This is a genomic window from Inquilinus sp. YAF38 (genome assembly GCF_052113205.1).
Classification (GTDB): domain Bacteria; phylum Pseudomonadota; class Alphaproteobacteria; order DSM-16000; family Inquilinaceae; genus Inquilinus.
In genome coordinates this window covers 1-57266 of record NZ_JBFRCU010000039.1, presented here as the reverse complement: position 1 = coordinate 57266, position 57266 = coordinate 1, and the positions used below count along the sequence as shown (strand labels likewise).

Annotated in this window: 49 protein-coding genes and 1 pseudogene (1 of these 50 running past the window's edge); 30 read left to right on the top strand and 20 right to left on the bottom strand. The window is 69.9% G+C overall.

Annotated features, from left to right (window positions below; genetic code table 11):
• The 3 genes from AB4Z01_RS18685 to AB4Z01_RS18675 all read left to right on the top strand — a co-directional run.
• Window positions 1-192 carry the final stretch of a calcium-binding protein gene (locus tag AB4Z01_RS18685; protein ID WP_441696047.1) on the top strand. It extends 798 nt beyond the left edge of the window, so only the last 192 of its 990 coding nucleotides appear in the window; its start codon lies beyond the left edge, outside the window; it ends in the stop codon at window positions 190-192.
• 78 nt (window positions 193-270) lie between these two features.
• Entirely contained in the window at window positions 271-495 is a 225-nt protein-coding gene (locus AB4Z01_RS18680) for a hypothetical protein (protein WP_225766854.1), read from the top strand.
• 315 nt (window positions 496-810) lie between these two features.
• Window positions 811-1542 (top strand): class I SAM-dependent methyltransferase, encoded by a 732-nt coding sequence (locus AB4Z01_RS18675; RefSeq protein WP_441696046.1) that lies wholly within the window; start codon window positions 811-813, stop codon window positions 1540-1542.
• 190 nt (window positions 1543-1732) lie between these two features.
• On the opposite strand, the gene AB4Z01_RS18670 is transcribed toward AB4Z01_RS18675, so the two are convergent.
• On the bottom strand, window positions 1733-2134 hold the full coding sequence (locus tag AB4Z01_RS18670) for an acyl-CoA thioesterase (RefSeq protein ID WP_342241551.1): 402 nt from the start codon (window positions 2132-2134) through the stop codon (window positions 1733-1735).
• 93 nt (window positions 2135-2227) lie between these two features.
• Here AB4Z01_RS18670 and parE point away from each other — a divergent pair, with 93 nt between their 5' ends.
• From parE to AB4Z01_RS18650, 4 genes are all read left to right on the top strand, one after another.
• Window positions 2228-4210, top strand: a complete 1983-nt coding sequence (gene parE / locus AB4Z01_RS18665) for a DNA topoisomerase IV subunit B (protein ID WP_441696045.1) — start codon at window positions 2228-2230, stop codon at window positions 4208-4210.
• Window positions 4211-4496: 286 nt separating this feature from the next.
• The gene (locus tag AB4Z01_RS18660; protein ID WP_441696044.1) at window positions 4497-5024 is read left to right on the top strand and encodes a hypothetical protein; all 528 of its coding nucleotides are present in this window, start codon (window positions 4497-4499) and stop codon (window positions 5022-5024) included.
• Window positions 5025-5081: 57 nt separating this feature from the next.
• On the top strand, window positions 5082-5630 hold the full coding sequence (locus AB4Z01_RS18655) for a hypothetical protein (protein ID WP_441696043.1): 549 nt from the start codon (window positions 5082-5084) through the stop codon (window positions 5628-5630).
• 149 nt (window positions 5631-5779) lie between these two features.
• Window positions 5780-6418 (top strand): hypothetical protein, encoded by a 639-nt coding sequence (locus AB4Z01_RS18650; protein ID WP_441696042.1) that lies wholly within the window; start codon window positions 5780-5782, stop codon window positions 6416-6418.
• 204 nt (window positions 6419-6622) lie between these two features.
• On the opposite strand, the gene AB4Z01_RS18645 is transcribed toward AB4Z01_RS18650, so the two are convergent.
• Window positions 6623-7342, bottom strand: a complete 720-nt coding sequence (locus AB4Z01_RS18645; RefSeq protein ID WP_441696041.1) for an alpha/beta fold hydrolase — start codon at window positions 7340-7342, stop codon at window positions 6623-6625.
• Window positions 7339-7881, bottom strand: a complete 543-nt coding sequence (locus AB4Z01_RS18640) for an isochorismatase family protein (protein ID WP_441696040.1) — start codon at window positions 7879-7881, stop codon at window positions 7339-7341. The genes AB4Z01_RS18645 and AB4Z01_RS18640 overlap by 4 nt, the downstream gene beginning before the upstream one ends.
• 168 nt (window positions 7882-8049) lie before the next feature.
• Between AB4Z01_RS18640 and AB4Z01_RS18635 the strand changes: the two genes are divergently transcribed.
• Both AB4Z01_RS18635 and AB4Z01_RS18630 read left to right on the top strand, forming a co-directional pair.
• The gene (locus tag AB4Z01_RS18635) at window positions 8050-9648 is read left to right on the top strand and encodes a DEAD/DEAH box helicase (protein ID WP_441696039.1); all 1599 of its coding nucleotides are present in this window, start codon (window positions 8050-8052) and stop codon (window positions 9646-9648) included.
• A gap of 140 nt (window positions 9649-9788) precedes the next feature.
• The gene (locus AB4Z01_RS18630; protein WP_441696056.1) at window positions 9789-12128 is read left to right on the top strand and encodes an LPS-assembly protein LptD; all 2340 of its coding nucleotides are present in this window, start codon (window positions 9789-9791) and stop codon (window positions 12126-12128) included.
• Here the strand turns inward: AB4Z01_RS18630 and AB4Z01_RS18625 are convergent.
• From AB4Z01_RS18625 to AB4Z01_RS18610, 4 genes are read right to left on the bottom strand one after another with little or no spacing between them, the layout of a single operon-like run.
• A complete protein-coding gene (locus AB4Z01_RS18625; protein WP_441696038.1) occupies window positions 12125-12916 on the bottom strand; it encodes an ABC transporter ATP-binding protein in 792 nt (263 codons plus the stop codon). The genes AB4Z01_RS18630 and AB4Z01_RS18625 overlap by 4 nt on opposite strands.
• Window positions 12916-13932 carry a FecCD family ABC transporter permease gene (locus AB4Z01_RS18620; protein WP_441696055.1) on the bottom strand — a complete coding sequence of 339 codons (1017 nt, stop codon included), beginning with the start codon at window positions 13930-13932 and terminating at the stop codon, window positions 12916-12918. Before AB4Z01_RS18620 ends, AB4Z01_RS18625 begins: the two co-directional genes overlap by 1 nt.
• Before the next feature lie 2 nt (window positions 13933-13934).
• Window positions 13935-14765 (bottom strand): ABC transporter substrate-binding protein, encoded by an 831-nt coding sequence (locus tag AB4Z01_RS18615; protein WP_441696037.1) that lies wholly within the window; start codon window positions 14763-14765, stop codon window positions 13935-13937.
• Between the two features lie 10 nt (window positions 14766-14775).
• On the bottom strand, window positions 14776-15792 hold the full coding sequence (locus AB4Z01_RS18610) for a LysR substrate-binding domain-containing protein (RefSeq protein WP_441696036.1): 1017 nt from the start codon (window positions 15790-15792) through the stop codon (window positions 14776-14778).
• Window positions 15793-15914: 122 nt separating this feature from the next.
• Between AB4Z01_RS18610 and AB4Z01_RS18605 the strand changes: the two genes are divergently transcribed.
• Window positions 15915-16538, top strand: a complete 624-nt coding sequence (locus AB4Z01_RS18605) for an FMN-dependent NADH-azoreductase (RefSeq protein ID WP_441696035.1) — start codon at window positions 15915-15917, stop codon at window positions 16536-16538.
• Window positions 16539-16610: 72 nt separating this feature from the next.
• Here the strand turns inward: AB4Z01_RS18605 and AB4Z01_RS18600 are convergent, their stop codons facing one another.
• Window positions 16611-18104, bottom strand: coding sequence for a CoA-acylating methylmalonate-semialdehyde dehydrogenase (locus tag AB4Z01_RS18600; RefSeq protein ID WP_441696034.1), 1494 nt, complete (start codon window positions 18102-18104; stop codon window positions 16611-16613).
• Window positions 18105-18262: 158 nt separating this feature from the next.
• Between AB4Z01_RS18600 and AB4Z01_RS18595 the strand changes: the two genes are divergently transcribed.
• From AB4Z01_RS18595 to AB4Z01_RS18565, 7 genes are all read left to right on the top strand, one after another.
• Complete coding sequence (locus tag AB4Z01_RS18595; protein WP_441696033.1) at window positions 18263-18988, top strand: hypothetical protein; 726 nt, start codon at window positions 18263-18265, stop codon at window positions 18986-18988.
• A gap of 14 nt (window positions 18989-19002) precedes the next feature.
• On the top strand, window positions 19003-20133 hold the full coding sequence (locus AB4Z01_RS18590) for a hypothetical protein (protein ID WP_441696032.1): 1131 nt from the start codon (window positions 19003-19005) through the stop codon (window positions 20131-20133).
• Between the two features lie 73 nt (window positions 20134-20206).
• Window positions 20207-21241 carry a cupin domain-containing protein gene (locus tag AB4Z01_RS18585; RefSeq protein ID WP_441696031.1) on the top strand — a complete coding sequence of 345 codons (1035 nt, stop codon included), beginning with the start codon at window positions 20207-20209 and terminating at the stop codon, window positions 21239-21241.
• A gap of 347 nt (window positions 21242-21588) precedes the next feature.
• Window positions 21589-22755, top strand: a complete 1167-nt coding sequence (locus AB4Z01_RS18580) for a porin (RefSeq protein WP_441696030.1) — start codon at window positions 21589-21591, stop codon at window positions 22753-22755.
• A gap of 246 nt (window positions 22756-23001) precedes the next feature.
• Window positions 23002-23325: an ArsR/SmtB family transcription factor gene (locus AB4Z01_RS18575; protein ID WP_441696029.1), complete on the top strand. Its 324-nt coding sequence runs from the start codon at window positions 23002-23004 to the stop codon at window positions 23323-23325.
• The gene (locus tag AB4Z01_RS18570) at window positions 23322-23753 is read left to right on the top strand and encodes an SRPBCC family protein (protein ID WP_441696028.1); all 432 of its coding nucleotides are present in this window, start codon (window positions 23322-23324) and stop codon (window positions 23751-23753) included. The genes AB4Z01_RS18575 and AB4Z01_RS18570 overlap by 4 nt, the downstream gene beginning before the upstream one ends.
• A 49-nt stretch (window positions 23754-23802) precedes the next feature.
• The gene (locus tag AB4Z01_RS18565; protein ID WP_441696054.1) at window positions 23803-23997 is read left to right on the top strand and encodes a hypothetical protein; all 195 of its coding nucleotides are present in this window, start codon (window positions 23803-23805) and stop codon (window positions 23995-23997) included.
• 177 nt (window positions 23998-24174) lie between these two features.
• Here AB4Z01_RS18565 and rnk read toward each other — a convergent pair whose 3' ends face one another.
• The 7 genes from rnk to AB4Z01_RS18530 form a co-directional block, all read right to left on the bottom strand.
• Entirely contained in the window at window positions 24175-24591 is a 417-nt protein-coding gene (gene rnk, locus AB4Z01_RS18560) for a nucleoside diphosphate kinase regulator (protein WP_441696027.1), read from the bottom strand.
• A gap of 366 nt (window positions 24592-24957) precedes the next feature.
• A complete protein-coding gene (locus tag AB4Z01_RS18555; protein WP_441696026.1) occupies window positions 24958-25536 on the bottom strand; it encodes a calcium-binding protein in 579 nt (192 codons plus the stop codon).
• A gap of 368 nt (window positions 25537-25904) precedes the next feature.
• Window positions 25905-28388: a beta strand repeat-containing protein gene (locus tag AB4Z01_RS18550; RefSeq protein ID WP_441696025.1), complete on the bottom strand. Its 2484-nt coding sequence runs from the start codon at window positions 28386-28388 to the stop codon at window positions 25905-25907.
• Between the two features lie 56 nt (window positions 28389-28444).
• Window positions 28445-31507, bottom strand: coding sequence for a hypothetical protein (locus AB4Z01_RS18545; protein ID WP_441696024.1), 3063 nt, complete (start codon window positions 31505-31507; stop codon window positions 28445-28447).
• 56 nt (window positions 31508-31563) lie between these two features.
• A complete protein-coding gene (locus AB4Z01_RS18540) occupies window positions 31564-34068 on the bottom strand; it encodes a hypothetical protein (RefSeq protein WP_441696023.1) in 2505 nt (834 codons plus the stop codon).
• 269 nt (window positions 34069-34337) lie between these two features.
• Entirely contained in the window at window positions 34338-35267 is a 930-nt protein-coding gene (rbsK, locus tag AB4Z01_RS18535) for a ribokinase (protein ID WP_441696022.1), read from the bottom strand.
• Window positions 35268-35277: 10 nt separating this feature from the next.
• Window positions 35278-35727, bottom strand: coding sequence for an RbsD/FucU family protein (locus tag AB4Z01_RS18530; protein WP_441696021.1), 450 nt, complete (start codon window positions 35725-35727; stop codon window positions 35278-35280).
• Window positions 35728-35877: 150 nt separating this feature from the next.
• Between AB4Z01_RS18530 and lptF the strand changes: the two genes are divergently transcribed.
• The 5 genes from lptF to AB4Z01_RS18505 all read left to right on the top strand — a co-directional run bounded on the left by lptF (window position 35878) and on the right by AB4Z01_RS18505 (window position 41474).
• Entirely contained in the window at window positions 35878-37017 is a 1140-nt protein-coding gene (gene lptF, locus AB4Z01_RS18525; protein ID WP_441696020.1) for an LPS export ABC transporter permease LptF, read from the top strand.
• 108 nt (window positions 37018-37125) lie between these two features.
• The gene (gene recQ, locus AB4Z01_RS18520; protein ID WP_441696019.1) at window positions 37126-38949 is read left to right on the top strand and encodes a DNA helicase RecQ; all 1824 of its coding nucleotides are present in this window, start codon (window positions 37126-37128) and stop codon (window positions 38947-38949) included.
• A 510-nt stretch (window positions 38950-39459) separates the two neighbouring features.
• Window positions 39460-40644: a cystathionine beta-lyase gene (gene metC / locus AB4Z01_RS18515; protein WP_441696018.1), complete on the top strand. Its 1185-nt coding sequence runs from the start codon at window positions 39460-39462 to the stop codon at window positions 40642-40644.
• On the top strand, window positions 40641-41039 hold the full coding sequence (hisI, locus tag AB4Z01_RS18510; RefSeq protein WP_441696017.1) for a phosphoribosyl-AMP cyclohydrolase: 399 nt from the start codon (window positions 40641-40643) through the stop codon (window positions 41037-41039). Before metC ends, hisI begins: the two co-directional genes overlap by 4 nt.
• Before the next feature lie 18 nt (window positions 41040-41057).
• Entirely contained in the window at window positions 41058-41474 is a 417-nt protein-coding gene (locus tag AB4Z01_RS18505; RefSeq protein WP_441696016.1) for a hypothetical protein, read from the top strand.
• 188 nt (window positions 41475-41662) lie between these two features.
• On the opposite strand, the gene AB4Z01_RS18500 is transcribed toward AB4Z01_RS18505, so the two are convergent.
• Together AB4Z01_RS18500 and AB4Z01_RS18495 are read right to left on the bottom strand one after the other, a co-directional pair.
• On the bottom strand, window positions 41663-42085 hold the full coding sequence (locus AB4Z01_RS18500) for a hypothetical protein (protein WP_441696015.1): 423 nt from the start codon (window positions 42083-42085) through the stop codon (window positions 41663-41665).
• A gap of 173 nt (window positions 42086-42258) precedes the next feature.
• Window positions 42259-43572 (bottom strand): MFS transporter, encoded by a 1314-nt coding sequence (locus AB4Z01_RS18495; protein ID WP_441696014.1) that lies wholly within the window; start codon window positions 43570-43572, stop codon window positions 42259-42261.
• A 363-nt stretch (window positions 43573-43935) separates the two neighbouring features.
• Here AB4Z01_RS18495 and AB4Z01_RS18490 point away from each other — a divergent pair, with 363 nt between their 5' ends.
• The 3 genes from AB4Z01_RS18490 (at window position 43936) to AB4Z01_RS18480 (ending at window position 45954) form a co-directional block, all read left to right on the top strand.
• Window positions 43936-44535 (top strand): class I SAM-dependent methyltransferase, encoded by a 600-nt coding sequence (locus AB4Z01_RS18490; RefSeq protein ID WP_441696013.1) that lies wholly within the window; start codon window positions 43936-43938, stop codon window positions 44533-44535.
• Window positions 44536-44608: 73 nt separating this feature from the next.
• Window positions 44609-45466 carry a hypothetical protein gene (locus tag AB4Z01_RS18485; RefSeq protein WP_441696012.1) on the top strand — a complete coding sequence of 286 codons (858 nt, stop codon included), beginning with the start codon at window positions 44609-44611 and terminating at the stop codon, window positions 45464-45466.
• A gap of 5 nt (window positions 45467-45471) precedes the next feature.
• The gene (locus AB4Z01_RS18480; RefSeq protein ID WP_441696011.1) at window positions 45472-45954 is read left to right on the top strand and encodes a GNAT family N-acetyltransferase; all 483 of its coding nucleotides are present in this window, start codon (window positions 45472-45474) and stop codon (window positions 45952-45954) included.
• Here the strand turns inward: AB4Z01_RS18480 and AB4Z01_RS18475 are convergent.
• The gene (locus tag AB4Z01_RS18475; protein ID WP_441696010.1) at window positions 45942-47138 is read right to left on the bottom strand and encodes an acetyl-CoA C-acyltransferase; all 1197 of its coding nucleotides are present in this window, start codon (window positions 47136-47138) and stop codon (window positions 45942-45944) included. The genes AB4Z01_RS18480 and AB4Z01_RS18475 overlap by 13 nt on opposite strands.
• Window positions 47139-47222: 84 nt before the next feature.
• Here AB4Z01_RS18475 and AB4Z01_RS18470 point away from each other — a divergent pair, with 84 nt between their 5' ends.
• The 5 genes and pseudogenes from AB4Z01_RS18470 to AB4Z01_RS18450 all read left to right on the top strand — a co-directional run.
• The gene (locus tag AB4Z01_RS18470) at window positions 47223-47804 is read left to right on the top strand and encodes a TetR/AcrR family transcriptional regulator (protein WP_441696009.1); all 582 of its coding nucleotides are present in this window, start codon (window positions 47223-47225) and stop codon (window positions 47802-47804) included.
• Between the two features lie 155 nt (window positions 47805-47959).
• On the top strand, window positions 47960-48817 hold the full coding sequence (locus AB4Z01_RS18465) for an alpha/beta fold hydrolase (protein ID WP_441696008.1): 858 nt from the start codon (window positions 47960-47962) through the stop codon (window positions 48815-48817).
• A gap of 47 nt (window positions 48818-48864) precedes the next feature.
• Window positions 48865-49152: a DUF1488 family protein gene (locus AB4Z01_RS18460; protein ID WP_441696007.1), complete on the top strand. Its 288-nt coding sequence runs from the start codon at window positions 48865-48867 to the stop codon at window positions 49150-49152.
• Window positions 49153-49238: 86 nt separating this feature from the next.
• Entirely contained in the window at window positions 49239-49985 is a 747-nt protein-coding gene (gene fhuF, locus AB4Z01_RS18455; RefSeq protein WP_441696006.1) for a siderophore-iron reductase FhuF, read from the top strand.
• Window positions 49986-50079: 94 nt separating this feature from the next.
• Window positions 50080-50343, top strand: a pseudogene (locus AB4Z01_RS18450) (transposase zinc-binding domain-containing protein); the annotation flags it as partial.
• Window positions 50344-50432: 89 nt separating this feature from the next.
• Here the strand turns inward: AB4Z01_RS18450 and AB4Z01_RS18445 are convergent.
• Window positions 50433-55574, bottom strand: a complete 5142-nt coding sequence (locus tag AB4Z01_RS18445) for a VWA domain-containing protein (protein ID WP_441696005.1) — start codon at window positions 55572-55574, stop codon at window positions 50433-50435.
• The coding region (locus AB4Z01_RS18440) for a hypothetical protein (RefSeq protein WP_441696004.1) at window positions 55574-57266 on the bottom strand (1693 nt) is incomplete at its 5' end. The genes AB4Z01_RS18440 and AB4Z01_RS18445, both read right to left, overlap by 1 nt.

Sequence of the window (57266 nt, the reverse complement as noted above, 5' to 3'; positions counted from 1 at the left end):
GCCGGCAATGGCGACACCGCCTTCAGCTTCATTGGCCACGCCGCCTTCTCCGGCCAGGCCGGCGAGCTGCGCTTCGATGCCGCCGGCGGCCTTGCCGTGATCAGCGCCGATATCGACGGCGACGGGCAGGCCGACCTGTCGATCGCGCTGCTCGGCGGCCATGAGCCGCTCGCCGACGATTTCGTGCTGTAGTACCAGCGGCGAGGCGGAACGGAACAAAGCACGGCACCACGGGTTGCCTGACCCGTCCCGTCCTGCCTCGAGTGCCCGATGACCCGCCGCCTCCTGCCGATCGCCCTTGCCGCCGCCCTGCTCGCCGCCGGCTGCACCAATATGAGCCGTGAGGCCCAGGGCACGCTGAGCGGCGCCGGCATCGGCGCGGCCGGCGGCGTCGCCCTGACCGCCCTCACCGGCGGCAGCCTGCTGGCTGGCGGCGTGATCGGCGCCGCGGCCGGCGGCGTGGCCGGTAATTTGAAGAGCAAGGGCTACTGGTGACGACCGAGGCCCGGTCTCCTGGTCGGGCCATCTTCTGATGCAGGGCTAAGGATAGGATCGAAGTCCGTCCTGCTGAAACCTGCCCTTGACGCGAAGTCCCTCGACAGCGATACCGAAGCCATGTCCGTCATCGCGCCCCGCATGGTTGTCAGACGCAGCCGCATTGCCGTCGGCGGGACGCCCGGACTCTGAGTGCGCTGACCCCGGTCGGCGCCTGGTCCCACGCAGCCCCGCCGGAAACGGACGGGGCTTTTTCTTGGCCGCATTCCCGGCCTGCCGCGCACCCGTCCGCCCTCTTCAGATGGAGTTCGCAGCATGACCCAGAACATCTACGACAACCCCGCCTTCTTCGCTGAATACAGCCGGCTGCGCCGGTCGGTCGAGGGCCTCGACGGCGCCCCGGAATGGCCCGCTTTGCGCGCCCTGGTGCCGGACCTCACGGGCCGCCGTGTGGTCGATCTCGGCTGCGGCTTCGGCTGGTTCTGCCGCTGGGCCCGGCAGGCGGGCGCCGCCGAGGTGCTCGGCCTCGACGTCTCGGAGAACATGCTGGCCCGCGCCCGTGCCACCGACCCGGACGAGGCCGTGACCTACCGTCGCGAGGATCTGGAGCGGCTGGCGCTGCCGCCCGCCGTCTTCGACCTGGCCTACAGCTCGCTGGCGCTACACTACATCGCCGACCTGGAGGGGCTGCTGGCGCGGCTGCACCGGGCGCTGGCGCCGGGCGGCCGGCTGGTGGCGTCGGTCGAGCACCCGATCTATTCCGCCCCGTCCGATCCGAAATGGGTGCGGGACGAGGCCGGGCGCGACACCTGGCCGGTCGACCGCTACCTCGACGAAGGCCCGCGCGTCACCGACTGGCTGGCCAAGGGCGTGGTCAAGCGGCACCGCACCATCGGCAGCTATGCCGGGCTGCTGCTGCGAGCCGGATTCACCCTGTCGCATCTCGAGGAATGGGGCCCGACCGCGGAGCAGATCGCGGAGCATCCCGAATACGCGATCGAGCGGCAGCGCCCGGCCTTCCTGCTGTTCGCGGCCGATCGCAGATAGTCTCTACCCCGGGCCCGCGATACCCGCTTGACCGATTGTTCCGCCTATGTTCTTCTGCCTCGGTCGGAACATAAGAGGAACATCATGAGCGACTGGACCTTCATCCGCGAGACCGTGACCCTCACCCTGCTGTTCGGCATGTGCTACGGCTTGGCCGTGTTCGGCTACGCCTGGGGGCTCTGAGCCCGCCCTACCCGATCGCGGTCGGCTCCGGCGGCAGGGGCCGGGACTTGCCGTCCGCATCGATCGCGACATAGGTGAAGGTGCCGTCGGTGACCTTGACCACGCTGTGGTCGGTGCGCCGCTGCACGAAGGTCTCGATCCGCACCTTCATCGAGCTGCGCCCGTTGGCCACCAGCTCGGCGTAGCAGGAGACGGTGTCGCCAATCCGCACCGGGGCCAGGAAGCTCATCGCGTCCACCGCCACCGTCGCCGTGCGGCCCCGCGCCCGCTCATGCGCCACCACCGCGCCGGCCAGATCCATCTGCGACAGCAGCCAGCCGCCGAAGATATCGCCGTTCGGATTGGCATCCTTCGGCATGGCGATGGTGCGGAGGGCCGGCATCCCGGAGGGCAGCAGCAGGGTGGTCACTGAGGAAATCCTAGATTTGGTTACGCAGAGGCCGGAAGTGTCTATATGATGGAGGCAGCCCGCAATTCCACGAGAAGACCCCGAATCCGGATCATGGCAGATCTGTTCGAGCCCGGCACCAACTCCAACGGCCGCTACACCGCCAGCGACATCGAGGTCCTGGAAGGCCTGGAACCGGTGCGTCGCCGGCCCGGCATGTATATCGGCGGCACCGACGACCGCGCCCTGCACCATCTGGTGGCGGAGGTGCTGGACAACGCCATGGACGAGGCGGTGGCCGGCCACGCCAACACGATCGACCTGTCGCTCGACGCCGACGGCTTCGTCACCGTCCGCGACAACGGCCGCGGCATCCCGGTCGACGACCATCCGAAATACCCCGGCAAGTCGGCGCTGGAGGTGATCCTCACCACGCTGCATTCCGGAGGCAAGTTCTCCAACAAGGTCTACGCCACCTCGGGCGGCCTGCACGGCGTCGGCCTGTCGGTGGTCAACGCCCTGTCGGACGAGCTGCGGATCGAGGTCGCACGGGATCGGCAACTCTATCTCCAGCGCTATTCCCGCGGCGTGCCGCAGGGCCCGCTGGAGCGTGGCGGCGCGGTGCAGAACCGGCGCGGCACCACGATCAGCTTCCACCCGGACCCGCAAATCTTCGGCGCCGATGCCCGGATGCAGCCCGGCCGGCTGTACCGCCTGGCGCGGTCCAAGGCCTATCTGTTTCGCGGCGTCGAGATCCGCTGGCGCTGCGACCCCGCGCTGGTCGCCGGCGACGACCGCACCCCGGCCGAGGCGGTGCTGCATTTCCCCGGCGGCCTGTCCGACTATCTCAAGGCGGCGCTGAACGACCGGCCGATGCGGACGCCGACTGCCTTTGCCGGCACCGCCACCTTCCCGGAGGGCGGCGGCCAGATCGAATGGGCCGTTGCCTGGCCCGAGGACGATGACGAAGGCTTCGTCCACACCTATTGCAACACGATCCCGACGCCGCAGGGCGGCACCCATGAGCAGGGCCTGCGCAGCGGCCTGCTGCGCAGCCTGCGCGGCTTCGCCGAGCTGGCCAACCACAAGCGCGCTGGCCAGATCACCGCCGACGACATGATGGGCGGCGTGGCGGTGCTGCTGTCGATCTTCATCCCCAACCCGCAGTTCCAGAGCCAGACCAAGGACCGCCTGTCCTCGCCAGAGGCGACCAAGCTGGTCGAGGGCGCGATCAAGGACCATTTCGACCACTGGCTGTCGGCCGACCCGAAATCGGCCGAGGGGCTGCTGGAGTTCCTGACCGAGCGGGCCGAGGAGCGGCTGCGCCGCAAGCAGGCCAAGGAGAACGGGCGCAAGACCCCGACCGCCCGCATCCGCCTGCCCGGCAAGCTTTCCGATTGCAGCCGCAACGCGCCGGAGGGCACGGAGATCTTCCTGGTCGAGGGCGACAGCGCCGGCGGCTCGGCCAAGGCGGCGCGCAGCCGCGAGACCCAGGCGATCCTGCCGCTGCGCGGCAAGATCCTGAACGTCGCCAGCGCCTCGGCCGACAAGCTGGCCGGCAACCAGGAGATCGCCGACCTGACCCTGGCCCTGGGCTGCGGCACCCGCACCCACTATGCCAGCGACAAGCTGCGCTACGAGCGGGTCATCATCATGACCGACGCCGATGTCGACGGCGCCCATATCGCGTCGCTGCTGATGACCTTCTTCTACAAGGAGATGCGCGGCCTGATCGCGGAGGGCCACCTGTTCCTGGCGCAGCCGCCGCTGTATCGGGTGCAGGCCGGCACCACCACCGTCTATTGCCGCGACGACGCCCACAAGGACGAGGTTCTGGCGGGCCAGTTCGCCGGCAAGAAGGTCGAGATCAGCCGCTTCAAGGGCCTGGGCGAGATGATGCCGGCGCAGCTGCGCGACACCACCATGGACCCGGGCAAGCGGACGCTGCTGCGGGTCGATCTGGTGGACGATCCGGAGGACGAGATCGACGGCCGCCGCACCGCCGACCTGGTCGAGCAGCTGATGGGCCGCAAGCCGGAGCTGCGGCTGCGCTTCATCCAGCAGAACGCCGACAAGGCGACCGAGCTGGATATCTGATTTCGGCAACGCGTGAGCGGGCTCTCCTGCAGGAAAATCGTTATTGCGAGGAGCGCAGCGACGAAGCAATCCAGGGGCCACGCCAAGCGGCCCTGGATTGCTTCGCTGCGCTCGCAATGACGGTGTCATCGGTCTGAACGGCAAGGTCGTCCGGGGCATCTGGCCGCACCCTGTGACCCGCGGCACAAGCCGGGCCGAACGGTCAGCGTAGAACGATGAGCCCGCCGATTGGCGAGCCCAGCGTAGGGTCCTATCATCGGGACACGCCGCCGCATCGAGAACGGATATGATCCAGCATCGCCTCCGCCTCCCCTCCCTCGCCGCCCTCACTCTCGCCGTCCCGATCCTGGCCGGTTGCGCCAGCGACCGGGTGGTGGTCGATGATATCGGCGTCCGCTATTCCCGCGCCGAGTTCTCGGCCGCCGCGGACGGCCGCGACCTGCGCACCGTGATCCAGGGCAACCCCTTCGGCACGCCGGGCTTCGACCAGGCGGTGCTCGGGGTCATGAACCGCACCTATGTCGGGCCGAAGACCAACTTCACCGGCACCCCYGGCCCGACGGCCAAGCGCGACTATTTCGTCTCGGTGGTGTTCAACCCGTCCCCGGACGTCACGCCCTTCGCCTTGTGCAACAGCGCGCCGATCCCGACCGCAGCGCCGAACCCGGGCCACATCACCGCCCGGGCCGCCTTCTGCATCACCGGCGGCGAGGCCACGGCCGCTACCGGCTATGTCGACAACGTCAAGGGGCCGGACGATCCGAATTTCGTCAGCATGATCCAGCACATGATGCTGGCGATGTTCCCGTACTGATCGTGTGGGCGCCGGCTCGCCCGGCGCCCCTCCCCGCGAGATCTGGAGAGGAGCGCCATGATGCCGCCCCGACGTGCCCTCGCACTTGCCGCCGCGGTGCTGGCGCTGGCCGCCTGCTCCGGGCCGCGGATCGTGCGCAGCGATCTCGGCATGATGTATTCGACCGGCGAGCTCTTCGCCGCCGCCGACGGCCGCGACCTGCGCACCGTGGTCCAGGGCAACCTCTTCGGCACGCCCGACTTCGACCAGCGGGTGACCGAGATCATGACCGGCACCTATATCGGGCCGCGCACCCGCTTCACCACCACGCCGGGACCGACCGAGAACCGCAACTATTCCGTCGCCGTGGTGTTCAACGCCCAGCCGGCGGTGAACCCGTTCAACCTGTGCGACAGGAAGACCTGGACCACGGCGCCGGCGATGCGGCCGATCGTGGTGCGCGCCGCCTTCTGCATCCTCGGCCGCGAGCAGTCGGCGGTGACGGGCTATCTCGACCAGGTGACCGGGCCGGACGACCCGAACTTCACCGCCCTGGTCCACGACCTCACCGTCCAGCTCTTCCCCTATGTCCTGCCGGTGCCGTTCGGCCGGCCGGATTTCGGCTAGACCATGTTGGTTCGGGTTGAATCGCGCCGGTCCGTCCGGGCTGGAGAATGATGCCGGACGGGCTCCGCGCGATCGCTTCGGCGTGACCCGATCACGCGTCATCCCGTTGTTAACACATTGTTCTCTTGTATTAATTTGCGATCTTGTTCATGCTGCGTTCTATGGACAAGGCGCAGACCGATCGGATGTCGGAGGCCCCGGCCACTCCCCAGGAGGAGCGGGCGGCGCGGCATCTGCGCATGCTGGCCCGGGCGGCCGAGATCCAGATGGAGATCATGGAGGCGACCCGCACCGAGGCGGTCGAGGCGCCGCAGCCCGGCGCCGATTATTGCAAGCGGATCGCCGTCGTCGCCAAGTCGCTGCGGCAGACCGTGCTGCTGGAGGACAAGCTCTCCCGGCCGCGCGAGGAGCGGCCGAAGGCCGAGGTCGGGCGGGGCGACAGAGCGCGGTCCCGGATGCGAGTGACCCTGGCCATGGGCGCGGCGGCCATCGATGGCGTCGAGGGCGAGGAGCAGGACGAAGCCAACCGGCGCTTCGACGAGATGACCGAACGGCTGGAGCGGCCGGAGCTGGTGGAGTTGATCGAGACCTGTCCGACGTCGGTCGCCGTGGACCGGCTGTGCCGGATGTTCGGGTTGCCCCTTGAGGTGGATCGTTGGATCGAGATGGGCGACGCGGCACTGGCGGAGATCGCCACCTGGCCGTCGGACGGCGTCCATCCACCTGCGGATCCGCCGTGGTCTCGCCCGGCCGGCAGCCGCAGGTCCAAGCCTCCGGATACCGGGTGACGTAGGTTGGGTTCGCGTTGGCGAACCCAACATCCCGCCGCCCTCGCGGCCCCCGATTCTGTTGGGTTCGCTGCCGCGAACCCAACCTACGAGAACCAAGTGTTTTTGCCTCTCCCGCCCTGCGGGAGGGGTCGGAGGCGTTTGCGCCTCCGGGTAAGAGCCCTTTGTCGAGGCCGGCCCCCGCCTGGCTGCACTGACCCGACCTCACTTCGGTCCGCTCTCATCCGCCAGCCGCCCGAGCCAGGCGGCCAGCGCGGCGTTGACCGCCTCCGGCTGCTCCATGGTCGAGAGGTGGCCGCTGTCCTCGATCACGACGAGATCGGCGCCGGGGATCAGCCCGGCCATCTCCTGCGACACCGGCAGCGGCGTCAGCTCGTCCTGCCGGCCGCACACCACCACCGTCGGGCAGCCGATGCGCGGCAGGCCCGGCCGGCTGTCGGGCCGCCCCAGGATCGCGGTCTGCTGCCGCAGGAACGCGTCGCGGCCGATCCGCGCGGCCATCGCCATCACCCGCCCGGTCAGCACCGGATCCTCGAGTCGGGCCGGATGCAGCAGCAGCGGCAGCAGCCGCGGCGTCACCCCCTTGAACTTGCCGGTCCGGGCCAGCGCGATCAGGCCGCGCCGGCGGCGCCCCTGCTCCTCCGTGTCCGGCCGGGCCGTGGTGTCGAGCAGCGCCAGCCCGGCCACGCGCTGCGGCGCCCGCCGCATGATCTCCAGCGCGACATAGCCGCCCATCGACAGTCCCGCCAGGGCGAAACGCGGCGGCGCCGCGGCCAGGGCGGCCTCGGCCAGCCCGGCCACCGAATCGGCCTCGGCCAGGCTGGCCACCGCCACCGGCCGCCCGGCTGAGAAGGCGTTCAGCTGTGCCGTCCACAGATCGGCGTCGCACAAGAGGCCGGGCAGGAACAGGACCGGCAGGGTCATCGCAGGAAGGCGCTGACGGTGCGGAACTCGTCGGTCGCAGCCTCGCCCAGCCATTCGAAGCAGACCATCTCGGCGGTCACGATCTCGATGCCGCCCTGCACCAGCCGCAGCTCCGCCACCGCCGTGCTGCGCGGCGCCCGCGCCGTGGTGGCGTCGACCGCCACCACCGGCCGGAAGCCGGCATCGTGCAGGTCGAAGGCGGTCTGCAGCACGCAGACATGGCTCTCCAGCCCGCAGATCACGATGGTGCGTCGGCCGATGCCCTCGAGATGGTCCAGCAGCGCCGGCTCGCCGACCGCGGAGAACCGGACCTTCGGCACCACCGGCGCGTCCGGCGCCAGCGCCGTCAGGTCCGGCAGCGTCGGCCCCAGCCCCTTCGGATACTGCTCGGCGAACAGCACCGGCACGTCGAGCGCCACGGCGCTGCGGATCAGAGTCTCGATTCCCTTCCGCGCCGCCGCGAATTCATGCATCGCCGACACCAGCTTCTCCTGCACATCGACCACCAGCAGGACGCCGTCATTCCGGTCGAGCAGCATTCGTCACCTCTTCCCATTCATCGCCGCAGCGGCATGACTCGCACTGCGCTAGGGTGAGCCATGCCCGCATGTCTCGATAGTTTCAATTGACTTGACGGGGGTTTTTCCCATTTAAAGGGCCTGCGGCGGGCCGCTCGGCGCGCCCCCATTAGTAAAGATTCCTGTACGATGCTCTTTTCGGATCTTGGGCTGAAGCCCGAAATCCTGCGTGCCGTGGACGATGTCGGCTACACCACGCCGACCCCGATCCAGGCCCAGGCCATACCTTACGTGTTGATGGGCCGCGACGTTCTCGGCATCGCACAGACGGGCACCGGCAAGACCGCCGGCTTCACCCTGCCGATGCTGGAGATCCTCGCCTCCGGCCGGGCTCGGGCGCGCATGCCGCGCTCGCTGATCCTGGAGCCGACTCGCGAACTGGCCGCCCAGGTGGCCGAGAATTTCGAGCTGTACGGCAAGTACGAGAAGCTGTCCTACGCCCTCCTGATCGGCGGTGAGAGCTTCGAGGACCAGATCAAGAAGCTGGACCGCGGCGTCGACGTGCTGATCGCCACGCCCGGCCGCATGCTCGACCTGTTCGAGCGCGGCAAGGTGCTGCTGGCCGACGTCAAGATCCTGGTGATCGACGAAGCCGACCGGATGCTCGACATGGGCTTCATCCCGGACATCGAGCGTATTGTCGGCCTGTTGCCGCCGCTGCGGCAGACCCTGTTCTTCTCCGCCACCATGCCGCCGGAGATCCGGCGCCTGTCGGAGGCCTTCCTCAGCAACCCGAAGCAGATCTCGGTGGCGCCGCCGGCGACCACCGGCGAGTTGCTCGAGCAGCACATCGTCATCGTCGAGGCCGAGGACAAGCGCAAGGCGCTGCGCCACCTGCTGCGGGCCGAGGACGTCAAGAGCGCCTTCGTGTTCTGCAACCGCAAGCGCGACGTCTCGGTGGTGTTCAAGTCGCTGCAGAGCCACGGCTTCAACGCCGCGCAGATGCATGGCGACCTGGTCCAGTCGATGCGCAACGAGACGCTGGACCGGTTTCGGCGTGGCGAGATCACCACGCTGGTGTGCAGCGATGTCGCAGCCCGCGGCCTCGATGTCAGCGACATCGGCCACGTCTTCAACTTCGACGTGCCGATCCATGCCGACGACTATGTCCACCGCGTCGGCCGCACCGGCCGGGCCGGCAAGACCGGCAAGGCCTATTCGATAGCGACGCCCGAAGAGGGCCGTTTCGTCAAGGCGATCGAAGGCCTGATCAAGAAGCAGATCCCCGTTCTGGTGCTGCCCGAGATCGGGATCGAGGGCTTCCTGTCCGAGGACGAGATCAAGCAGCGCGGCAAGGCCCGCCGGCGCGGCGAGCGTACCGAGGCACCGAAGCGCAGAGGCCGCGACTCGGCGCCCGAACCGCGCCGTGCGGAAGAGCCCCAGGCTGCCGCCGAGGAGGTCCGCGCTCCGGTCGAGGACCGGCCGCGCCGTGGCAGGCCGCGCCCCGCCCCCTCCCGTCAGGCCGATTCCCGTCGCGACGAGCCGCACCAGGCGGAGCCCGCTCCGGTCGCATCCCACCGCGGCGAAGACCGTCCGCGGCCGGTGCCGGACCGCCCGCGCCGCGATGATCGCAGCGAGGATCGGGGCCGCGACCGGCGCCATTCGCCGCGCGAAGATCGCGACGACGCGCCGGTGCTCGGCCTCGGCGACCACGTCCCGGCCTTCCTGCTGCGCCCCGTGCCGCAGCGCAAGCGCAGCGCGGCGGAGGTCACCGAAACCGCCGCCTAGGTTCGCACCGCCGTGACCGGCGTTGACTTCGCCCCTTCGCTTTCGGCACAAGGGGCGACAGCTCGCGTCGGAGCATGGAAGCGGCAGTGAAGCGAATCAATCGGTTATCGACCTTTCTCGGCGCCGTTTCCGTGACCGCTATGCTCACGTCGATCGGCGCGTCGGCCCAGGAGCAGGGCCAGCAGCAGCCGGCCATACCGGCCGTGGAGCAGCAGACGCAGCCTGCCGCGCCAGCCGCGGAGCTGCCCTCCCGGCCCGACACGCCGGCCGGGCAGCAGCAGCCCCCGGTGATCAGCGCCGATGAGTTGATCTACGACCAGACGCTTGGTCTCGTCACCGCCCGCGGCAAGGTCGAGATCCACCAGAATCACCAGATCGTCCGGGCCGACCAGGTCACCTACAACCAGAAGACCCAGGTGGTCGCCGCCAGCGGCCACGTCACCATGGTGCAGCCGGGCGGCGAAGTGATGTTCGGCGACTACGCCGAGCTGACCGACGACCTGAAGGACGGCTTCATCCAGCAGGTGTCGCTGATCCTGTCCGACAACTCGCGCATGGTCGGCAACAGCGCGGTGCGCGAGCGCGGCGAGATCACCACCATCGACCGCGCCGTCTACTCGCCCTGCAACCTGTGCAAGGACGATCCCACGGCGCCGCCGCTGTGGCAGATCCGCGCCGTGCGGGTCACCAACGACGCGGTGTCGAAGGACATCATCTACCACGACGCCTTCATCGACCTGTTCGGCGTGCCGCTGTTCTACACGCCCTATTTCTCGATGCCCGATCCCTCGGTCGACCGCCGCCAAGGCTTCCTGTTCCCAACCTTCGGCGCGACCTCCGACGTCGGGCCGTTCTTCGGGCTGCAGTATTATTTCGACATCTCGCCGGACCAGGACGCCACGGTCGGCGCCATGGTGACGCGCGATGCCGGCACGCTGTTCACCGGCGAGTACCGCAAGCGCTTCGACAAGGGCCTGATCACCCTTAACGGCAGCATCAACCAGAGCGGCTACGACAAGCTCCTGAGCGACAATTCAGGCTTCAACGGCAGCAACCTCGATTTCCGCTCGCAGCAGGTGCGCTGGCACCTCTTCGGCTCCGCCCGTTACGACTTCGACCAGAACTGGCGGTTCGGGACCGACATCCAGCGCACCTCGGACCGGACCTATCTCGACAACTTCAACATCTCCAGCTCCGACGTGCTGCAGAGCCGGGCCTATGCCGAGGGCTTCTACGGCCTGAACTACATCTCGGTCGAGGCGTTGGACTGGCAGGATTTGCGCACCCCCGGCACCGGGATCGGCAACAAGGGCTTCTCGCCCACCGTCCTGCCCTGGGCCCAGGCCAACTACGTCAGCGAGCCGAATACCCTCTTCGGCGGCCAGTGGTTCGTCAACGCCAGCGCCATCAGCCTGCTGCGCGACTTCGACCCGGTGACCAGCGACCCCACCCGCGGCGTCGACACCCGCCGCCTGTCCAGCCAGGTCGGCTGGCAGCGCGACTTCTACACCGACAGCGGCATCGTGCTGAACGCGCGCGGCTATCTGCGCGGCGACCTGTACCAGTCGAACGACATGCCCGACGGGACCAAGGTGATCGATGGCGGGCCCGACGAGGTCCTGACCCGGGACGCCAACGCCGCCCGGCTCTTCCCGGTCGCCACCCTGACTGCGCGCTACCCGTTCGTCGGCCAGATCGGCACCTACCAGCAGTTGCTGGAGCCGATCGTCAGCTTCAGCGTTGCGCCCGAGATCAGCAACGGCAAGAAGATCCCGAACAACGACAGCGCCGACATCGAGTTCGACGAGATCAACCTGTTCAGCGAGAACCGCTTCCCCGGCCTCGACCGGGTCGAGGGCGGCCAGCACGTCTCCTACGGCTTCCGCTACGGCCTCTACGCGCCGGACGGCGCCAACGCCACCGTCTTCCTGGGCCAGAGCTACCGGTTCGAGAAGGATGACGACTTCCCGGAGAGCTCCGGCCTGCGCGACAAGGTGTCGGACTATGTCGGCCGCGTCACCCTGCATCCGGCACCGTATCTGAACCTCGACTGGCGGTTCCGGCTGGACAAGGACAATTTCTACAGCCGCCGGCAATTCGTCCAGGCCAGCACCACCCCGTTGGACTGGCTGAACCTGAACGTCAACTACAGCCTGCTCGATGACAAGGGCCCGGATGACGACGGCAACACCTTCAACCAGCAGCAGCTCGGCACGGGCGGCACCGTCAAGGTCTCGGACTACTGGTCGGTGTCGACCGGAATGACCTACGACATCGAGAAGATGCGGCCCTTCACCTACAGCGCCGGCGCGCAGTATCAGGATGAGTGCTTCACCTTCGGTGTCACGGCGCAGCGCCGGTTCACCACCGCGGAGGACCAGAAGGAGGGCTACTCCTTCTTCCTGACGCTGAGCCTGAAAAATCTCGGCGAGGTGCCGGTGAAGCTGAGCGGTGAGCAGAGCCGCACCCCGGGCACCTAACGTCCCTGCTCCGGTGCTGCAATGCGGGACCAGGGCAGGACATAGCCGATACCGTCACGCTCGCCGCGCTGCACCTCGACCGCATAGGCGCGGCGCAGGTGATCGTCGGTCAGCACCGCGTCGGGCCGGCCGTCGGCCACCACCATCCCGCCCTGCAGCAGCACCAGCCGGTCGCAGAACCGGCCGGCCAGTGCCAGGTCGTGCAGCACCACCAGCACGCCGGCACCGGCCCGGGCGCGGGCCTGCAGCAGCTCCATGATCTGCAGCTGGTGGAACGGGTCCAGCGCCGCCACCGGCTCGTCGGCGAACAGCATCGGTGCCTCGACCGCCAGGGCGCGGGCGAACAGCACCCGCATCCGCTCGCCGGCCGACAACGTGGCGACCGTGCGTTGCCGCAGATGCGCGGCATCCGCCGCATCCAGCGCCCGCGCCACCGCCGCGTGGTCGGCCGCCGACATGCCGCCCAACGCCCGGCGGTGCGGCAGCCGCCCCAGCGCCACCAGATGGTCCGCCCGCAGCGGCCACTGCACATCGTCGCCCTGCATCAGCACCGCCAGGCCGCGGGACAGCCGGTCGCGGCCGAGCTGTCGGGCCGCCTGGCCGTCATAGCGGACCATGCCCGCATCCGGCGCCTGAAGCGCCGCCAGGACGCGCAGCAACGTGGTCTTGCCGGCCCCGTTCGGCCCGATCAGCCCGACCAGCTCTCCGGGCGTCAGCGCCAGGTCGATCCCGGCGAGCACCGGGCGGCCGCCGAGCGCGAGGTGGAGCCCTGTGGCATCAATCCGCATCAGGCGCTCTGCCGCAGCCGCCAGATCAGGCTGAACAGGAAAGGCGCGCCGATCACCGCGGTGACCACGCCCAGCTTCAGCTCCGGCTGCACCCGCACCAGCCGCAGCCCGATATCGGCCAGCAGCAGCAACACGGCGCCGCCCAGGCCGCTGACCAGCAGCAGCCGCCCCGGCCGGTGTCCGACCAGCGGCCGCAGCAGGTGCGGCACCACCAGGCCGACGAAGCCGATCGCCCCGGTCACCGCCACGGCGCTGCCGACCGCCAGCGCGGTGCCGGCGATCAGCTGCAGCCGCAGCCGGCCGAGGTCGAAGCCCAGGCTGGACGCGGTGTCCTGGCCCAGGGTCAGCGCGTCCAGCGCCCGTGCACCGGCCAGGATCAGGGCCCAGCCGACCATCATCGGCGGCAGCACCAGCCAGACATGCTGCAGGCTGCGGTCGGCCAGCGACCCCATCAGCCAGAAGACGATCTCCAGCGCCGCATAGGGGTTCGGCGACAGGTTCAGCGCCAGCGCGGTCAGGGCGCCGGCGGCGCTGCTGATGGCGACGCCGGCCAGGATCACCGTCATGGTGCCGGCACCGCGCCGGGCCAGTGCCAGCAGCATCAGCGTCGCCAGCACCGCCCCGGCGATGCCGCCCAGCGGCAGGGCCAAAGCGAAGCTGCCGGCGAGGCCGGTGTAGAACACCAGAACGGCACCCAGCGCCGCCGCGGCCGACACGCCGATCACACCGGGCTCGGCCAGCGGGTTGCGCAGCAGACCCTGCATCGCCGCGCCGCCGAGGCCAAGGCTGAACCCGACCAGCAGGCCCAGCAGCGCCCGCGGCAGCCGCAGTTCGAGCAGCACCAGCGCCGGCAGGCTCTGCCGCCCGGCCAGCAGGTCGCCGGCCGCGGATGCGAGGTCCAGCGGCGCATAGCCGGTGGCGATCGACCCGGCCAGGCAGGCCAGAGCGGCCAGGGCGAGACCGGTGACCAGGACCGCATAGGGCGGCGCCGCGGCTTGGCGGGGTGTGGCGCCCAAGGTCACGGCCCCTCCTCCGCCTCGCGGGCCGCGGCGGCGATCAAGGCGGCGGCGTCGGCCACCTCGGGGCCGCCGCAGGTCCACAGCCGTGCCGGCACCCGAACCAGGCGCAGATCCGGCAGGGCACCCAGGATCGGATGGTCCAGCATCGCCTCCCCCAGGGACGGCGTCCGGTTCTCCGACTGGTTCAGGATCAGCAGCCGCACCCCGGACAGGGCCACCGTCTCCAGCGGGATCTCGCCGTAATTCTCCAGCCCCCGCTCCGCGGCGAGGTTGCGGATTCCGGCCCGGTGCAGGATCTCGTCGACCAAGGAGCCGCGGCCGGCGGTGAAGCCGTTCGGGCGCAGCACCACCGCCAAGGGCGGCGATGCCGGGCTGCGGATGGCCGCCAGCCGCTCGTCCATCGTCGCGATCATCTGATCACCCCGCTCTGCCCGACCCAGCGCCGCCGCCACCTGTCGGATCTGGGCGCGGATGGCGTCCAGGTCCTTCGGCACGCCGAGCTCCAGGATCGGCATGTTCAGGCGGCGCAGCAGCGCCACCGTGCTGCGGGCGGTAAAGGTGCCGACCACGACCAGATCCGGCCGCAGCGCCGCCACCTCCTCCGCCTGTCCGTGATTGACCGGCACCGAGGCCGCCTCGGCCGCCACCACCGAATTCTCCGGGTCGCGCGCCAGCCAGCTCACCGACAGCACATCGGCACGGTCGGCCAGGCGCAGCACCAGCGCATCGGCGCAGAGGTTGAGCGAGACGATCCGATGCGGTCGGGCCATGGCCGGCGCGGCCGCGAGGCCGAGGGCCAGGAGCAGCGGGATCACGGCAATGCGGCGCATCGCGGCGAAGCTAGTGGGCGGCGGGCCGGGCGGTCAACAGCGCATCGAGGCCCAGCGCGGCGGCATTGGCACCGGAATCGGCATAGGGCGGCAGCCGGTCCTCCTCGCGCAGCTCACTGTCGCAGATCGCCACCATCCGCGGCACCCAGCGTACAACATGATCGACCAGCGCCCGCACCGCCGGCACCAGGCCGCGGCGCGAGGCGAACACCGCCTGCACCTCGCCCTCCGGCACGCGCCAGTCCCACAGCACATGCTGCAGCAGCCCGGCCTCGATCGCCGGCCGGCAGATGTAGTCCGGCAGCAGCGCGGCGCCGAGCCCGTCGATCGCGGCCTGGCGCAGGGTGAACATGTCGTCGCTGGCCAGCCGCGGCACATGCGGAACCGATTGCGGGGCGCCGGTCGCGTCGAGCAGGGTCCAGACATGGCGTCCGTCGGCATGGTGCAGGTCGAGCGTGCCGAGGCGGATCAGGTCGACCGGCTCCGTGGGGCGGCCGACGCGGTCGAGCAGCGCCGGCGCAGCCACCACCACGGCCCGGGTCTGGGACAGCACCCGCACCACGACGTCGGAGGGCTCGGTCGGCGGCCGGCGCACGCGGAAAGCCAGGTCGACGCGTTCGTCGATCACATCGACGCGGCGGCCGGTCAGCTCCATGGCGATGCGCACCGCCGGATGGGCGGCCAGGAAGCTGTTGATCAGCGGCGCGATCATGGTCTGCGCCAGGATATGCGGGCAGGTGACGCGGATCAGCCCGCTCGGCTCCGACCGCGCCTGGGCGACCGCCTGCTCCGCCGCTTCGGCCTCGGCCAGCAGGGCCTCGCAATGGCGCAGGAAGGTCTCGCCGACATCGGTCAGCGACAGCCGGCGGGTGGAGCGCTGCAGCAGCCGGACGCCGAGCCCCTCCTCCAGCGCCGCGATCCGTCGGCTGAGCCGCGACTTGGGCAGGCCGAGCGCCCGGCCGGCGGCGGTGAAGCCGCCCAGCTGCGCCACCTTGGCGAAGAGGCGAAGGTCGTTGAGATCGAGCATGGCCGCCATCCTGAATGGATTGTCTCACACATAGAACGAACCATCGCGAAAATCCAGACTACAGACAGATTGCCTCCACCGGTAAATACAATGGCATGCCACTCGCACCCATGGAGGGTTCCATGAAGATCCTGCAGATCGATTCCAGCGCACTCGGCGACGCCTCGGTATCGCGCCAGCTGACCAAGGCGACCGTCGACGCCTGGCGCGCCCGCTACCCCGAGGCCGAGCTGGTCTATCGCGACCTCGTCGCCGACGCGCCGGCGCACCTGACCGCCGAACGCGTGGCGGTGGTCAAGTTCGGCAAGGACAGCGAGCTGACGCCGGTCCAGGCCGAGGAACGGGCGCTGATCGACGCCATCGTCGGGGAGTTCCTGTCGGCCGATGTCGTGGTGATCGGCGCGCCGATGTACAATTTTGCGGTCCCGACCCAGTTGAAGGCCTGGATCGACCGGCTGGCCCAGGCCGGCCGCACCTTCCGCTACACCGAGACAGGCCCGGTCGGCCTGGCCGGAGGCCGCAAGGTGATCATCGCCTCCTCGCGCGGCGGCATCTACACCGCCGGCCTGGAGGCGCTGGACCACCAGGAGACCTATCTGCGCACGATCCTCGGTTTCATCGGCGTCACCGACATCACCTTCGTCCGGGCCGAGGGCCTGTCGATGGGCCCGGAGCATCGCGAGCGCGCGGTGGCCGAGGGGCACCAGCAGGCCAAAGCCTCGCCGGGCCTGGCCGTGGCGGCCTGAGCAGCCACTGTCCGAGACGCAACGAGGCGGGCTTTCGCCCGCCTCGCCGCACCCAAGTCTCCGACCGAAAGGTCAGCGCATCACTGGCATGGTGAACTCCGCGCCGCCTTTGATGCCGGTCGGCCAGCGCTCGGTCACTGTCTTCAGCTTGGTATAGAACCGCACCCCGTCCGGCCCGTACATGCCGAGGTCGCCGAAGGCCGAGCGCTTCCAGCCGCCGAAGCTGTGGAACGCCATCGGCACCGGGATCGGCACATTCACGCCGACCATGCCGACATTGCAGTTGCTGACGAAGGTCCGCGCCGCGTCGCCGTCGCGGGTGAAGATCGCGGTGCCGTTGCCGTATTCGTGCTTGTTGACGAGGTCCAGCGCGGTGGCGAAATCCGGCGTCCGCACCACCGACAGGACCGGGCCGAAGATCTCCTCCTGGTAGATCCGCATCTCCGGCTGCACCTGGTCGAACAGGCAGCCGCCGACGAAGTAGCCGTTCTCATAGCCCTGCAGCTTCAGGCCGCGGCCGTCGACCACCAGCTTCGCGCCCTCCTGGACGCCGATGTCGACATAGCCGCGCACCTTGTCGTAATGCTGCTTCGTGACCAGCGGCCCCATCTCCGCGTCCGGGTCGGTGCCGGGGCCGACCTTCAGCGCCCGCACCTTCGGCTCCAGCTTGGCGATCAGCTTGTCGCCGACATCACCGACCGCGACCGCCACCGAGATCGCCATGCAGCGCTCGCCGGCCGAGCCGTAACCCGCGCCCATCAGCGCGTCGACCGCCTTGTCCAGGTCGGCGTCCGGCATCACCACCATGTGGTTCTTGGCGCCGCACAGCGCCTGCACCCGCTTCCCATGCGCCGCCGCGGTCGCATAAATGTACTCGCCGATCGCGGTCGAGCCGACGAAGCTGACCGCCGCCACGCCCGGATGGGTCAGCAGCGTGTCGACCGCGACCTTGTCGCCATGCACCACGTTCAGCACGCCCGGAGGGGCGCCGGCCTCGAGCAGCTTGGCGGCCAGCCAGTTGGCGGCCGACGGGTCTTTCTCCGACGGCTTCAGCACGAAGGTGTTGCCGCAGGCGATGGCGACCGAGAACATCCACAGCGGCACCATCACCGGGAAGTTGAACGGCGTGATGCCGGCGCAGACGCCGACCGGCTGGCGGATCGAGAAGCTGTCGATCTCGCGCCCGACATTCTCGCTGAACTCGCCCTTCAGCAGATGCGGGATGCCGCAGGCGAACTCCACTACCTCGAGGCCGCGCTGGATCGAGCCCTTGGCGTCGGACAGCACCTTGCCGTGCTCCGCCGTCACCAGCCGCGCCAGCTCCTCGATGTTCTCCTCGATCAGCTGCTTGAAGCGGAACATCACCCGGGCGCGGATCACCGTCGGCGTCGCCGCCCAGCCGGGCAGCGCCTTGCGGGCGGAGTCGATGGCGGCGGCGACCTCCTCGGCCGAGGCGAAGTCGACGCGGCCCGAGACCTCGCCGGTTGCCGGGTTGCACACATCCCCGGCCCGGCCGCTGCGGCCGGGCGCGGCCTTGCCGTCGATGAAGTGATGGATCGAATCCACGCTGCGCTCCTCCAGAATTCTGTCTTGCCGACAGGCCGGACAGCCGCCCGATTTGCCGCGCCCGCGTTGACGGGCTTGGCGGCCGGGGGCTCGCTGTCGTAACAGTCGGGCCATGCTACGGCGGCGGCGTCCGCCGGCAAAGGGTCAGGATAGGGTTCATGGGTCTCGGTCTCTACGATCCGGAGAGTCGCTACCGGCGGCGCGTCTGGGGCGCGATCATCCGCGTCTTCTTCTCGATCACCGTGCTGGTGGTGGTGGCGGCCTTCGCCTATCAGATCGGGGTCGAGCGGACCCGCGGCCAGATCGCGACGCTGCAGTCCCAGGTCGGCACGCTGACCCAGGACAAGACCGGGCTGGAGCAGGACCGGGTGCGGCTGCAAGCGGCGGCGCAGACGGCGCAGATCCAGTACCGCGAGCTGATGGCCCGATTCGAGCGCGAGGTGCCGACCGGCACCTATCGCGACCTGGCCGACAAGGTGGCGCAGCGGCTGCAGACCGGGCTCGACCCGCAGCGCCTGGCCTTCTACATCGACCAGGCCTCGGCCCCGCGCGACTGCAAGCCGGGCGAGAGCAAGCGCTTCATCCTGCCGACCCAGAACGCCGCCGGATCCAACAGCTCGGTCGCCTTCGCCAACAACACCATCGCCGTGACCGGCCGCGGCGAGAGCGCGGTGGACGACAACAACAAGGCGCAGTCCTGGTTCGACCCGGCCAAGAGCATCACCGTCAACTTCCGCGGCATCGACGGCAAGCAGGCCACCGCCACCGGCGTGCTGCCGCTGTTCCAGACCATCGTGGCCGGCGACAAGGAATACCGCTTCAGCCTGGTCGAGGGTGAGCGCAGCTTCGTCCGCGTCACCAACGAGGTCTGCGCCTTCCCCTGATCCAGGAGCCGCCGATGCCGACCCTTCCGCTGCGCCGCGTGGTCATCGCTTATGAACCCGAGGCGGCGTGCCGGGCGCGGCTGGAGGCGGCCGGCTTCGATCCCGATATCGCAGCGGAAATCGCCTGCTACCTAGCCCAGGCAACCGACCTGGCCGCGATCCGGCCGGAACTGACGGCAACGCTCGGCGAGGCCGGGCTGGAGGCCGAGTTCATAGAGCTCGACGGACTGATCGGCGCCCTGCCCGGCCTCGTCGCCCGGCGCGATGACACCATCCTGTGGTGCCAGACCGACGGCATCGCCTATTACCGCGGCAGCGCCGTCAGCGCCCTGGCACGGCTGGCCGGGATCGGCAGCTACGGCAGCCCGCCCCAGGGCCAGCATCTGTGCCAGGACAAGTTCAAATGCACGGCCCTGGCCGAGGCGGCCGGCCTGCCGGTGCCGCCGACCGCCCTGGCCGAGGGGCGGCGGATCCTTGCCGGCGCCGCGGTGCTGGATGGGCCGGGCCCCTTCTTCGTCAAGCCGAACACGCTCGGCGCCAAGATCGGCATCTTCGCCGACTCGCGCGCCGCGGATGCGGCGGCGGCCCTGGAGATCGCGGCGCGGCTGTGGAACCGCTATCGCGACCGGGCTGTGGTCCAGCCCTTCCTGCCGGGCCACGACATCCGGGTCAGCGTCATGGATGTCGGGCAGCCGCTGGCCGCGTCGCTGGGCATCGCCCGGCTGAGGCAGGATCCGGGCAGCGAGACCGGCGGGGCCTTCATGACCATGCGCGACAATGCCAGCCTGTCGGGCAGCCGCGATACCGAGGGCGCCCGGACCGGCTTCGGCGAGGGGCAGCAGCGCGCCTTCATCCCGCAGTTGTCGGATCTGCGCGCCGAGGCCGGCTTGGCGGCTGCGCGGATCGTCGCCGCAGCGGAGGCCCTGGTGCCCCGCCTGGTCGAGATCTTCGGTCTGCGCGACTATTTCTCGGTCGACCTTCGGGCCGGCGAGGACGGCAGTGTCCACATCCTGGAGTTCGAGACCTGCCCGGCGGTGACGATCTACGACTTCCAGACCTATCTCCGCGACGCCCACGGCCTGTCGCTGGGCGCCGCTCTCGCCCGCTCCCTGGCCCTGGCGCATCGCCGGCCGGCGGAGCCGTGAGGCTCCGGCTTTGACCGCCGCCACGTCTGATCCAGGATGGGGCGGTGCCTGATCGCAGAAGGGGAGCAGACACATGGCCAACGAGACCGCCGCGCCGGCCAGGCCGATCTCGTCCAACGACGTGCCGTGGGAGGAATGGTCCGACATCCCGCGCTTCACCACGCGCTACCGGCACTTGACCCGCGCCGTGCTCGGCAACGACTACCATGTCGGCGTCGCCATCGAGGAGCTGGGGCCGGGCAAGCAGAGCGTGCCGGCGCACTACCACATCTTCGAGGAGGAGCATGTCTACATCCTCGAAGGCACGGTCACCGCGCGCCTCGGCGCCGACAGCTATGAGATGAAGACCGGCGACTATATCTGCTACCCGGCCGGGCAGAAGGCCGGGCACTGCCTGGTCAACACCGGCCATGCCGTCTGCCGCTATGTGGTGGTGGGCGAGCGCAACCCGAACGAGATCTGCGTCTACACCGACACCGACAAGGTGCTGGTGCGGCCCCTGGGACGGCGGATGATACTCGACCTGGCGGCGACCCGCGCTTATTGGGACGGCGAGGACACCGGCCTGCCGCCCGGCGTCGCCCCACCCGCCGATGCCGTGGGGTCCGAGCCGCCCGCAACGCCGAAGGGGCCGATCTCCTCGCATCAGCTGACATGGCGTGATGAGGGCCTGCCTGGAAGTACGCGGTTCGGCGGTCGCTCGAAGCATCTCACCGAGGCTGCCGTCGGACCGAATTATCACGTCGGCATGCTGATCGAAGCGCCGGCGCCGGGAATGCGCCTGTGCCCGACCCACTACCACATGCTGGAGGAGGAGCACGCCCTGATCCTCGAAGGCCAGGTGACGCTCATCCTCGGCGACGAGCGATACGAGCTGACGGCGGGCGACTATGTCTGCTTCCCCGCCGGCCGGAAGGTTGGCCACTCCTTCCTGAACAGCGGCCCCGGCCCCTGCAGCTATCTGATGATCGGCGAGCACAACCCGAACGAGGTCTGCGTCTACCCGGATTCGAACAAGATGGCTGTCGGCGCCCTGCGCACGCGGGATGACATCTTCGACATGTCGGGGCTGCGGCAGTACTGGGACGGCGAGGAAACGACCGGCTAAGCCGTCTGCTCGCTCCCGGGCCAGGATGCCGGATGTGACTTGACCGCTGCGACCGAGGTCATCGGGACCGGCAAGCCGCCCCTAGATTCTCTCCATCCATCGTCCCGCTCTTGCACCGTCACTGCTGGCGGCGATGTGGCCTGCCGGCAACAGATCGCCGTTACAAGGAAGTATACATTTTTGTATGTATGTTACCTTTTTGCGGCCGCTTACGGTCCCTTTGTCTCAGGCACCGAGCAAGCGGCCACCCAGCCCCATCGAGTGTGCCTTCGACACCACAGAGCCCGGCCGTCAGGCGGGCATCTCGAGTGAATTGCCCCGCATCGGTGCGGGTAGAGGGAGGCAGAATGAAGCAGGTATTGCTGGGGGGCACGGCACTGGCCGCTGCCGCGTTGATCGGAGCGATGCCGGCGTCGGCGGCCGATGCGAATGTAACGTCCGGTCTGCAGTTGAAGATCACCGGATTCGTCGCGGCGCAGTCGGCGCTGGTGCTGACCGACACCGACCACTCCCAATTCGACCGAGACTACGACTTCCAGACCAATGCGCGGCTGCAGTTCGACGTCAAGAACGTCACTGACTCCGGGCTGGAATATGGCGGCCGCATCCGCTTCGACTCGGTCAACCGGCGGGACGGCGTCCAGGTCGACCGGACCTATGTCTATGTGAAGGGAGACTTCGGCACCATCACCTTCGGTGACGGGCCGACCGTCGCCGACGATTTCGGCTATGTCTACGCCCATGACGAGCTGGCCGGTGCCGTGGGCGCGGGCGGCATGGATTTCGGCGACCTGCTGGACGGCGACTTCCCGCTGGGCGGCGGCAATTTCTACTCGATCGATGCCACCTATCTCGGCGGGCTGGCGAACGACGACACGCGCATCAAATACACCTCGCCGACGATCAGCGGCTTCAGCTTCGGCGTCGACTTCACCCCGGTCGTGGGCGGCTCGACCCATGCCGGCCCCGGCGGCCGCAATGACCTGGTCAACGACAGCAGCACGCTGTACGAGAACGTCGTCACCGGCGGCCTTGGCTGGGACGGCGACATCGGCGGCGGCACCGACCTGCGCCTCGCCGCCACGGCCGCCTACGGCAACGGCGTCTCCACCGACAACAACCCAGAGCATCACGACCTCGAGGCCTACACCCTCGGCGGCCGGGTCAAGTCGGGCGGTATCRCCGCCAGCGTGAACTGGACCCACTATTCCACCCTGTACCTGACCAGCAAGTCGGTGGACACGGTTATCGGCGATCTGAGCTACCAGTGGGGTCCGTTCCTGACCTCGGTGTCCTATGCCTATACCTGGGCCGGCAACAACAACGGCCTGACTCAGCCCGACACCGGCGCCACGAACCTGTCCGACAACCACATCGCCGGCGTGAACCTGACCTACACACTCGCGCCGGGCCTAAACACCTATGCGGAAGTGATCTACGAGAAGCAGAACTTCCGCGAGGGCAAGGATTTCGAGAACGCCAACCTGCTGACCGGCATCAACCTGGCCTTCTGAGGCATCAGGTCGATCCGTCTCGGCGGTTTGCCCGAGAAACCGGACCGCGACAGACCGCTCCTAACGGCCACTGTCTTGTCCCCTCCTAGACTGAAGATCGCGTCCGGTGATGGGGATGCGCGGCGCTGCCGGCCGCGCATCCCCTTTTTCGGTTCAGTCGAATTGCGGTGGCGCTTCGCAACCACGCTTGACTCATATAGCTCGTTGGTTATAAGTAAATTCATAGCCACTGAGTTATACGTTCCAATGTCGAACACCCATGACGTGCTGTTCAGGACGCTTGCCGATCCGAGCCGGCGGGCTCTCTTCGAGCGGTTGTGCCGCGAGGGAGAGCTGACGGTCGGGGCTCTGACCGCCCGCGCCGGGATCTCGCAGCCGGCGGTTTCGAAGCATCTCGGCGTGTTGAAGCAGGCGGGGCTGGTGCGCGACCGTCCCGACGGCCGCCAGACGCATTACAGCGCACAGCTCGGCGCCCTGGCCCCGCTGATCGACTGGACCAGCCAGATGGCCGGCTTCTGGGAAAGCCGGTTCGACGGCCTCGAAGACCTGCTGAAAAGGATGGACCAATGACCGAAACCGCGACCGAAATCCGCTCCGTGGTCGTCGAACGCGAGATCCCCCACCCGCCGGAAAAGATCTGGCGCGCGCTGACGCAGCCGCACCTGATTGAGGAATGGCTGATGAAAAACGACTTCAGCCCGGTCGTCGGACATCGCTTCAATCTCCGCGGCGACTGGGGCGGCGTGCTGGACTGCAAGGTCCTCGCGGTCGAGCCGAACCGGACGCTGTCCTATAGCTGGGACTTCGCGCATGACGATCCGGCCTATGCTCTGAAAAGCGTGGTGGTCTGGACCCTCACCCCGACCAGCGCCGGAACACAGCTGCGCATGGAGCAGTCCGGCTTCCGGCCCGATCAGAAACAGGCCTCTGGCGGCGCCAAGGCCGGATGGCAGCAGTTCCTGGCTAAGCTGGAGCAAATCCTGGTGCGCCAGGATTGAGACCATCGCCTCCCGATCCGCTCGACTTCGACAGGAGGCTTCCTTGAGTGTGTGGATCCGGCAGATTCACCGCTGGCTGTCCATCGCGTTCACGGTGACGGTCGCCGCCAACTTCATCGCCATGGGGCTGGGGGAGCCTCCCGCATGGATAGTGTATTCGCCGCTGCTGCCGCTGTTCCTGCTGCTGTTCACCGGCCTGTACATGTTCGTGCTGCCGTATGCCGCTAGGTGGCGCAGCGGGTGACCCGCCCCCAATCTGTAGATCGCGGGAGAGGGGTGCACCGGGGCACGGTGTCTGAGAAAATTGTCGTACTGCAACAGTTTAACTCAGATCCGTGCGCCCGCCACAATAGCGCCTGTTATGCTGCAGCCCGCTCCACCTCCCACCCGACCAGTGTGAGATATCCAGGCTAGCCCGCGGTCAGGCGGCAGCCGGGCGCACGGCCGGCTCGACCCGCATCACGGTCAGGTTGCGCGGCTTGCCGGAGGGGGTGATCCAGGTGATTGTCTGGCCCTTGCGCAGGCCGATCAGCGCCACGCCGACCGGGGTCAGCACCGACAGCCGGCCAGCCCCGATGTCGGCCTCCTCCGGATACACCAGGGTGACGGTGTGCTCCTCGCCGCTGGCGGCGTCGCGATAGGTGACGGTCGAGTGCATCTGGACCACGCCCTTGGCCGCGGCCGCCTCAATGATCTGGGCGCGATCAAGCTCGTCCGCCAGGAAATCGGCGACCGCGGGGAAGGCGTCCGCCGCGGCGTCGGCCAGCGCCGCCAGGCGATCGTAATCGCCGGCGGTGACGTGGATCTCCGGACGCTTGGGCAGGCTGCTGCGGGACATGCCGACTTCCTTTCTTCTGATCGGCCACTCCGGGGTCGTGCCCGGAGGGTTCGTGTGCGGCCCGGCGCATCGGGGCGACCGGGACGGGAATTCTGGTGAGGCTGGGAAAAGGGTCGCGAGAGGCGACGGAGACGAGAACGGGACAACGGGGCGGCCCGACCTTTGGGGGGCATCGCCCCCGCGGTCAGCAGCCCCGGGCGTGAAGCGGCGTTCGATGCGCCGCCAACGGCTTCGTCCACGGTGTTCTCATAAGGAATGAGATAGGCGTCCGGGCCGCGGAAATCAACTGGGTCGCTGATGCGCAGCGCCTATGAAAAAGGCCGCGCGGCGATGGATGTCGCGCGGCCGTTGGGATCGGGAAACCGGTCAGAGCACGAAGTCGCCTGCCACCAGGGCACCGTGCATCCGGACGAAGACCTCGAAATCCGCCCGGCCGTCGCCGTTGGTGTCGCCGGCCAGGATGCTGCCGGAGAAGCGCAGTTCGCCCGCGACGTTGTGGAAGGCCTGGTTGCCGAGGACCCGGGTGTTCGCGTCGATGCCGGCCAGGTCGATCTTGTCGCCCTCGACATGGATGAAGTCGAAGACGAAGTCCCGGCCGACCCCCGCCGCCGATTCCGATGCGGCGGCGAAGCGGAAGGTGTCAGCACCGCCGCCGCCGGTCATGGCGTCGGTACCGGCACCGCCGATCAGGACATCGTCGCCGGTGCCGCCGGAGAGCTCGTCCTTGCCGGCGCCGCCGTCGAGCTGGTCGTCGCCGCGCCAGCCGTCGATCGTGTCCGCACCGGAGGTGCCGACCCGAATGTCGTTGATGTCGCGGATCGCGCCGTGCAGATCGGTGAACACCTGCGCCGATGTCTCCGCGACCTCCTCGAGCGACCCGGCCAGCGAGATCAGGGCGTCGAGCTGCGACACGGCGACGCCGATGTCCTGGAACTCGGCGATCACCTCCTTCAGGTAGCCTCTGCTGCCAAGGCTAGCATGTATTTCGGGGGAGAATAAGAATTTATGCAGGTAAACAGGAATCACCACTCATCAATTGATGCAGTTATTCTTGGATATTTATATTTTATTTTTCACAAAATGATAATCAGACTTGGCCACATCAAAGCACCGTCATCGCGAGCCTCGAAGCCGGCTGGCGATGACAATCATCGGGCCTCCTGACCCATCGGAGCGGGCATTTCCCGAACTCGCATACCCAGGATGACCCGTTATCGGTTCCGTCTCAATGACGGTGTCCGAGTGTCGGGAAGCTCGCGCGGTTGCAGCACCAGCCCCGACCGTGGATCCCGCCATCGATCGGGCGCCGGGCGCTACAGGACGAAATCGGCGGCGACGAGGCCGATGGCGCCGGTGAGCTGGATGTGGAAGTCGGAGACGCCGTCGCCGTTGAGGTCGCCGGCGATGGTGGTGACGCCGCCGGAGACGGCGTAACGCAGCTCGCCGGCGTGATGGGTGAAGGCGCCGATGCCGATGAAGCTGAAGGCCTGGTTGCCGGCAGCGCCGCTGTTGGCATCGATCGCTGACAAGTCGACGCGATCGCCCTGGGCGTGGCTGAAATCGGTGATCCGGTCGGCCGCCCCGACCGTGCTGTGCGAGGCGGCGGAGAAGACGAAACGGTCGCCGCCGCCACCGCCCCGCAGCACGTCCTGCCCGGCCCAGCCGTTCAGCGCATTGGCCGCGGCGTTGCCGGTGATCTGGTCGGCGCCGGTCGAGCCGTTGACGTTCTCGATCGACACCAGGGTATCGCCCTGGGCATCGCCGCCAGCGCCGGTGCCGGTCGCGAGGTTGACCGTCACCCCGGCGGCGCCGGTGTAGTAGCTCGCTGTGTCGCTGCCGGCGCCGCCATCGAGCCGGTCGGCACCCGCACCGCCGCGGAGCACGTCGTCGCCGCCCCAGCCGGCCAGGGTGTTGGCGCCGGCGTTTCCGCCGAGGCTGTCATGGCCCAGGTTGCTGCCGGTGAGGTTCTCGATCCCGATCAGGGTGTCGCCCTGGGCGTCGCCGCCCGAGGCAGTGCCAGCGGCGAGGTCGACCGTGCCCCCGGCCGCGCTCGTGTAATAGCTGGCGGTGTCGGTTCCGGCGCCGCCGTCGAGCGTGTCGGCACCAGCCCCGCCGCGGAGCACATCGCTGCCGCCCCAGCCGGCCAGGGTGTTGGCTCCGGCGGTCCCGCCCAGCGTGTCGTTGGCCTGACTGCCATTAACGTTCTCGATGCCGACGAAGCTGTCGCCCTGCGCGTTGCCGCCGGTGCCGATGCCGGCGGCCAGGTCGACCGTTACGCCCACCGTGTCGCTGTAATAGGTGGCGGTGTCGACGCCGACGCCGCCGTCGAGCGTGTCGGCCCCGGCGCCGCCGCGGAGCAGATCGTTGCCGCCCCAGCCGGCCAGGATGTTGGCGCCGGCATTCCCGGTCAACGTGTCGCTGCCCTGGTTGCTGCCAGTGACGTTCTCGATGCCGACCAGGGTGTCGCCCTGGGCGTCGCCGGTCGATCCGCTTCCGGCGGTCAGGTCGACGACCACCCCGGTCGCGCTGTCGTAATAGCTGGCGCTGTCGTTGCCGGTGCCGCCATCCAGCTGATCGGCCCCCTGGCCGCCGCGGAGCACGTCGTCACCGCCGCCCCCACGCAGGGCATCGTCACCGTTGAGGCCGTAGAGAGCGTTGCTGCCGCCGTCGCCGATCAAGGTGTCGAGAGAGAAGATGGTGCCGACCAGGTTCTCGATCGACACCAGCGCCACGCTGCCGGTGCCGCCGATGCCGTTCTCCAGGTCGAGATAGACGTTCTGGAAGTGCCGGCGGAAATCGGCGGTGTCGGTGCCGGCGCCGCCATCCATGATTTCCTGGAATCCCTCTCCGATCGTGGAGTCGTAGAGGATGTCATCGCCGGCGTCGCCGTAGAGATTGTCACGTCCGCCACCGCCTTCGAGCCTGTCGTTGCCGGCAGCACCGCGAAGCGTGTCGTTGCCGCCGTTGCCGATCAGACTGTTGGCATCGGCGTTTCCGCTGATGGTGTCGGAGGCTGTCCCCCCGTTGACATTCTCGATGCTGGTCAGCCGAGCCTGGCCGTTGGTCGTACCTGCGACCAAATCGACCGTTAAGCCATAATAGGTGTAGTAATAATCTGCGGTGTCGTTGCCGGCACCGCCGTCCAGCCGGTCCAGCACTGCGCTGTCGGTGGCCCAGGCGATGCCGTCGCTCAACACGTCGTTGCCGTCGCCACCCGATACGGTGTCCATACTGAGGCCGCCATAGAGCGTGTCGTCGCCACCGCCACCGTTCAGCACATCGCCACCATCGAAGCCGTACAGGGTGTTGCGGCCGGCATCCCCCGTCAGCGTGTCGGCACGGTTCGTCCCTTCGACGATTTCGATCCCGCTCGCCGTCGCCCCGCCTGAGGCGGTGCCCGCTGCCAGGTCGACCATGACCCCGGCGGCTGCGTTGGCGCCTGCATACGACAGGATGTCAGCGCCTCCCGCACCGCCGTCGAACATGTCGGCTTCGGGCAGGGATGGATCGGCCAACAGCCGGTCGTTGCCTTCGCCGCCGATCAGATGGTCGATGCCCGTCCCGCCATCGAGGGTGTCTGCGTCGCTGCCGCCGTCGAGCGTGTCGTCACCGACGCCGCCGCTCAGGGTGTCGGCGTGGACACCGCCGTCGAGCATGTCGTCACCGATTCCGCCGTTCAGGATATCGCCGCCGCCCAGGCCCGAGAGGATGTCGTTGCCCCCGAGGCCGTTGATGGTGTCGCTGCCGCCCGTTCCGCTGAAGTCATCGTCGCCCGGTGTCCCGTTGATGACGGCCATGATGGTTTCCCTCCCGTTGGATTGCGGCTCGGCCCGAGCGGCGGCGCGGCCGGGCGCTACAGCACGAAGTCGGCGGCGACGGGGCTGACGCTGTAGTAGCCGTTGATGAGTTGGATGTCGAAATCCGCGACGCCGTCGCCGTCGACGTCGCCGGAGATGATGGTGCGGGCGCCGACCTCGTCATAGCGCAGTTGCCCGGCGACGCCGGTGAAGAGGCCGCGGCCGATGAAGCTGAAGGCCTGATCGCCAGCGACGCCGGTGTCGGCGTCGATCGCCGCCAGGTCGATCTTGTCCCCTTCGACGTGGCTGAAATCGGTGATCAGGTCGGCATCGGCTCCGACCGCGCTGTCCGACGTGGCGGAAAAGACGAAGCGGTCGGTGCCGTAGTAGCCGCCGTCGCCGTCCAGTATATCGGTACCCGCCCCGCCGCGGAGCACGTCGTTGCCCCCCTGGCCAGTCAGCCGGTTGTCACCGGCATCTCCGCTGAGCGTGTCGTTGCCGCCGTTGCTGCCGCTAAGGTTCTCGATGCCGATCAGGGTGTCGCCCTGGGCGTCGCCGCCCGACCCGGTGCCGGCCGCGAGGTCGACCGTCACCCCGGCGCTGGTGAAGTAACTGGCGGTGTCGATGCCGGCGCCGCCGATCAGTTGGTCGGCACCCGCTCCGCCACGGAGCACGTCATCGCCGCCCTGGCCGTCCAGCCGATTGGCACCGGCATCGCCGTTGAGTGTGTCGTAGCCCTGGCTGCCGACCACGTTCTCGATCGAAACGAGGGTGTCGCCGTCGCCGTTGCCGGCCGACAGATTGACCGTGACCGATGTGCTGTTGGTGACGTAGCTGACGGTATCGATGCCGGCGCCGCCGTCGAGGCGGTCGGCGGCGCCGCCGCCCTGAAGCACATCGTCCCCGCCCAGGCCCCGCAGCACGTTGGCGACGGCGTTGCCGGTGAGCTGGTCGTCGCCCTGGGTGCCGTCGACATTCTCGATCGAGACGAGGACATCGCCCTGGGCGTCGCCGCCGCTACTGGTGCCGGCGGCGAGATCGATCGTGACCCCGATATTGCCGGTGTCGTAGCGGGCCGTGTCGTAGCCGGCGCCGCCATCGAGGCGATCGGCCCCGGCACCGCCCTGAAGCACGTCATTGCCATTCCAGCCCTGCAGCATGTTGACGCCGCCATCGCCGGTCAGGGTGTCGGCGCCCTGGCTGCCGGAGAGGTTCTCGATCCCGGTCAGGGTGTCGCCCTGGGCGTCGCCGCCGCTGGCCGCGCCGGTGGACAGGTCCACGACGATCCCGGCGCTGCCGGTGTAATAGCTGACGGTATCGACGCCGGCGCCGCCGTCGAGGCGGTCGGCCCCGGCGCCGCCGCGAAGCACGTCGTCGCCGCCCAAGCCGGCCAGCGCATTAGCGCCGGCGTTGCCGGCGAGGGTGTCGTTGCCGTGGCTGCCGTCGACATTCTCGACCTGTTGCAGGATGTCGCCCTGGGCATTGCCGCCGGACCCGGTTCCGGCCGCGAGGTCGATGATCACGCCGGCGGTGCCCTCGGCATAGCTGGCGGTGTCGCTGCCGTCGCCGCCGATCAGCCGGTCCGCGCCCGCCCCGCCGCGGAGCAAATCGTCGCCGGCATTGCCGTCCAGGAGATTGGCGCCGGCATTGCCGAAGAGCGTGTCGTCGCCCTGGCTGCCGGCGACGTTCTCGATCGACACCAGGACGTCACCCTGGGCGCTACCGCCGGATGCGGTTCCGGCCGCCAGGTCGATGGCTATGCCGACAGTGCCCTCATCGTAGCTGGCGGTATCCGTGCCGACGCCGCCGTCCAGCCGGTCCGCGCCGGCCCTGCCGCGGAGCAGGTCGTTGCCGCCCCAGCCGGCCAGGACGTTCGCGCCGGCATCCCCGCTCAGCGTGTCATTGCCCTGGCCGCTGCCGGTGACGTTCTCGATCGATGCCAGGGTATCGTTGACGGCGCCCAATGCGGTGCCGGCGGCAAGATCGACGACCACGCCGCTGCTGCCCCTGTTGTAATAGGTGGCGGTGTCGATGCCGGCGCCACCGTCCAGCTGATTGCCGGCCGCCCAGCCGCGGATCAGGTCATCGCCGCCGCCGCCTTGCAGATCGTCGCCGCCGCCGAGTCCATCGATGACGTTGTTGCCGTCATCGCCGATCAGGGTGTCGAAGTTGTAAACAGTGCCGATCAGGTTCTCGATCGACACCAGCGTCACCGTCCGGTCGCCGTCGATGCCGAGGCCGGTCTGCAGGTTGAGATAGATGGACCGGAGATAGCCGCTGTAGTCGACGGTGTCGGTGCCGGCGCCGCCGTCCATCAGGACGGGGACAGCGACACCGAATGCGAGGCCGGAAGACAGGAGAACGTCGTTGCCGGCATCGCCATAGAGGCTGTCGGAACCGCCGCCGCCGTCGAGCCTGTCGTTGCCGGCGGCACCGTGGAGCGTGTCGTTGCTGTTGCTGACGCCCGTCAGACTATTGGCTTCGGCGTTTCCGGTGATGCTGCCCCCGCCGTGAACGTTCTCGATGCCGGTCAGGCAGACCACGCCGTTGATCGTGCCGGCGGCAAGATCGATCGTGCCCACAGCTTCCACGGTGTCGATGCCGGCGCCGCCGTCGAGCTGATCGAGCCCTGCCCCGCCGCGGAGCAGGTCGTTGCCGGCGCCGCCGATCAGAGTATCGTCACCGTTGCCGCCCTCGAGCAGGTTGTTGCCGGCATCCCCGGTCAGCGAATCGTCATAGTTCGACCCGACGACGTTCTCGATCCCGCTCAGCGTTGCCCCGCCGGAGCCGGTGCCCGTGGCCAGGTTCACCGTCACCCCGCTGGTTCCGCTGATGGAGGTGTAGTACATCGTGTCGACGCCGGCACCGCCCTCGATGACGTCGCCGGGCCCGTCGTCCAGCGTGCCGTCGGATTTGAACGGATCGACCGACAGCACGTCGTCGCCGGCGCCGCCGATCAGGTGGTCGATGCCCGTGCCTGCCCTGAGCACGTCGGATCCATTCAGGCCCGAAAGCGTGTCGTTGCCGGCGAGGCCGTTGATGGTGTCGTTGCCATCCGGGGCGGGGAAATTCGTGCCGATGAGAGTGTCGTTTCCCGCGGTTCCATTGAAGGTGGGCATGATGGTTCCTCTCCTGTTGGTATTGGCATCGGCCTGACTGTCGGCGCGGCCGGGCGCTACAGCACGAAATCGCCGGCGACGAGGCCGATGGCGCCGGTGAGCTGGATGTGGAAGTCGGCGGCGCCGTCGCCGTTGATGTCGCCGGCGATGGTGGTGACGCCGCCGGAGACCGCATAACGCAATTCGCCGGCATGATGGGTGAAGGCGCCGCTGCCGATGAAGCTGAAGGCCTGGTTGCCGGCAGCGCCGCTGTTGGCATCGATCGCTGACAAGTCGACGCGGTCGCCCTGGGCGTGGCTGAAATCGGTGATCCGGTCGGCCGCCCCGACCTTGCTGTCGCCGGCGGTGGTGAAGACGAAGCGGTCGCCGCCGCCACCGCCCCGCAGCACGTCCTGCCCGGCCCAGCCGTTCAGCGCATTGGCCGCGGCGTTGCCGGTGATCTGGTCGGCGCCGGTCGAGCCGGTGACGTTCTCGATCGACACCAGGGTGTCGCCCTGGGCATCGCCCCCTGATCCCGTGCCGGTCACGAGATTGACCGTCACCCCGGCCGCCCCGGTGTAATAGCTGGCGGTGTCGCTGCCGGCGCCGCCATCGAGCCGGTCGGCACCCGCACCGCCGCGGAGCACGTCGTCGCCGCCCCAGCCGGCCAGGGTGTTGGCGCCGGCGTTTCCGCCGAGGCTGTCATGGCCCAGGTTGCTGCCGGTGAGGTTCTCGATCCCGATCAGGGTGTCGCCCTGGGCGTCGCCGCYCGAKGCGGTGCCGGCGGCGAGATCGACCATGACCCCGGCCGCGCTGGTGTACCAGCTGGCGGTGTCAGTGCCGTTGCCGCCGTCCAGCGTGTCCGCCCCGGCCCCGCCGCGGAGCACGTCGCTGCCGCCCCAGCCGGCCAGGGTGTTGGCGCCGGCATTTCCGATGAGCGTGTCGTTGCCCAGATTGCTGCCGGTGACGGTCTCGATGCCGATCAGGACGTCGCCCTGGGCGTCGCCGCCGGATGCGGTGCCGGCGGCAAGGTCGACCATGACCCCGGTCGCGCTGGTATAGTAGCTGGCGGTATCGGCGCCGGTGCCGCCGTCCAATTTGTCCGCGCCGGCGCCGCCGCGGAGCGTGTCATTGCCGCCCCAGCCGGCCAGGATGTTGGCGCCGGCGGTCCCGATCAGCGTGTCGCTGCCCTGGCTGCCTGTGACGTTCTCGATGCCGACGAGGGTGTCGCCCGCGGCGTCGCCGCCCGTGCCGGTGCCGGCCGCGAGGTCGACGACCACGTCGATGGCGCTGTCATAGTAGCTGGTGCTGTCGATGCCGGCGCCGCCGTCGAGCGTGTCGGCCCCTGACCCACCGCGGAGCGTGTCGTTGCCGCCGCCGCCGCGCAGGTCATCGGCGCCGGCGAGGCCATAAAGGGCATTGCTGACGCCATTGCCGATCAAGGTATCGAAGTCGAGGTTGGTGCCGACCAGATTCTCGATCGATCCAACGGTCTGCAGGTCGAGATAGATGGCCGAGGAGCGCAGGTGGTAGTCGGCGGTATCGGTGCCGATGCCCCCGTCCAGGAGTGCCCCACTCGGGCCATCGTAGAGCACGTCGTCGCCGGCTCCGCCGTGGAGCTCATCCGTCCCGTCGCCGCCTTCGAGCTGGTCGTTGCCGTCGCCACCGCGGAGCACGTCGTTGCCCTCCCCGCCCGAGAGCCTGTCGTCGCCGGCACCACCATTGAGCGTGTCGTTGCTACCCCGGCCGAACAGGCTGTTTGCATCGTCGTTTCCGGTGATGATGTCGGAGATGTCCGACCCGCGGACATTCTCGATGCTGGTCAGCCGGACCGCGCCGTTGACCGTGCCGGCGGTCAGATCGATCACAAGGCCGCCCAGGCCGGTATAGCTATAGTCGTAGTTCGCCGTATCGCTTCCTTCGCCGCCATCCAGATAGTCCAGCACGTCCAACGATTGCCGCGTGTCGACCCTGTCGACCAGCATGTCGTCGCCGCTGCCGCCTTTCAGCGTGTCTTGTTGGTTGTCGTACGCGTTGAGGCCGAAGCCGCCATCGAGCCAGTCGTTGCCGTCGCCACCATCCAGCGTATCGTGGCCGGCAAAACCAAGGAGCGTGTCGTCGCCGGCTGCGCCATTCAGCACATCCTCGCCCCAGCCGCCGGTGAGGGTGTTGCGGCCGGCATCCCCGATCAGCGTGTCGGCATTGTTCGAACCCGTGACCTTCTCGATCCCGCTCACAATCGCCCCGCCGGCGGCGGTGCCGGCGGCCAGGTCGACCGTGACCCCGGCGGTTCCGGTGATGATGGCGTAAGATAGCGTGTCGATGCCGGCGCCGCCCTCGATCACGTCGCCGTCGTCTTCCGGCGACCCGTCGGACTTGAACGGATCGGCCGACAGCCAGTCATCGCCGGCGCCGCCGATCAGATGATCGATGCCGATTCCCCCTCTGAGCGTGTCGGATCCGTTGAGGCCCGAAAGCGTGTCGTTGCCCTCGAACCCGTTGATGATGTCGTTTCCGGACGGGGCGGGAAAATTCGTTCCGACGAGATTGTCGTCGCCCGCGGTCCCATTGAAGGTGGGCATGGTGCATCCTGTGCCGTTGGCATCCGCCTCGGATGACCGTCGGTGCGGATCGAAGGCCGGCGGCCACGCAAATTAATTGGTTCAAATAGCTGCGAATGATGGGTCAACTTGACTCAAATCGATCCCATAATGCCAGAGGATTGCGACACTTGTCCCAGCCGACGGAAGCACCGCCGCACCCAGCGGCCGAATGCCATGCGCTGTAGCCGCTTCCCACCCTGTGCGGTCAGGGGGACATGATTGGCGAGCGGCCTCCATCTCTCGTCGCGTCAGGACCGGCGGAGCAGCGCCTCGATCTCGTCGCGCCGCGGCATCGACGGCGCCGTGCCGGGGCGGGTCACCGAGAGGCCGGCGACGGCGCAGCCGAAGCGGACCGCCTCGGCCACCGGCCGGCCTTCTGCCAGGGCCAGGGCGAAGCCGCCGTTGAAGGCGTCGCCCGCCCCGGCGGTCTCGACCACTTCCCCCGCCGAGAAGGCCGGGACATGCGCCGTCTCCGACCGGCTCTTGAGCAGGGCGCCCTTGGCCCCGAGGGTGACGATCACCGTGCCGACGCCCTTGTCCAGCAGCACCGCCGCCGCCCGCGCCGCCTCCTGGCCGCTGTCGACGGCGAAATCCACCAGGCTTTCGGCCTCGGTTTCGTTCGGGGTCAGGTAGTCGATCAGCGGGTAGAAATCGTCCGGCAGGGTCGCGGCCGGAGCCGGGTTCAGGATCGTGGTCACGCCGTGCCGCCGGGCGATCTGCAGCCCGCGGCGCACCACCGGCAGCGGCAGCTCGAGCTGGGCGACGAAGACGCGCGCCGCAGCGATGGCCGGCGCCGCAGCCTCCATCTCGGCCTCGGTCAGCGCCGCCGCGGCCCCCGGCTCGATGATGATGGCGTTCTCGCCGGTCTTGCCGTCGATGAAGATGAAGGCGGCACCGGTCGGCCGCTCCGGATCGGCCAGCACATGGGTCGCGTCGATCCCCTCGGCGGCATAGAGGCCGCGCGCCATCTGGCCGAACGGGTCGGTGCCCAGCTTGGTGATGAAGGCGACGTCGGCGCCGGCCCGGGCCGCGGCGACCGACTGGTTCGAGCCCTTGCCGCCCGGGCCGAGCTTGAAGCCGTTGGACAGCAGGGTCTCGCCCATCACCGGAAGCCGGGCGGCGCGGAAGGCGAGATCGGCGACGAACACGCCCTGAACGGCGATCTTCGGCGGGGTCATGGGTCGGTTCCTACTTCGGCGGGATCACGCCCATCTTCAGCAGGAAGCAGCCGTAGAACCGCCCCTCCCCGGCCCGGACCACGGCATAGGCCTTCTTGGCGTCCTCGTAGAAGGCGAAGCGCTCGACCGATCCCATCGGCCAGGACCGGCCCTCGGCCCGGTCGATCTCGGCCTGGACCTCGCGCTGTACCTCCGGGATCTCGTCCGGCTGGCCCACCACTTCCATCCGCCGTGCCGGATGGTCGACGAAGCTGTCGAGCGGCATCAGCGACAGGATCGCCCGCACCGCCCGCGCGGCGCTGACATTCGGCAGCTCGATCGGCGCCTTGACCATGGTGTGCTGCGCCACCGATCGCGACGGGAAGTTGGTGTCGCAGATCACCAGATCGTCGCCATGCCCCATGCCGGCCAGCACATTGAGCAGATCCGGGGTGATGATCGGATCAATATTCTTGAGCATTGTCAGAAGCTTCCCTGGGTTTCCTCAGACGGCACGGCAGGATCGGCCGCGCCTTGATTTGTCGTGCTTTTCGCACGCGGCATTCTGGATCACCGTCGCGACGCTTGGCAACATGGCCGACGCATCACAGCTCGTGTATACGGTCCCGCCATGTCGCTTCTCAGCCGCTACATCTTCCGCCAGATCGCGGTCGCCACGGTCCTTGCCACGGTGATCCTGGTCTTCGCGATCATGCTCACCACCTCGATGCGGCTGATCCAGCTGATCGTCGACGGCGGCGTCGGGGTCGGGCTGTTCCTCGAGCTCGTCTTCCTGTCGATGCCGGAGTTCCTGATCGCGGTGCTGCCGGTCGGCGTCGTGGCCGCCTGCCTGATCGTCTACAACCGGATGCTGTCGGACGGCGAGCTGCTGGTCATGCGCGGCGCCGGCATCGGCCAGATGCGGCTGGCCCTGCCCGGCCTGGTGATGGGCGTGCTGATCACCGGCCTCAGCTACAGCATGACCTTGTATTTCTGGCCGGTGGCCAACCGCGAGTTCCGCGACCTGACGGCGATGGCCCAGTCGGACGTCTCGGCCGCCTTCCTGCAGACCGGCGAGTTCAACGCGATCGGCGACAACAAGACCGTGTTCGTGCGCGACCGCAACCCGGTGACCGGCGACCTGAGCGGCATCCTGGTGCACAGCACCGACAACGCGGACCAGCCGATCACCATCATCGCCGACCGCGGCTATGTCGAGGACAGCGAGGACGGGCCGCGGATCGTGGCCCTGAAGGGCGTGATCCAGCAGCTCGACCGCAAGACCGGCAAGGTCGACCCGGTCGCCTTCGACAGCTACACCGTGCCGCTGAACACCCCCGGCGTCGAGGATCTGGCCCGCAGCTACCGTGCTCCGTCGGAGCGGTTCCTGCCCGACCTGCTGCACCCCGACCCGAATTCGCCCCGCGACATGCGGAACTACGGCCGGCTGGTGATGGAGGGGCACAAGCGCATCACCGACCCGCTGCTGCCCTTCGCTTATGTGGTGCTCTGCCTCGGCGTCCTGTTGAGCGGCGACTACAACCGCCGCGGCCTGAGCCGCCGCATCCTGATCGCCGCCGTCGGCGTGGTCGCGGTGCAGGCGACCACGATGAGCGTCGCCGGCGTGGCCCGCGATTCGCTGCAGCTGCTGCCGATCATGTACATACTGCCGGTGCTGACCACGATCGTCGGCTTCGCCATCCTGCTGATCGCGCGCCGCCGCAAGGTGCCGGCGGAGGCGCCGGCCAGCCCGGATCTGGCGCCCGCCTGACCCTCCAGGCCTGGATGCGACGAAGCCGACCGACCACAATCTGTTGTGGTCTAGCAGCGGCTGCAATCGGGTATTTGGTTCGGGGCCGCTGCCCGCTATAAGCGGGGGATGTCCCTCGACCCCCTCACAGTCCTGCACGACGTCTTCGGCTACTCCGCCTTCCGCGGCGAGCAGGCCGAGATCGTGGCCCAGGTGATTTCCGGCGGCGACGCGCTGGTGCTGATGCCGACCGGCGGCGGCAAGTCGCTGTGCTACCAGGTGCCGGCGCTGGTGCGGCCGGGGCTCGGCGTCGTGGTGTCGCCGCTGATCGCGCTGATGCAGGACCAGGTCGAGACGCTGCGCCAGCTCGGCGTCCGCGCCGCGGCGCTGCACTCGTCGCTGCCGCCCGGCGAATCGCGCAACATCGCCCGGGCGATGCGGGCGGGCGAGCTGGACCTGCTGTATGTCTCGCCCGAGCGGCTGCTGACCGACGGGCTGCTCGACATGCTCGACGATTGCAAGCTGGCGCTGTTCGCGATCGACGAGGCGCATTGCGTGTCGCAATGGGGCCACGACTTCCGCCCGGAATACCTGCAGCTGGACACGCTGGCGACGCGCTATCCGGGCGTGCCGCGCATCGCCCTGACCGCCACCGCCGACGGCCCGACCCGGCGCGACATCGCCGAGCGGCTGAAGCTGCAGAACGGCCGCATCTTCGTCGCCGGCTTCGACCGGCCGAACATCCGCTACCGCATCGTGCCGAAGGACAATCCCAAGGCCCAGCTGCTGTCCTTCATCCGCGGCGAGCACCCAAACGAGGCCGGCATCGTCTACTGCCTGTCGCGCATCAAGGTCGAGGCCACGGCCGAGTGGCTGCGCGGCGAGGGCATCGAGGCCCTGCCCTATCATGCCGGGCTGGACCGCGAGGTCCGGGCCCGGAACCAGGACCGCTTCCTCAAGGAGGACGGCGTGGTCATGGTCGCGACCATCGCCTTCGGCATGGGCATCGACAAGCCGGACGTCCGCTTCGTCGCCCATCTCGACCTGCCGAAGAGCCTGGAGGCCTACTACCAGGAGACCGGCCGCGCCGGCCGCGACGGGCTGCCGTCGGACGCCTGGCTGGCCTACGGCATCCAGGATGTCGGCAAAATCCAGGGGCTGATCGCCGAATCGGACGCGCCGGAGCGGCAGAAGCAGATCGACCGGCAGAAGCTGGATGCCTTGCTCGGCTATTGCGAGACGGTGCGCTGCCGCCGCCAGGTGCTGCTGGAATATTTCTCCGATGTGCTGCCGCAGCCCTGCGGCAATTGCGACACCTGCCTGGAGCCGGTCGAGTCCTTCGACGGCACCGAGCTGGCGCGCAAGGCGCTGTCCTGCGTCTACCGCACCGGCCAGCGCTTCGGCGTCGGCCATGTCATCGACGTGCTGACCGGCACAGAGACCGACCGGACCCGCCAGCTCGGCCATGACAAGCTCAGCACCTGGGGCATCGGCCGCGACCTGTCGAAGGCGGAGTGGAAGTCGGTGTTCCGGCAGCTGGTGGCCGCCGGCCTGTTGATCGTCGACACCGAGGGCCATGGCGGGCTGCACCTGGCGCCCGACTGCCGCGAGGTGCTGCGCGGCGAGAAGGAGATCCATCTGCGGCGCGAGGCGGTGAAGCGGACGGCGCGCGGCAAGTCGGCGGGCAAGACGGGCGGCCGCTCCGTGCGGGCGCTGCCGAGCGATCCGGCCGAGGCTTCGCTGTTCCAGGCGCTGCGGGCCCGACGGCTGGAGCTGGCGCGCGAGCAGGGCGTGCCGCCTTACGTCATCTTCCACGACGCGACCCTGACCGAGCTGGCCCATGCCAAGCCGCGCTCGATGACGGAGTTCGCCACCGTCCCCGGCGTCGGCCAGGCCAAGCTGCTGCGCTACGCCGGCGCCTTCCTCGAGGTGATCGAGCAGCATGTGGAGTAGCGATGGCGCCGGGCCCCACAAGCTAAACTTTATTGTCATTGCCGGGCTTGACCCGCGAATGTCCGGTTGAGAAAAAATCGCAACTAAAGCGTGTTTATCTCAGGTAAATATTCTATTTAATTGTCATCCTCGGGCTTGACCCGAGGATCCAGGGGCTTTCAGAGCCGCTCTCCGCGGCCCCTGGATTGCCGAGCCAAGCCCGGCAATGACAATAAAAGTTTAGTTCAGCGCTTAGATCTGCAACCCAAAAAGCTTAGCCGGACAGCCTTGGGTCAAGCCCAGGCATGACAGTTTGACATCCAGAGGCAGCGGCCTCCTGGATGGCCACGTCGGCTTCGCCTCCTCACCATGACGAAGAGAGCCGAAGAGTCGATCTCGAAGGCCGCTGACATAGGCGCGAGGGCCGGCCCTGCGCCGATCGGGTTTGACCGGCCCGGCCGGCTGGTCGAAAGATGTCGGCCCTGTCAGTTACGATGGCTGACAAAACCGACATCGAAGACAGCGACCGCCATGTCCAAGTCCCGCCGCCCCGCCACCATCCTCGCCCATGCCGGCCGCCACCCCCGCGAGAATCACGGCATGGTCAACCCGCCCGTCTATCACAGCTCGACCGTGCTGTGGCCGACGGTGGCGGCGATGGACGAGGCGCATGCCGGCTTCGAGCACGGCGTCTACAGCTATGGCCGCGTCGGCACGCCGACCAGCGAAGCCTTCGAGGATGCGGTCACGGCGCTGGAGGGCGGCTACGGCGCCATCGCCGTCTCCTCCGGCCTCGCCGCGGTCAATGTCGCGCTGACCGCCTTCGTCAAGGCCGGCGACCATGTGCTGGTCACCGACAGCGCCTACGGCCCGACCCGGCGCTATGCCGATGCGGTGCTGAGCCGCTTCGGCGTGGAGGTCGAATACTACGACCCGCTGATCGGCGCCGGCATTGAGGCGCTGTTCCGCGGCAACACTCGGCTGGTCTATCTCGAATCCCCGGGCTCGCTGACCTTCGAGGTGCAGGACGTGCCGGCGATCGCGGCCGCCGCCCGGGCCCGCGGCATCCTGACCGCGCTCGACAACACCTGGGCCACGCCGCTCGGCTTCGACGCTTTCGGCCATGGCGTCGACGTCACCGTCCATGCCGCCACCAAATACATGGTCGGCCATTCCGACGCGATGATGGGCATCGTCGGCGCCCGCGAGAAGCGGGTCTGGCAGACGCTCAAGAACTTCGCCGTGACCTCTGGCCACTGCGCTGGGCCGGACGACCTGTACCTCGCCCAGCGCGGCCTGCGCACCATGGGGGTGCGGCTGCGCCAGCACCAGGAGAACGCGCTGGAGATCGCACGCTGGCTGCAGGCCCGGCCCGAGGTGTCGCGCGTGCTGTACCCGGCTCTGCCGCAGGACCCCGGCCATACGCTGTGGCGGCGCGACTTCACCGGCGCCTCCGGCCTGTTCGCGATCGTGCTGCAGCCGGCTTCAGGCACCCAGGTGGCGGCGATGCTGGACGGCATGGAGCTGTTCCAGATGGGCGCCAGCTGGGGCGGCTATGAGAGCCTGATCCTGCCGACCCATCCGGAGAAGATCCGCACCGCCACCACCTGGCAGGCCGAGGGTCCCGGCGTCCGCCTGCATGTCGGGCTGGAGGACCCGGCCGACCTGATTGCCGATCTGGAGGCCGGCCTCGACCGGCTGCGGGCGGCGACATGAGCGCGGAAACGCTGCTCGGCGAGGTCCGCTTCGACGCCGACGGGCTGGTCCCCGCCATCGCCCAGCAGCACGACAGCGGCGAAATCCTGATGCTGGCCTGGATGAACCGCGACGCGCTGGCGGAGACGCTGGCCACCGGCCGGGTCTGCTACTGGTCGCGCTCGCGGCAGGCGCTGTGGCGCAAGGGCGACACCTCCGGCCAGGTGCAGCACCTGGTCGAGCTGCGGCTGGACTGCGACGGCGATGCGGTGCTGCTGCGGATCGACCAGACCGGCGTCGCGTGCCACACCGGCCGGCGCAGCTGCTTCTTCCGGGTCGCGCGCGACGGCGCCTGGCACACCGACCTGCCGGTGCTGCAGGACCCGGAGGCGCTGTACGGCCACCGGCACGAGTGATCGGGGGTCCGGCGACGCATGGACTACGCGATCAAGACCGAGATCCGCGATCCACAGGCGGAGACCTTCGTCTTCACTGCGCAGAAGACGATGTATGGCGGCAAGCACATCGCCGCGGGCGACACCGTGTTCCTGTTCGCCAGCGAGACCCATGGCGGGCGCGGCTTGGTCGCTCGCGGTGTCGTCACCGCCGCCGAAGCGATCGCGAAGGTGCCCGGCCTCGCCCGGCAGACGCCCCGCGTGAGCGTCACCATCCGGCGCGCCGCGCTCGCCAAACGGCCGCTGGGGCGGCGCGAGCTCGAGCTCGAGCCCTTCACCGACTGGACCGACGGCCGGCCCGAGACCGAGCTCAATTTCAAGTTCTACCGCCAGGCCACTGACAAGATCGTCGGCCTCTCGGACGAGACGGCGGCGTTCCTCGCCGCGTTCTTCTAGCGCAAGCAGCTCTCGGCAACGCCGTCCAGGACGGTCGGGCTTGCTCCGGCGGCGCGACCGGATGGACACGCTTCGCTCGCCATGACGGTGTTGGAACCGGCGCCGCTCTCAAAAATCGTCATGGCGAGCCCCGCAGGGGCGTGGCCATCCAGCGCCCCGGCTCCCGACATTGCGATGGCGCACCGGGCTCAGAGCAGCGGTGAATCCGCGGCGACGAGCAGCCAGGGCAAGGCGACGCCGGCGGCCCGGCCGATCGTCCACCATGCCGGGCCGAAGCCACGCGGCTCGACCAGGCGGTCGAGGTCGATCACCAGCACCTCGTGCCGGCTGGTGTCGCCGGCCGCGGCCCAGTGGTTGATGCGGTTCGATCCGTCGATCACCCAGAATTCGCCGGACCGGCGGGCCATCAGCACCGGTCCTTGCAGCCCCCAGGGCTCGGTCCGGTCGTGGCGCCCGTTGCCGTGCCGCGCCAGCGCCTCGGTCGACCACATCTCGCGGGAAATCGTCCAGCGACCATCACCCGGCGGCAGCGCGCCGAACCGCTTCGCCAGCAGGCGCCGCAGCACATTGCGGCCCCGCCACGCGCCCTGCCGGCGATGGTTCCGCAGCACTCGCCAGACCTCTCGCCACAGGCGATCCCGATACCGCAACCCGCAATCCCCCGTCCCGCCCCCGGCCGACCGCGCACGCCGAAATGCGACGCCCGGGCAACCGAGGGTTTAAGGCGAAGATTACAGTTTTGTGATATTCGCGCCAAGAGGCGGGGGCGAGTCTCTCGCACCTGTCAGCGGTCCACCCTCGTCAGGTCACGGTCATGGGTCTCGCGGATCAGCCAAACCGCGACCAGGCTGATCACCGCGGCGATGCTGATATAGCCGCCGACCCAGCCGAGCCCGCCCCGATCGACCAGGGTCTGGGCGATGTAGGGCGCCAGCGACGCGCCGAGAATCCCGGCCAGATTGTAGGTCAGCGACGCCCCGGTGTAGCGCACCCTGGTCGGGAACAGCTCCGGCAGGAAGGCGCCCATCGGGCCGAAGATCAGCCCCATCAGGAACAGCCCGAGGCAGAGGAACAGGGTGACCAGCAGCATCGAGCCGCTGCCCAGCAGCGGCGCCAGGGCAAAGCCGAACAGCGCCGTCAGGATGCCGCCGGCGATCAGCACCGGGCGCCGCCCGATGCGGTCGCTGAGCCAGGAGGAGAGCGGGATGCCGAGGCCGAGGAAGATGATGGCGAAGCATTCCAGCCCGAGGAAGGTCTGGCGCGAATAGCCGAGCGCCTTGGTGCCGTAGCCGAGCGAGAACACCGTGGTGATGTAGAACAGGGCGTAGCAGGACACCATCGCCAGCGTGCCGAGGATGGTGACCCGGGTATAGCGGGTCAGCACCTCGCCGATCGGCACGCGCACCCGCTCCTGCCGCTTCATCGCCTCGCGGAACACCGGCGTCTCGACCAGCTTCAGCCGGACATAGAGGCCGACCGCCACCAGCACCGCGCTGAGCAGGAACGGCACGCGCCAGCCCCAGGCCCGGAACTGGTCGTCATCCAGCCCCAGCGCCAGCAGCAGGAACAGGCCATTGGCGGCGAGGAAGCCGATCGGGGCGCCGAGCTGCGGGAACATGCCGAACCAGCCGCGCTTGCCGGCCGGGGCGTTCTCCACCGCCAGCAGGGCCGCACCGCCCCATTCGCCGCCGAGGCCGAGGCCCTGGCCGAAGCGCATCAGGCACAGCAGCGCCGGCGCCAGCCAGCCGATCGAAGCATAGCCGGGCAGCACGCCGATCAGCATGGTCGAGACGCCCATCAGCAACAACGACGCCACCAGCGTCGCCTTGCGGCCGACCCGGTCGCCGAAATGGCCGAGCAGGGCCGACCCGACCGGCCGGGCGACGAAGGCGATGGCGAAGGTGGCGAAGGCAGCCAGCAGCTGTGCCGCCTCCGATTCCTGCGGGAAGAACACCGGCCCGAACACCAGGGCCGCGGCCGTGCCGTAGATGTAGAAGTCGTAGAACTCGATGGCGGTGCCGACCAGGCTGGCCATCACGATCCGGCCGGTGGAATTGGCGGCGGCCGGCGTGGCCGAGCCGAAAGTTGTGTCCGTCATGAAGGAGGATACCGACTGTTGCGCAGGCTGCTGAGCGGGGTTCCATATCTGTCCCCAGCGCGGGCGCCGTCAACAGCAACCTGCCCGGCGGCCACGGCATGACTGCAGCGCGTGACGGGGGCTGTCACCGTCCGTCGGTCGGGGATCCGCACCCGATCCAGCGTGCCGGCATGCGCGAGGCCCGCTACGGCACGATGTCAGGCACCGCGAAAACGGCTACCGCTGCAACACGCAGCCGCGACGATCCTTACCAGAATCCCCTGCGATGATCTTGCGATCGGCGGCGGAACGGAGCATCAAGCGTTCGTCGCCCGGAGGATCCGACGCCTCCATCCGTTCGACGTCGCAAGGACCCGTTGCTCGATGACCGACCGTAAAGCCGGCCAGGACCGGCCAGACATGAACCCCTGGCTGTTCTTCCGCCGCTGGCTCGCCAACCCCCGCGAGGTGGGATCGGTGGCGCCGTCCTCGCCCGCCCTGAAGCGCCGGCTGACCCAGGAGATCGTGCGCGCGCCCGACGAATATGTGATCGAGCTGGGCGGCGGCACCGGGGCGATCACCCGCGGCATCCTGGAGCGCGGCGTTCCGGCCGATCGTCTGTATGTGCTGGAGATCAACCCGGAGATGGCCCAGCATCTGCGCGACATCTTCCCGGGCATCCATGTGATCGAGGGCGACGCCCGGCGCCTGGCCGAGATCCTGCCGCCCGAGGTGGTCGGCAAGGTCGGCACCACGGTGTGCGGCATCCCGATGCTGCTGCTGACGCTGGAGGAGCAGAAGGCGATCCTCGATTCGGCCTATTCGGTGATGCCGAAGGGGCGGCAGGTCGTGCTCTACACCTACGCCCTCTCCTCGCCGCTGCCCCGCGACAAGCTGGGCCTCGCTGGACGCCGCGTCGGCTTCGTCCCGGCCAACATCCCGCCGGCCTCGGTCTGGGCCTATCGGCAGCGCAGCGCCGGCTGACCAGCCTCGCTCCGCTTCCGCCGCCCCGCCGGACAGGGCATAGTGGCCGCTTGGCTTCGGAGGATGTGCGACGATGAAACCTTCGCTTCTTCTGGTCGCTGCATTCGGGCTCGCGCTGCCGGCGCAGGCGCAGATTCCCGCCTATCATGTCCAGCTCCAGGTCAACGCCACCACCCTTGCGGGCGGCGGGTCGTGCCGGGTCGGCACCGGCGTGATCGGGACCTATCCCGACAGTCCCGGCCGGCTGGCGATCGGCACGCCGGTCGACCTGTTCGTCCCCTGCGGCGCGGCCGCGCCGTCGTTTTTCGATGCCCGGCTGGTCGGCGGCCCGGGCGGCCTGCAGCCTGACGGGCCAGGTGCGCTGCGGCCGCTGGCGACCCCGGTGGCGCTGCCGAACGGTCCCGCGGCGCCGAGCCTGGTGCCGCCCTCGCTGCAGTTTCGGCCGCAGCCGCAGTTTCGGCCGCAGCCGCAGTTTCTGCCGCCGCCACGGCCGCGGCAGGTGCTGATTGCCCCGACCACGCCGGTGACGCCGCAGGCAGAGTCGCCGTTCACCGCACCCCGGGTGGCGCCCCCGTTCCCGGTGCCACAGCCGATACTTCCGCTGCCGGCGAACCCGGTGGCGCCGTCCCGCCCGCTGGTGATCCAGGGCGCGGCGCCGGTGATCGTGGACTCAGTCCCGCCGGGCACCGTCTACACTCCGGCGCCTGCCCCCGCCTTCGCGCGCCCATTGCCGCCGCCGATGCCCGCCCAGGGCGGCGACACGGCGACGATGCGCCCGGACGCCGCGATCGTGCTGAGCTTCGGCCCGGTCAGCGCGGCTCGGGCCGGGGCATCGCACCGCATCGTGCTGCCGACCGACCCGAGCTATCCGGCGCTGCTGACCCAGCTGGGCGGCATCGCGCCGGGCCAGACCAAGGCGCTGCCGCGGTAGAAGCGGTGCTGCCGTCCTTCGAGACGCCGCGGCTGGTGCTGCGGCCGCGGACCATGGCCGACCTGCCGGACTGCCTGGCCATGGACCGCGATCCGGAGGTGGTGCGCTATGTCGACGGGCCCTGGGCCGACCCGGCGGCGCATCGCGCCTTCGTCGAGGCGCGGATCACCGCCGCCTATCCAGCCGGGCTGGGCTATTGGACCGTGCGGACCCGGGCGCCGGAGGCGACGTTCCTCGGCTGGGTGCTGCTGATTCCGCTCGACGGCACCGAGATCGAGATCGGCTGGCGCTTCACCCGAGCGAGCTGGGGCCATGGCTACGCCACCGAGGCCGCGGCGCCGGTGCTGGCCCATGCCCGCGACGCGTTGGGCGTCACAGTGGTCGCCGACATCCATCCCGACAACGCAGCCTCGATGCGGGTGGCCGAGAAGATCGGCCTGCGCCGCATCGGGCCGGACGGGCTCGGCGCCATCCGTTACGCCGGCTGAGGTCTCTCGATCGCGATCGCCGTCGCCTCGCCGCCGCCGATGCACAGCGCGGCGATGCCGCGGCGCAGGCCGTGGCGCTGCATCGCCGCCAGCAGCGTAACGGTCAGCCGGGCGCCGGTGGCGCCGATCGGATGGCCGAGGGCGCAGGCGCCGCCATGGATGTTGACCTTGTCATGCGGCAGGTCGAGGTCGCGCATCGCCGCCATCACCACGCAGGCGAAGGCCTCGTTGATCTCAAACAGGTCGACCTCGCCGGCCCGCCAGCCGACCCGGTCGAGCAGCGTGCGGATCGCCCCGATCGGCGCGGTGGTGAACCATTCCGGTGCTTGGGAATGGGTAGCATGAGCGCGGATTGTCGCCAGCCCCGGCAGGCCCAGACGGTCGGCGACCGACCGGCGGGCCAGGACCAGCGCTGCGGCGCCGTCGGCATTGGCGCTGGAGCTGGCGGCGGTGATGGTGCCGTCCGGGCGGAAGGCCGGCTTCAGCTTCGGGATCTTGTCGGCCGACAGCGCCTGCGGGTTCTCGTCGACCGCAATCTCGACCGCGCCACCTTTGCCCGGCACCGAGACTGGCACGATCTCGGCGACGAAGGCGCCCTCCGCGATCGCCGCCTGGGCCCGGCGCAGCGAGGTCATGGCATAGGAATCCTGGTCGTCGCGGCTGAAGCCGTAGCGGGCGGCCGTGGCCTCGCCGAAATCGCCCATCGCCCGGCCCTTGTCATAGGCGTCCTCGAGCCCGTCCAGCGCCGCATGGTCGAAGATCCGGCCATGGCCGAAGCGCAGCCCGTCGCGCACCCCCGGCAGCAGCCAGGGCGCGTTCGACATGCTCTCCATGCCGCCGGCGACGACGATGTCGGCGGAGCCAGCGGCGATCAGGTCGCGGCCCAGCATCGTCGCCTTCATGCCGGAACCGCAGACCTTGTTCACGGTCGTGGCCCCGACCGAATCGGGCAGGCCGGCGGCGCGGGCCGCTTGGCGCGCCGGGGCCTGACCCTGCCCCGCCGGCAGCACGCAGCCGACCAGGGCCTCGTCGACCTGCGCCGGCGCGACGCCGGCCCGGGCCAAGGCGGCGGCGATCGCGGCGGCACCGAGCTGCGGCGCGGCCAGCGGCACCAGCACGCCGCGGAAGCGGCCGAGCGGCGTGCGGGCGGACCCGACGATCACGACGGGATCTTCGGCGGACATGGACAGCCCCTTGGACAGTGAGATGATGCTCACAATATGATAAGCATCATTTAAGAAGGCAATGCGGGGAGACCGGAGGCCGGCATGCGCTACAGCAAGGATCATAAGCAGGAGACCCGGGAGCGGATCATCCGCACCGCCGCCAGACGATTCCGCGAGGATGGGGTGGAGGCGGTGGGCGTCGCCGCGCTGATGGCCGATGCGGGGCTGACCCATGGCGGCTTTTACGCCCATTTCCCATCGAAGGAGGCGCTGGTGGCCGCCGCCTGCGCCGAGGGCTTCGGCGAGAGCCAGGCCCGCCTGCGACGGCTCGTCGAAAGCCGGCCGCCCGGCGAGAAGCTGGCGGCGCTGGCCGAGACCTATCTGTCGCCGGCCCATCGCGACCATCCGGGCCAGGGCTGCGTCGCCGCTGCGATCGGGCCGGAGATCGCGCGCCATCCGGCCGCGACCCGGGCCGAGTACACGCAAGGGCTGAACGGTCTCCTGGCGTTGGCCGAGGAGGCGATCGAGGCCGATGGCGGCGACCGGGCGGCGGCGGCGCAGGCAGTGGCCGCGATGGTCGGCGCCCTGATCCTGGCCCGCGGCGCCGCCGACGAAGCCCTGTCGGACCGTTTCCTCGAAAGCGGGATGCAGGCGATCCAGGCCTTGGCGCCGAAGGCCGGCTGACGGCCTCGCCCAGATTGCAACGGCAACCTTGCGGACATCGCCCTGCGCCGAGGTCCGGTGCTAGCATCATCCTCTCGCTGGAATATCCGCGAATTCACACCAGCGTCAGAGGAATGGACATGCGCCGATCTATAGGAAGCGTTCTGCGGTGCGCGGTGGTCGCCGTCGGCCTCGGCTTGGCAGTCCCGGCCCTGCTGGTGCCGGCGGCCACCACCCAGGTGCAGGCCGCCGAGGTATGGCAGACCCTGCCGGCCCTGGGCCCGGCGCCGAAGGCCGACAGCAGCGGCATGGCCCCGGTCAACGACATCCAGATGTACTACGCCGTCTACGGCAAGGGGCAGCCGGTGATCCTGCTGCATGGCGGGCTGTCGAACTCCGACTACTGGAACTATCTGATCCCCGACCTGGTGGCACACCACTTCCAGGTGATCGTGGCCGACAGCCGCGGCCATGGCCGCAGCACCCGCTCGGCCCAGCCCTACAGCTACGACCTGATGTCGTCCGACGTGCTGGCGCTGCTGGACCATCTGAAGATCCCGAAGGCCGATCTGGTCGGCTGGAGCGACGGCGGCATCATCGGCCTCGACATCAGCATCCACCATCCGGAGCGGCTGAACCGCGTCTACGCCTATGGCGCGAATTCCGACCTGACGGGGCTCAAGCCGGATTTCGACAAGAATCCGACCTTCGCCGCTTTCATCGAGCGCGCCGGCGCCGAATACCAGAAGCTGTCCAAGACGCCGGACCAGTATGACGGCTTCCTGCAGCAGATCTCGCAGATGTGGGCCACTCAGCCCGACTTCACCGCCGACCAGCTGCGCGGCATCAAGGTGCGCACCGCGATCGCCGACGGCGAATACGACGAGGGCATCAAGCGCGAGCACACGGAGTATCTGGCGCGCACCATCCCCGGCGCCGAGCTGCACATCCTGCCGAATGTCAGCCATTTCGGCATGCTGCAGAACCCGAAGGAATTCAACGGCGATGTCATCAATTTCCTGACCGCGAAGTAGCTCTGCCTGCCGTTGCCGTGCCGCGCCGCGGGCTGGTAGAAGGCGCCATGACCCGCCCGATCTTCACCTTCCCCGACGACGCCGAATGGAACGAGACGCGCCAGGCGGTCGAGTTCGGGGTCGAGGTCGGCGACTATGCCGGCCGAGTGTTCCTGCCGGCGGCGGCGCTGCGCTCGCTGCTCGGGCACCGCCCGACGCCGGCCGAGGCGGTCGAGATCTATCACCATCACCGCGCCGGCATCGAGCGAGCGGCCGAGTTGCGGATCGAGGAGCGACGGCTGGACCCCGACGCCAATGTGACGCTGGACGGGCGCGACCTCCTCCGCCGCCGCTGACCGACAGCCCCGACATCGCGGCGATTGCGATCGCCGTCCGATTGCGATAGCCAGTTGCAAATGACACGCATTCCTGATCAATGGCGATGATCGAGATCCTGCGGCCGATTTTCACCGGCGACCTGGCCCATTGCGGCGACGCGGTGGTGCTGCCGGACGACGAGCGCCCCGCCCTGCCCGGCCCCAGCCTGCTCGACCCGGCGGCGATCGACCGGGTGCTGGACGCCTATGCCGGCCAGTATCCCGGGGCCGACCGGCGCGCCGTCGCCTCGTTTTGGTCGCAATGGTACTTCGCCCGGCTGCTGCCACCGGTGATGGCGGCCAGCCTGCTGCTGGGCCGCCGTTTCCCGATCGCCCTGGCGGAAGTCGGGGTGATCCGGGCGCCGGAGGGCCAGCCGATCGCCTTCCGCATGGCACATGACGGTGAAGCCGAGGACAAGCCGGACGTATTTCGCCGGCTCGACCGGCTGATCGGAGGACATCTCGATCCCTTCATCGCCGCCTGGGCGCAGCACACACGGGTGGCGCCGCGCCTGTACTGGAACAACGCCGCGGTCTATCTGGACTGGATCCTGGGCGAGATCGCGACCCACCCACTGGCCCAGGGCGGCCCGGCGGTCGAGGCCGGCCGGCTGCTGTCCAGCCGCAAGCGGCCGGACGGCACGCCGAACCCGCTGTTCGACCCGATCCAGACGATCGAGGAGGATGGCGAGGCCAAGCGCTGGCGCCGGCTGTGCTGCCTGCGCTACCGACTGCCGGAGATCGCCGAATGCGGCACCTGCCCGCATCTCCGGGCCCGACTGCGCAAGGCCCCGGCGCGGCAGGTCGCCTGAGAATACGAGCTCTACACCCGGGTGGCGCTGAAGACCCTCGGTGCGGTCAAGAGCCGCTCGTCTATCTCAGGCCGCCGCCGGCCTGAGCAGTCCCGTGCCGCGGCCATCCCTGGAGGTGGCCGACATCCTGCGCCTTCATGGCGAGGCTTCCGCCACGCCCGGGCACCTGAGCGTCGGCCAGCTCAAGGTCATGTCGGCCATCGAGGCCCGCCGCACCGCCGTGCTCGGCGGGCACGTCGCGCGCTGCGACGACCGCCGGCACCTGGCGGTCAGCTACAACCCCTGCCGCAACCGCCACTGCCCCAAATGCCAGGACGCCGCGGCCCGGGCCTGGCTCGCCGAGCGCGTTGCAAAGCTTGAGAACGATCGAGTCCAGTTTGAGGGCACACCTACGGACAGTCCTTGCAGCGACCCCTGTAAGGAGAGGGCTATGGACGCGCGTTTCATTTACCCCGGCGCGACGGTCAGCACGACCTCCTCGCCCGGCGGCACCTCAGTCTCGTACTCGGCCTCACCGATGCGCACGCGATAGCGGCCGGCCGGCAGCTCGAGCGGCGCGCCGCCGACCAGGCCGCGGGCGACCTCGGCGCCGGCCGCGTCGTAGACCGTGAGCGGCCGGCCCACGGCGCCCTCCAGCGCGGCGGCGAGCGCGGCCTCGTCGGCGGCGTCGAAATAGGCGCCGCCGCCGGCCGTGGCCCAAGCCTCCAGCTTCTGCCGAAGGCCTGCGTCGGCAACGGCGAAGCCGACGACGTTGAGCCGCACGTCGATGCCCTGCGCGGCCAGCGCGGCCACCTCGGCGGCCGGATCGCCGTTGCAGGTCTCGTCGCCGTCGGTCACCAGTACGATGACGCGACTGCCCTCCGTCGCCGCCAGATCGGCCCCGGCGTTGCGGATCGATTCGGCAAGCGCGGTCTTGGCGTTGGAGACGGCGGTCAGCTTGGCGACCGCGGCAAGGAAGCCGGTGCGCTCCAGGGGTGCGGGCGGCAGCACCAGCTCGCTCTTGCAGCCGAGCCCGCGGCGGTGGCCGAAGGCGCGCAGTGCCACCGTCGTGCCCTCGGGCAACAGGCTGCCGCCCAGTTCGGCCAGCACCTCCTTGGCCACGTCGATGCGCAGCTTGCCGCCCATGCGGCTCCGCATGGAGCCCGAGGCGTCGAGCACCAGCTCCACGCTGAGGCCCGCGGCGGCGGCCCCGGCCGCGCCGGCCGCGCTCTTCTCCAGCTGCACCGAGAGGCGGCCCGGCGGCGGCGGCGTGGTGTCCGCCAGCGCCACGAAGCGGTAGCCGGCCGGCCGCGCCAGCCAGGCGGTCAGCCGGCGGAAGGTGGTCTCGCTCTCGCCCTGCGAGGCGAAGCGGGCATAGAAGCCGCCATTCGCCCCGGCCCAGTCCTGCAGCAGGTCGGCCTGCGCCCGCGCCGCGGCGGCCTCGACCGTGGCGGGCAGGTGCAGCGCGAAGACGCGGATGCGGCCCGAATCCAAGGCCTGCCAGAGCGGCTCGTTCCGGTAGACGAGGTCGAACGAGGCATCGGTGATGACCACCACCGCCCGCGCGCCGACCCGCTGCTGCAGCGCCTGCGCCGCGACCAGCAGCGGCGTCTCCGCATCGCTGGAGGTGTCGTACCAGCTGTAGGCGTGCAGCGCGCCGTAGACGGCGCCGGGCTCGCCCGTCCATTCGGGCAGGAGGAGCTGGCTGTCCTCGCCGCGGAAAGGCATCAGGTTCACCGCCTCGCGCTCCGGCCGCAGCTCCCAGGCGAGCTGCTGCACGAGACGCACGATGGTCTTGAAGAAGGGGGCGACGCTGATGCTGGTGTCCCAGGCGACGACGATCGACTGCGGCGGCTGGGCGACGCGCAGCAGCCAGCGGCCAGGGCCGGCGGCGGCGACCAGCTCACGCGGCTGGCGCGGGTCGGGCACCAGCGCGCGCTCGGCGCCGGCAGCATCGACCAGGGTCAGGGCCGCCTCCGGCGCCTCCGGGAAGCGGACGCGCAGCAAGCGGGTCTCGGCCGGCAGTTCCAGCGCGTACCAGTCCTCGCCGGCGCCGCGGCGGACGCGGCCCCAGGCCTCGGCGCCGAGCGCCAGCGGCGTCGCCTCCGCCGGCGCCTTGCCGACCGGCGGCGGCTCGGCTTCGTCGGCCGGCGGCGGTGCGGCGGCTTCGAAGGGGCCGTCGCGGCTCATGTCGCCCCACTCGCCAAGGATGCTCGGCCCCGGCGCCTCGTGCACGACGATGCCCTGCGGCATGGTGGCGGTGCCGTCCGCCGGCTCGACCAGGCGGAAGGCCAGCGCGCGCGCCCAGACCGGCTCCGGCAGCACGAAGCTGGGCGCCACGCCCACGTCCCAGCGGCCGAGCGGCGTCCACGGCCCGAGCGGTCCGGCACTGCTGGCGGACACCTCCACCGCCCGCATCTGCGCCTCGGGCGCGAGGTCGGGCCAGGCCTGCCACTCGAGCAGGTCGATGCGCGCCGCGCGGCCGTTCAGGAAGCCCAGCGCCCAGGCCACCTCGCCCTCGCGCGGGTTGGCGACGGCGACGTGGTTCTGGCCCGGCCAGGCGGCGGACTCGCCGGTCAGCATCTGCTGACCGAAGCCGCGGTGCCAGGCCAGATGGCCGCCGAGCGGCCGCGCCATCAAGTCCGCGTCGCCGAGCGACGCATCGGGCGCGGCGATGATCTTGACTTCGGCCAGCGCCATGGCCGCCGCGTCCGGCCCGGCCTGGGCAGCGAGCGGCACCAGGCGCGCGGCCACGGCCGGCAGTGGCACCGGCAGGGCGAAGGCCTGTTCGCGCAGCTGCGGCGAGAGGCGGACCTGCAGCACACGCTCGAAGGTGACGCCGTCCGCGGAGAGCTCGACCGCAGCCTCGGCCAGGCGGTTGCCCGGCGTGACGCCGGGCGGCAGCAGGAAGCTGACGCCCGCCACCGGCAGCGGTGCGTCACCGGCGAGGTCGATCACCGGATCACTGCCCGGCGAGAGGGTCACGCCGGCGGCGTCGACGATGCCGTCGATCAGCCCGGCATAGGCCGGGTCGACGCTGCCGCCCAGCGCCGCCCAGGCCAGGTCGAGGCCGCCCGGCAGCGGCCCCGGCAGGGCCGCGGCGCGGAAGGGTGCGACCGCCGACACCTCTGGCAGCACCGCGAGCGCCGCACGCGCCACGACCGGCCGGTCGCCACCGAGCGCCACCTCGACATCGACCGCATGGCCGTCCCAGGCATCCGGCGCCACCTCCAGGGTCACGGGAATCTCGGCGCGCCCGCCGGCCGGCAGCGCGATGCTGTCCGGCAGGCCGGCGAGCCGCCAGCGCTCGTCGCCGACCCAGCTCCGCAGCTTCAGGGCGAGATCGGTCGCGGCGCGGCTGTGCAGCACGAGCCGGCCGGTGACGCGCTGGCCCCGGGGTTCGTAAGCGGCGACGGCACCGGCGTCGAGCAGGAGGGCCGCGTCGAGAGGCGGAGCGGCGGCCGCCGCAACTGGCGGTCCGTCGAGCGCGAGCCGGTAGTCGCCCGTGCTGCCGTAGACCCGCAGCAGCAGCCCCTCGCCGACGGCCTCGGGGACGCTGACCGTCTCGCCCGGCGTGTAGAGCCAGGCCTCGCCCAGCCGCGTCTCGCCGCGGTAGAGGGCCACTGAGAGTCCGCCCGACGGCACCTCCAGCGCGGTGATCGTGCGCCCGGTCAGCTCCGCCGGCAGGCGGAACCAGTCGTTGTCGCCGTCGTGAAGATGGCCGGCCAGAGGGTTCTCCGCCGGGCCGGCCTGCCAGGCGGCATCGTTCGGCTCGCGGTCGGCCGGCCGCAGGAAGAAGGACGCCGTCCGCACCGTCAGGCTGTAGGTGTCGCGGTGGAAGCCGGTGGGGGCGGTGAGCGAGAGCAGGAAATCGCCGGGTGGCAGCAGGCCGTCCCAGACCAGCCGCTGCGGCGCGCCCGGCGCGCCCTCGCTGCCGGTCTGCAGCAGGCGGTTCTGCCCGCCGCCCCAGCCGAGTGTCAGCTTGACCGGCAGGTCGGGCGGCGCCGTCAGCTCGATGACGACATGGTGCTCGGCAGCGAGCTTGAAGGCGTAGACGTCGACGTCGCCCGGCCGGTCGAGCGCGCCGCTTTGCGTCCGGCCGAGCGCCAGGGTCGTGGCCCGCGTCTCGTCATCGTTCGGTTCGACCTCCAGCCCCGCGACCGGCGGCCCGAGTGGGCGGGCGCGCAGCAGCCAGCGGCCGCCCGAGCCCTCCAGGCGTACCAGGTTATGCCCGGGCGGCAGCAGGAAGCGCGAGAGGCGCACCAGCGGCGTGGCCGTTTCCGGCACCGCCTCGACGATGCGATTGCCGGCGCCGTCATAGAGCGTCATCCTGGCAAGGCCTTCGCCGGCGACCTGGAAGTCCCAGAGCTGCAGCCCGCCCTCGACGCCGAGGTCGACATAGTCGAGGTCGGCGTCGCCGAAGCTGCCCGCCAGGCTGCCGCCCGCCGGCGCCGGGGTGGCCGCCGCCGCGGCATCGTTCGGCTCGATCTCCTGGTCGCCCGGCGGGTTGCCGACCGCCTCCAGCCGCAGCCCGTAGGTCGCGTCGGGCGGCAGCTTGCCGGCGACGCGGAAGAGATGCCGGCCCGGGGGCAGCGCGAGGCCGCGCAGCGCCACCTCGCCGCTGCCCGTGCGCTCGGCCAGCGCCTCGTCGGCCTCGTTGCGGAGAGAGAGCGTCAGCGGCGCGCCGGCCGGCCCGGTCAGCACGGCATCGATGAGGTGGGTGCCCTGCTCCGGGGGGATCGTGAGCGCGAAATAGTCCCACTCCTCGAACAGGCYGCCGCCCGACAGGTGGCCGCTGCTGCCCTGGCCCGGCGCCATGGCCTTGGCGAGCGCCGGGGCGCCGTCGGGCTCGGCGGCGAAGCTCGGCGGCCGCTCCTCGGCGGTGGCGCCCAGCAGCACGGTCCGGCCCGCCGCCAAGTTGCCGAGCGACAGGCGGTAGCGGCCGTCGGCCAGCGCCAGGTCGGGCAGCCGCACGACGCCGGCGCCGTCGGGGTCGTCGCTCGTCACGATGGCCGTGCCGCTCTCGTCGAGCAGTGTCAGGCTGGCGCTGCTGCCGAGCGGGGGCTGCGCGGTAAAGGTCCAGAGTCGGCCCGGGACGGCCAGGCCCGGCGTCCAATCGAGCACCGCCTCGGCGTCCTGGCCGGTCACCAGCCCGCTGAACGAGCCCTCCGCCGCGACCGGCAGTGCCGCCGGCAGCGGCGGCCCGGGCTCGAGGCGCAGGCGGTAGACCAGCGGCTGGCCGGCCGCGGCGACACCGAGGAGGTAGTCGCCCGGCGCGAGGAAGAGCGGCGGCGACGCGGCCAGCGGCGCGCCATTGCCTTGCCACAGCGGCGTCTGTGCGCCGTTTGCGTCCTCGGTGACCACCGCGGCGGCCAGGCCCTGTCCGGGCAGGCCCTCGGCCGTCAGGATCCAGAGCCCGCCGGCGGCGCTGCCGAGGGTCAGGCGCGCCAGATCCTGGTCCTCGGGCGTGGCGGCCCCGGCGATACAGAGCGGCGTCCGGGCGTCGAGCAGCACCGCCGTCTCAGGCTCGCTCTCCGGCTGGCAGGCCAAGGCCGGCGCAGCCGCGAGCAGCAGGCCGGCGACGAGCAGCGGGCGAAGGCGGATGCTCATCAGGGGAGGGCGTAGCTGCCGGCGTCGATCGCCATGCCGATCGCGTCGAGGACGTAGCCCACGTATTTGGTGGTGGGATTGGCCACCCCGATGCGGGCGTTGGCCGCACCGAGCCCCATGCCGAAAACGCAGATGCCCGTGGTCAGCGCGCCGACCACCGCGTCGGCGATGCGTTTGTTGATGACGGCCGAGATCAGGCCGTAGCCGCTCAGCGCGCAGCTGGCGATGTTCACGTAAGTGTAGACCGTCTCGAACAGCTCGGCACCGCCGCCGGTCTTCAGCATGCCGAGCGCCGTGCCGCTCGCCGGGTCGATGCGCCACCAGGCCAAGCGGTCGGCGGCGGCCGCGGCCGGCAGGTCGGCCGGAGCGATCACGAGGTAGCCGGCCTCCAGGTCGGCGGCGAGGCGCGCGGCAAGGTCGGGCGGCAGCGGCGCGGCCGCCAGGCGGGCGGCGTCGAGCGGCGTCCAGGACTTGCCGGCCGCCAGGTCCTCGGCGTGGAAGCGGGCGGCGTTCTGCGCCGCGTCGGCAGCCAGCGAGAGCAGCCCCTCCAGCACCGTGTCGGAGACGCCCTGCGCCAGGCGACGCTGGAACCAGTCGCCGCCGGCGGTGACCTGGTTTCCGACGATGTCGAGCTCCAGGCCTTCGGTAATGGTCCCGTCGGGGTTCCAGGCGTAGCGCAGGTGGTGCAGCACGACGTTGGGCGAGGCCAGCGCCGTCGTGCCGTTGCGGGGGAAGCGCTGGCTGGCGAAGCGCAGCAGGGCATAGGGCAAGGGCGGCGCCGGCGGCACGGCTGCCAGCTCTGCCGTATCGCGCGCCGCCGCCAGACGCCGCAGGCTGTCCATGAACCCAGGCAGGTCCTGCGCCGTCAGCCGGGCCAGCAGCAGCGGCGTGGGCGCGGCACCGCCGATCAGCACCTCGGTGCGGCCGAGCAGGTGCACCGCGCGGTCGCGCAGTTGGTCCTGCGTCGGCGCCAGCTTCGTGCCGGCGCGCCGCGCCGCTGGCCCCAGCRGGTCGAACACCGTCCGGCGCTGCACGACGGGCGCGGCGCCGGGGGCGCGGACCTCGATCTCCAGCCACTCGGCGGTGGGGATCGCCGGCTCGGCCGGCTCGGCCGGCGCGGCCGCCTCCGGGCCGCCGAAGGCCGCGTCGAGGCTGCCGGAAAGGCCGGCGATCGCGCTGCCCGCGCCGGCAAGGGGGGCGAGGTCGGCCGCGGCGATCTCACCGTCGCGGGTGAACAGGCGGTCGCTCACCAGCTCCCGGCCGATCTGCAGCACCGGGACCCAGCCGGTCTCGCCGTCCAGCGCCGCGACCAGCCGCGCCGGGTAGTCGGCCGCGCCGAAGCTCTGCTCGATCGTGCCCATGCGTCGCGGCAGGTGCACCAGCACGACGGCCTGCTCCAGCAGCTCGGGCGGGTGGCCCTGCCACTCCAGCAGTTGCTCCTCGTGCAGCCCGGCAGCGTCCTGCAGCTCCAGCACGACCCGCAGCACCACGGCATGCCGCAGCTCCTCGGGCAGCGCCGCAGGGTCCAGGATCTCCGCGGCGGCGAGCGGCCCCAGGACCTGGGCCTCGGGATCGAGGTCCTGCCAGCCCTGCGCGCCGCGCACCTGGACCCAGATGTGGTCGGCCAGCGCCTCCAGCGCCGCCGCCTCGGCCGCGGCGTCGGCCGCCGGCGCGAGGCCCGCGGTCGCCGCC

What these genes read in the sequence shown, in the direction of transcription:
- AB4Z01_RS18680 (WP_225766854.1), top strand. Translation starts at nt 271, where the DNA reads ATGACCCGCCGCCTCCTGCCGATCGCCCTTGCCGCCGCCCTGCTCGCC.
- AB4Z01_RS18675 (WP_441696046.1), top strand. Translation starts at nt 811, where the DNA reads ATGACCCAGAACATCTACGACAACCCCGCCTTCTTCGCTGAATACAGC.
- parE (WP_441696045.1), top strand. Translation starts at nt 2,228, where the DNA reads ATGGCAGATCTGTTCGAGCCCGGCACCAACTCCAACGGCCGCTACACC.
- AB4Z01_RS18655 (WP_441696043.1), top strand. Translation starts at nt 5,082, where the DNA reads ATGATGCCGCCCCGACGTGCCCTCGCACTTGCCGCCGCGGTGCTGGCG.
- AB4Z01_RS18650 (WP_441696042.1), top strand. Translation starts at nt 5,780, where the DNA reads ATGCTGCGTTCTATGGACAAGGCGCAGACCGATCGGATGTCGGAGGCC.
- AB4Z01_RS18645 (WP_441696041.1), bottom strand. Translation starts at nt 7,342, where the DNA reads ATGACCCTGCCGGTCCTGTTCCTGCCCGGCCTCTTGTGCGACGCCGAT.
- AB4Z01_RS18640 (WP_441696040.1), bottom strand. Translation starts at nt 7,881, where the DNA reads ATGCTGCTCGACCGGAATGACGGCGTCCTGCTGGTGGTCGATGTGCAG.
- AB4Z01_RS18635 (WP_441696039.1), top strand. Translation starts at nt 8,050, where the DNA reads ATGCTCTTTTCGGATCTTGGGCTGAAGCCCGAAATCCTGCGTGCCGTG.
- AB4Z01_RS18630 (WP_441696056.1), top strand. Translation starts at nt 9,789, where the DNA reads ATGCTCACGTCGATCGGCGCGTCGGCCCAGGAGCAGGGCCAGCAGCAG.
- AB4Z01_RS18625 (WP_441696038.1), bottom strand. Translation starts at nt 12,916, where the DNA reads ATGCGGATTGATGCCACAGGGCTCCACCTCGCGCTCGGCGGCCGCCCG.
- AB4Z01_RS18615 (WP_441696037.1), bottom strand. Translation starts at nt 14,765, where the DNA reads ATGCGCCGCATTGCCGTGATCCCGCTGCTCCTGGCCCTCGGCCTCGCG.
- AB4Z01_RS18610 (WP_441696036.1), bottom strand. Translation starts at nt 15,792, where the DNA reads ATGCTCGATCTCAACGACCTTCGCCTCTTCGCCAAGGTGGCGCAGCTG.
- AB4Z01_RS18605 (WP_441696035.1), top strand. Translation starts at nt 15,915, where the DNA reads ATGAAGATCCTGCAGATCGATTCCAGCGCACTCGGCGACGCCTCGGTA.
- AB4Z01_RS18595 (WP_441696033.1), top strand. Translation starts at nt 18,263, where the DNA reads ATGGGTCTCGGTCTCTACGATCCGGAGAGTCGCTACCGGCGGCGCGTC.
- AB4Z01_RS18590 (WP_441696032.1), top strand. Translation starts at nt 19,003, where the DNA reads ATGCCGACCCTTCCGCTGCGCCGCGTGGTCATCGCTTATGAACCCGAG.
- AB4Z01_RS18585 (WP_441696031.1), top strand. Translation starts at nt 20,207, where the DNA reads ATGGCCAACGAGACCGCCGCGCCGGCCAGGCCGATCTCGTCCAACGAC.
- AB4Z01_RS18575 (WP_441696029.1), top strand. Translation starts at nt 23,002, where the DNA reads ATGTCGAACACCCATGACGTGCTGTTCAGGACGCTTGCCGATCCGAGC.
- AB4Z01_RS18570 (WP_441696028.1), top strand. Translation starts at nt 23,322, where the DNA reads ATGACCGAAACCGCGACCGAAATCCGCTCCGTGGTCGTCGAACGCGAG.
- rnk (WP_441696027.1), bottom strand. Translation starts at nt 24,591, where the DNA reads ATGTCCCGCAGCAGCCTGCCCAAGCGTCCGGAGATCCACGTCACCGCC.
- AB4Z01_RS18550 (WP_441696025.1), bottom strand. Translation starts at nt 28,388, where the DNA reads ATGGCCGTCATCAACGGGACACCGGGCGACGATGACTTCAGCGGAACG.
- AB4Z01_RS18545 (WP_441696024.1), bottom strand. Translation starts at nt 31,507, where the DNA reads ATGCCCACCTTCAATGGAACCGCGGGAAACGACACTCTCATCGGCACG.
- rbsK (WP_441696022.1), bottom strand. Translation starts at nt 35,267, where the DNA reads ATGACCCCGCCGAAGATCGCCGTTCAGGGCGTGTTCGTCGCCGATCTC.
- AB4Z01_RS18530 (WP_441696021.1), bottom strand. Translation starts at nt 35,727, where the DNA reads ATGCTCAAGAATATTGATCCGATCATCACCCCGGATCTGCTCAATGTG.
- lptF (WP_441696020.1), top strand. Translation starts at nt 35,878, where the DNA reads ATGTCGCTTCTCAGCCGCTACATCTTCCGCCAGATCGCGGTCGCCACG.
- recQ (WP_441696019.1), top strand. Translation starts at nt 37,126, where the DNA reads ATGTCCCTCGACCCCCTCACAGTCCTGCACGACGTCTTCGGCTACTCC.
- metC (WP_441696018.1), top strand. Translation starts at nt 39,460, where the DNA reads ATGTCCAAGTCCCGCCGCCCCGCCACCATCCTCGCCCATGCCGGCCGC.
- hisI (WP_441696017.1), top strand. Translation starts at nt 40,641, where the DNA reads ATGAGCGCGGAAACGCTGCTCGGCGAGGTCCGCTTCGACGCCGACGGG.
- AB4Z01_RS18505 (WP_441696016.1), top strand. Translation starts at nt 41,058, where the DNA reads ATGGACTACGCGATCAAGACCGAGATCCGCGATCCACAGGCGGAGACC.
- AB4Z01_RS18495 (WP_441696014.1), bottom strand. Translation starts at nt 43,572, where the DNA reads ATGACGGACACAACTTTCGGCTCGGCCACGCCGGCCGCCGCCAATTCC.
- AB4Z01_RS18490 (WP_441696013.1), top strand. Translation starts at nt 43,936, where the DNA reads ATGACCGACCGTAAAGCCGGCCAGGACCGGCCAGACATGAACCCCTGG.
- AB4Z01_RS18485 (WP_441696012.1), top strand. Translation starts at nt 44,609, where the DNA reads ATGAAACCTTCGCTTCTTCTGGTCGCTGCATTCGGGCTCGCGCTGCCG.
- AB4Z01_RS18475 (WP_441696010.1), bottom strand. Translation starts at nt 47,138, where the DNA reads ATGTCCGCCGAAGATCCCGTCGTGATCGTCGGGTCCGCCCGCACGCCG.
- AB4Z01_RS18470 (WP_441696009.1), top strand. Translation starts at nt 47,223, where the DNA reads ATGCGCTACAGCAAGGATCATAAGCAGGAGACCCGGGAGCGGATCATC.
- AB4Z01_RS18460 (WP_441696007.1), top strand. Translation starts at nt 48,865, where the DNA reads ATGACCCGCCCGATCTTCACCTTCCCCGACGACGCCGAATGGAACGAG.
- fhuF (WP_441696006.1), top strand. Translation starts at nt 49,239, where the DNA reads ATGATCGAGATCCTGCGGCCGATTTTCACCGGCGACCTGGCCCATTGC.